Genomic DNA, 56,456 nt, shown 5'->3' with positions numbered 1-56,456 from the left:
ATTGGTCGCCCAGTAGCGGCGCTCGTTCTGGAAGGTCTGCAGGTCCATCACCAGACCGGTGCACGTCATGACCGAGCCGAATGCCGCGATCTCGCCGATCAAGTGGGGCACGCTCTCTCCGAGGGCCTGGGCGACGAGGAAGTCGGCGGCTTCCGGGATGGCGAACGCGAGCGTGACGAAGAGCGCCTTCGTCGGCCCGTGACGGCCCGGCAGATCACGCCACAGCGCCCCGAGGAAGAATCCCGCGACGATCCACGCGATCTGCCAGAAGAGGACGGTGACCGTGATCCAGAGGAATCCCGCCGAATCCTCCGCGTTCACCGTCCAGGAGTCACCCTTCACCGCATAGGTCCAGTACAGCAGGCCGGTCGCGGGCAACCCGACGAGAGAAGCGATGACGGCCCCACGGCGGGCATTGCCCCACCACGTGCTCATCGGGCCACAGGCGAACGGCAGATCGACGGGCCTGACTCCGGCCGGCAACGACTGGTCCAATCTGTCGATCTCGGCCTCGAGCGACTCCCGCTCGGCACGCTCCGCCGCGTTCGCCGTGCCGAGGTGACTCAGGCGCGCCTGGAGCTCCCGGAACCGGCGCGCCAGACGCAGCACGTCGGCCCGCTCGGTCTGCGAGATCGTCATGCCGAGCGGCGCCTTGTCGGTGAACGGCCGCTCCAGTACGGAGACGGAAGAGCCCAGGGCCAGTACCCCCCACGCCGTGCACATGCACAGCAGCAGGGTGAAGGCGTAGGCGGAGAGGCCGTAGTGGTTCCCTACTGGCGCGAGGGTGATGGCGAAGAGGACCACGAGGAGGAACTGCTCCGCCGGCGCGGGCGTGAACGCCGACTTCTCGTACTGTTCGACCCGGCAGACCCGCAAGACCCCCAGCACTGCCAGCGGCGCCAAGATCCCCACGATCACCAGCAGAGGCACGAGAACACTGTCCGGGAAACTCCACCACCATGCGTCGAACGTCTGGTTCCAAAGGGTCTGAAACTCTGGTCGACCGGGGTCGGCGAGCCAGCTGATCCGGTCCCAGTAGCGTTCGAAGGCGAGATAGCTCCACAGGACGGTGACCATGGCCGCCGTGATGGCGGCGGGGACCATCAAGCGCGGCGGGATCCGTGTTTCCCGGATCAGTAGGATCCGTTGCCCTGCGGCGATCACCCCCAGCCAGCACACTGACATCAGCGCACAGCAGGCGAGGGCTGCCACGGTCCAGCCCGGCGTGGACAGCTCATGGTCGGCTGTGGGAAGCAAGGTGAAATCGAATACCTCCGACACCACGTACCAGCCGAGGATCACCGCGAGGAGTACGCTCACGCTCACCCGCAGGGGCTTGGACCAGCTGCCGAGGAGACACAGCGCAAGCCCGAGGAATGCCAGGCTGAACACCGACAGCGTCGACGAGTAATCGAACTCCCAGGCCATCAGTCGGGCGAGAAGCCGGTACAGGTTGTCGCCGAGGTACACGAGCAGGCCGAGGAAGATCAGGAGGATCGACCACCACCGCAGGAAGCGCAGTGCTCTCGCCTCCTCCGGCATCGTCTTGCCGGCCAGACTGCGCTTCAGTCGCCGAGCCGCGACCAGCAGCAACGCGCCCGAGGCGACGTACCAGAACGCTCCCGAGGCGCTGAAGGCGCCCCACGTCTCCCAGGCCCCCCAGGGGGCTTCCAGCGAGGTGGTGATGAAGTTCCACTGCTGTACCGCCGGTGGGCGGAACGTGACCTCGGGATCCTGGCCGGGCTGTTTGTGCCGCCAGCTCAGGTTCGTTCCGCCTTCGCCGAAGGCAGGCGGAGGCGTGGCCGTCAGGGCGCCCTGTCCGCCCAGGTTGACCTGCACGCTTTCCCAGTTCGCGCTCTTTAGGGAAGACGAAGGCGTCAACGTGATGCGCCAGTCGTCCTTCGTCACCGCCAGCTCCCACGGGCCGACGGCGGAGAAGGCGCTCTGGACCCAGGTGCTTGCCTCGTAGTGGACCTTGACCCACTGGCCGTCGGCCTTCACGGCCACCGGCTTGAACCGCCACTCGCTATCACGGAAGTCGTCCTGCCCCAGCGCGGGTTTGCTCACCAGGCACGCCAGCGCCGAGCGGTAGACCGGAGAGTGGGCGTCCAGGAGCAGTTCGGAGGCATGAGCCCAACCGGCGGGCACGCTGACATCCATGGTGCTCGTGAGCATGCTGTAGTCGTTGCCGCGGTGCTCGAACTCCGCCAGCGCCGTCACCTTGGCCTTCTTGAGCTGGTCGGCTCGGCAACTGGGCGAGTCGCGTTCGGCGGCGTCGGCCCTTCCCAGGGTGGGGAGGACGAGGCAGAGGAGTAGCGACAGCACGAGCAGAGGGCGCTGGGCGGAACAGCCGTGACGGATCACCTGCCCATGATCGTCCCCGCGCCACGCGCACGATGTCGCGCGCTGCACCGACGCGCAGACAGGTCCACCCCAGCAGCCGACACGGTGGGCCGTGCCCGTCGGCTGTCGGGGGTGGATCTTCGTGAGCGGCCGGCGCGGGCCGCCCGAGCGCACGGTGCTCCGGCACGCCGGGCGGTGGCGGCGTCGCGGGCCTGGCCATGATCCGCCGGACGGGCTCTAGGCGGGCCTCACGGCGCGGGAAGAGGCATGCCGCCGCGCCGTGGTACGACCACGGCCCGGCAGAACCCAACGAAGAGCTGATACAGCATGAACGGCATGGCCATCTGGCCTCCTTGCCATAAGGAACTGACGAGAGACAGGTCGGCGGTGAGCGAGCCGCGTGACGGAGGAGCACCCTCGGTCCGCGTCCGCCCGCGTCGACATCACACCGGCTACCGGCCTGGCCCAGGTGTTCGAGACGGATGAGAGCGCGGGCCTGGATAGTCCTGCGGCAGCGTGGGCGTCCTTCACCACAGACTGGAACTGGGCCGCCACACTGCCTCATGCCGTCGCAGTGTCCGGCTCCGGCACCGCTCCGCTTGTCCGTCCCGTGCCTGGCGGCTACACGCTTCCGGACGTTGGAGCCTACCCAGGGACAGCCTGGCCGGGCCGTGGCCGGCCCTGACGCTGACCGATCCCCGACAGCCTTCCTGGACGGCCTCTACGTCCCGGCAGGCCTCACCGCCCACTCCGGCGGCACGCCCCTGCGGAGCCTGGAGGCGGAGTTCGTCTGGACAGCCGTCTCCGGGCTCGCGCTCGCCGCACGGCAGCCCCTGGCAGCCCGCGTTCAGCGCACCCGCCGCCTTGGTGCAGCACGTGACGGCCACCGTGTACGAGAGCGCGCTGCCCCTCCCGAGGAAGGGCGGGCGTCACTCCTTGGCGTCTCTGGTGGTGGACAGCACCGCCGTCATCCAGCGCCTGGGGTCTACGGTGGCTCTCCTGTCGGCCGCCGAGTCCGGCCTGCTCGTGTGAGGAAAGGCAACGCACTGTGACGACCGTCGCTTACCAGGGTGAACCCGGCTCCAACTCGGCGGCGGCCACCCAGCAGCTGTTCCCGGGCTGTACGGAGCTGCCGTGCACCGGCTTCGAACAGGCCTTGGACGCCGTGACGCTCGGCACCGCCGACCAGGCGGTGATCCCGGTGGACAATTCCGCCGCCGGTCGGGTCGCGGACGTGCACCGCCTGCTTCCGGAGTCGGGGCTCTTCGTGCGGGGCGAGCACTTCCTCGCCATTCGCTTCGACCTGATGGGCGTGCCCGGGGCAACGCTGGGCGACATCGAGTGCGTGCGCAGCCACGTGCACGCACTCGGGCAGTGCCGGAAAGTCCTGCGAGAGGGCGGTTGGCGCACGCTCGTCAGCGACGACACGGCGGGCGCCGCCCGCGAGGTGGCGGAGCTCGGGGACGTGCGGCACGCGGCGCTGGCCCCGCCCGCCGCGGCCGAGCACTACGGCCTGGAGGTCCTCCGGCCCGCGGTCGAGGACGACCCGGACAACACGACGCGGTTCGTCGTGCTCTCCCGCGACGCCGACTTCGCGCCCGTCGGCGCAGGACCGACGATGACCAGTCTGTTCTTCGCCGTCCGGAACATCCCGAGCGCCCTGTACAAGGCGCTGGGCGGGTTCGCGAGCAGCGCGGTCAACCTCACCAAGATCGAGAGCTATCAGGTGGGTGCGGGTCTCAGCTCGAGCCGGTTCTACGTCGAGATCGAGGGCCATCCCGACGAGCCCCATGTGGCACTGGCCCTGCACGAGCTGCGCTTCTTCTCCACCGAGGTGCGCATCCTCGGCGTGTATCCGGCGCATCCGCACCGCAGGAGCGGCGTCCCCGCCTGACGTTCACGCCTCGCGGGGGCGACGTCCCGCCTGACGTTCACGCCTCGCGGAAGCGGACCGCTCACGCCCCGGGAAAGCAGTCCGGATGCCCGGTCCCTTCGGTCCCTTCGACGGGCGTGCCGTTCAAGCGCTTCAGCACGACCAGCGTCAGCCGTAGCGCGGCATGCAGTTCACGGGCCTAGGCGATGGTGGGACGCACGACGTCCCGCCGGTCGTCGTGCAGCCCTGGCCAGGTAGGCCGTGACGCCCGTCCGCCCGTCGGCGGCAATACCTCCGTACGGAAACACGGCGCGCGACAGCACCGTACGAGTGGTTGCCACTCCCCTGTGGACGTCCGGCACGCACATCGGTCACGTGGCTGCGCCTCCGGCCGAGTCGGTGACTCAGTCGCCGGCGCCTTCCTCGACGTCCAGGAGGTCGTCGAGGAAGGCGTCCCAGTCCAGGGCGTCGGTCTCCGACTCCGCAGGGACGAGTTCGTACGTGGTCTCCAGCCACTGCTCAACCTCCGCGACGGGCAGTTCGAACACGGCGCTGTGGTCCCTCGACTCCAGCAGCAGCCAGGCCGTGTCCCTCCCCTCGCCCTGCACCGGCCACACCTGCACGTCACCCTCGCCGCTCTCCTCGTACAACCCCCGGTAGAGCAACTCGCGACCGATGCGCCACGTCACTCCCTGGCCGCGCCACGGGGTGAGCGTCACCGACGCCACCATCGGCGACGACGCGTCGAACCGGAACTCGGCCCGAATGGGCTGCACCGGCGCACCGTCCAGCACCCGCCGAATATCCAGACGAAGAACAGACAACTCCCCTGATCCCACCTGACCTGCCCGGACGCCGGTCTGTTCGCCGTTCATGACGGAAATCCCTCCGTGGTGCGAGATCCTCACCCTGACTCTCCCGTGGCGGCACCCTCCACGGCATCCGTCATCCGCCCCTGCCAGGCCCTATGTCACCGCTCGCCGAACCAGCCGCACCCACCACGTCGACGCTCCGCGCCCCGCCTGCCCGTACGTCATCCGACTTGGCCGGGCGGATACCCGGACCGGACGGCACTCCGATCGTGTACGGATGAACCCGAGGCCGGGTCAGAACGCTTGTACCGGTGTGACTGACATACGCAGCCCCCTCACAGGGCGACTGCGGACCGCCGGCCCCTTCCGCCCGCCGGTCCGCGCACAACGCGCTCAAGGGCTGGACCGGTGACCACCGCATGGGGAATCTGCGCTCGCCTGTCGGGGTCTACGGCCTCACGGCGGCGGGCGGACTGCTGGTCGACTCCGGCGCCTGTCTCCCCTACGGCCGCTCCGGCGGCTTCACGCTCGGCGGCACCGGATTCCGGGGGGAACCACTGGCCGGCTCCTTCGACTCTGTCGTCGCCATCGACTACGACCGCGAGCCCGACTCCTCGCCACTGGACCGGCCCCGGCCGCTGGGCGCCGCCAAGGACGGCGGCATCCGGGTGCATGTCGACCCACGGGGCCCTACCCAGGGGTGTATCAGCATCGCGAAGAAGCACATGGAGGAACTCCTCCGCGCGCTCGACCCGGCAAAGGCCCCCGTCATCGTGATGGGGGCGCCGCCTCGCTGTCGCGCTGACCGCGTCAGGACTCGCCCCGCCTCGGCAGCCGCCAGCCGGGGCGCGGGAAGTGACAGGTGTAGCCGTCGGGGTAGAGCCGCAGATAGTCCTGGTGCTCGGGCTCGGCCTCCCAGAACCGGCCCGCCGGGGTCACCTCGGTGACCACCGGACCCGGCCACAGGCCCGAGGCGTCGACGTCGGAGATGGTGTCCTCCGCGACGCGCCTCTGCTCCTCGTCCAGGTAGAACACGGCGGAGCGGTAGCTGTCCCCGATGTCGTTGCCCTGCCGGTTCTTCGTGGTCGGGTCGTGGATCTGGAAGAAGAACTCCAGGAGGGTGCGGTAGTCGGTCACCGTACGGTCGAAGACGATCTCGACGGACTCCGCGTGCCCCTCGTGATGGCGGTACGTCGGATCGGCCAGGTCACCGCCGCTGTACCCCACCCGTGTCGCCAGGACACCGGGCTGTGCGCGAATGAGTTCCTGCATGCCCCAGAAACAGCCGCCCGCGAGCACGGCCCGCTCCTCGTTGCCGGTCATGGTCCGTCACCGTCCCCTTCGTCCGTCACGCCACTCACGGTCGGCCCCACGGGGCCGACCGGTCGGCTTGCGTCCAACGCCTCCCGTACGGGCGGCATGCACACAGACTGACACACCGCTCGTCACCAGTCAAACAGGTGACGAAAATCCGGACCGGTCGTAACGCACCACGACGGTTCAGCCGTACCAGCCGCCGTCCACCGTCCACGGCGAGGGTGGACGGGGTGGCATAGGCGGACAGCGGAGGTGGCCAGGAAGGCAACGAAGGCCTCGTAACTCCTCCGACGCCCGATGCGACCGATGTCGTTCGGCGTCAGCGCCTCGACCAGACGGGGCTCGATGTCCTCCCACGCCCCCACCCACCCGCTCCGCCGGCCGAGCTCCAGTAGTGGCGGCTGATTGGCCGACGTGAGGATGCCGTCGGCCGCCACCGCGTTCGAGGTGACGCCCGTGTTCTTGAGCTCGCGCGCCAGGGACTCGGCGAGGGAGTTACGGGCACCGTTGATCGCCGCGTAGTGGGGCTACGACGCGGCCGGCAGCTCGCCGGTGACGCTGCTGATCTGGATGACCGACCCAGCCCCGCTCACGCGTCCCGGGAACGAAGCGCTGGATCATGCGCACGCTGCTGAGCACGTTCACGCTGTAGATGTCCGCCCAGTCCGACGCCGCAAGATCGGTCCAACTCCGACTGGTGTCGAAAACACCCGTGCTGTTGACCAGGATGCCGACCGGAACCCCAATCGAAGCGGCGGCGTACACGGCGTCCGCACCCTCCTCCACAGCCAGGTCGCCCAGGACGAACGTGACGTCGCCGCCGGCCTCCTCGACGGCTTCGACGACGGCCGCGGTGCACTGCGGGGCCCGTCCATGCACGATCACCGAGGCGCCTTCGGGTCGCCAGACGCTTGGCGATCACCTCGTCCACAGGTGGGGCGCACGTCATGCTCCGTAGATGCTGGGGCTCGGTCGATCATCAACTCGCTCGCGGTCGGCCACGACACTTGCGCGGTTACGGCACCTTGCCGAGAAACGCTCTGTCGACCTCGGCCGGTTTCTCGTTGTCGATCCTCGTTGCACCGTCGCGAGTGCATGCCGCACCGGAGCCCTCCATCACGCGCGGGGCAGGAGGCTGGACAGGGGCGATGTTCGGGCTGAGGTACATGACCTTGCAAGAGCACTCGCGCCCCGGCTGGGCGAACCGCACGCTGCCGGAGCGTGCCCGGCCAACGCTCAACTGGTCAACTGAAGTGACCGGACACAACCGCTGTCCGGGCAGTCGGGTGTCAGTGCAGTGTGCGAATCTGCCAGGCATGAGTGACGACCTGGCTCTCCGGGAGGCGAGAGACCGGCGGATCGGCCTACGCGGCAACTGTGGCGAAGTCCATGGATCTGATCTGTTTCGACGTGCAGCAGAACCAGCTCCGGCCGTGAGCGGGGACGTCAGTCGACGGTAGCTGGCGAGGCTGCGGCTGCCGACGGCTCCACCGCCCCTACGAACGCATCCTGCCGTCCAGGACGCGGTTCTCTCGACCACCCAGCGATGTCGGCCCAGCCGCTGTGCGGACTCGACACCCTTGCGGGCGATGCGGTGGCGGATTCCACGCCCGCACAGCCATCGGCGCAGATGGTCGTAGCTGTAGCCCTTGTCGGCGTGTAGCTTCGCCGGCCTCCGGCGCCGGGGCCTGCGGCGGGACCGGATGGGCGGGATGCCGCGCACGAGCGGCTTCAGGCCCAGGCTGTCGTGCATGTTCGCGCCGGAGACACCCGGGGACAGCGGCAGTCCGTTCCGGTCGGTGATCAGGTACTTCTTCGATCCCAGCTTGCCAGGGTCGGTCGGATTTCAGCCCCGTCGACGGCCGCCCTTTGCAGCCCGCAGGCTGACGGAGTCGATCGCACACCGCGGCCACTCCCACTCGCCCTGCGCCCCGCGCCCCGAGTTCATCGAGGATCACGCCGCGAATGCGGGCCCGAATCCGGTCCCGGCTCCACTGGGCGAACCGGCGGTAGACCGTGGTCCAGGCGCCGGCCACCGCCCTGCGGTTCTCCACGTGGGAGGCCTGGGAGCAGTGGCGCCAGACGGTACTCGACCACTACACCGAGCTCGGCCAGCGGTGCCCCCTGAGCAGCCTCACCACCGAACTCGGCAACTCCTCCCTCGAGGCGCGCGGGATCATCACCACCCTCTTCGACGAGTGGGAGGAAGCGCTGCTGCGCGGTGTGCGGGTCGTCACGCCCCAGAAGCCCCAGGCCGCCCACAGCCGGGCCCGTAGCATCCTCGCCGCCGTCCAGGGCGGGGTCGTCATACTCCAGGCAACCGGCCGCACCGACTACCTCGACGCCGCCCTCACCACCGCACTCGACGACCTGCGGCCGTACCCGCCACGTAGCGGTACGTCGCACAAGTACGGCGGTTGCCGGGCCCGAGCGGGACCGCTCAGGCCTGGGCGGCGTGCTGGCGGGCCCGGTAGTTGGCGGCCTTGACCCGGTTGCCGCAGGTCCGCATCGCACACCACTCCCGGCGGTGGCCCCGCGAGCGGTCGAGGTAGACCTGCGTGCACTCCGGACGGGAGCACTCCCGCAGCAGCGCGGCCTCGTCCCCGCCCAGCAGCTGCACCGCTTCGCGCGCGAGCGCCGCCAGTCCTTGGGAGACCGACCCCGTCTTCATGACCCCCTCGGGCCCCAGCCGCAGCGTCACCGGCAGACCGGAGGCCTGCAGGTTCAGCTCCGCCACCGCTTCCACCGGCAGCGCGCGGCCATCGAGCCGGGCGGCCACCAGGTCGTAGATCGCCTCGCGCAGCTGCACGGCGATCACCACATCCGCCTCGCTCGCACCGGGCACGAGATCCAGCATCCCCGACTCCATGAACCAGTCGTCCAGGAGCCCGGGCGTGGCCAGCTTCTCGAGCGGTTCGGCGTTGCGCCGCGCCCGCAGAGTGCCGACGAAGTCCAGGCAGAGCGTCCCACAGGGAAAGGCATGATTCACGTAACCATACTGACCAGTGACAGCGCTCAATGCAAGCCCCATCGTGCAGCCCGTCCGGGCACCGGCTTCCGGCCGCCTCCTGATGCTCAGTGATAGGCGGTCACGAGGGGCTTCGTCACGTCGAAGACATACGTGGCCAGCATCATCGTGGTGACCGTGCCGACGTTGCGGGCGTTGTGGATGACGTCGTGGGGATGAAGAACGGATCCCCCGTCCGTAGCCAGAGGAAGGCCTGTCGTCGAACTCCATCAACACGTCACCACGGACGATGTAGCCGACCTCGACGCCGGGGCGGCTGTGCCGGCCGGATTCCTTCCTCCGGAGGATCTCCACGAGTGTCTGCACGGCCTTCCATCCCTCGGCAGTCGAGGGATGTTCCTGGAGCAGGGTACGCGTGGCTCCCGAGGTCGGATCGGGGTCTACCGCAAGGGGGACACCACCGCGAGGGGCGGGGCCGCTGCCACGGGGGCGGACGAGGAGGCCGCAGCGCCGAGCACGCCGGCCGCGGCAACGCCACTGGTGCACAGAAGAGAGCGTCGATCAAGCATCGGACGTCCTTTGCGCGGGCTGGAGGCGGCACGGCTATTGCTCAGCAGCACAAACATGTACACGCACTGACACACGAGAGCGGAGGTCGGCCACGCTGGATACATATGAGTAGTCCGCACCGGGTGGACGGGGCCGGGCGTTCCCACCTTGCCCATACCGCCGCTCCCAGGGTGTCGAGAAAGGGATGGGCAGAGATCCGGAATGGCAATGAAGACTCGGTAACGGAGGAAACGGCCTTTCCCACGCGCGTACGGGTCACCAGTCAGCGACTGCGTACCGGGCACCGGCGCCGGACAGAACACGCATCCAGCTTGCTCGCCCTGAGCGGATCAGGAAGCGGCGTCCCAGCTGACGATCCGCGGCCCCGCCGCGCCATCGCCATCGCCATCGCCATCGCCATCGCCATCGCCATCGACGGCAGTAAGCCTCCGCCAACCTGAAGACGCAGGTCAAAGAGCTCGTGCGACTGGTCCCCGGGGTACTCGTGCTGGTCGTGGGCGGGAGTCCGCGGAGAAGATCATCTGCCAGCGGTTGATTTCGAGGTTCGTCAGGACGAACAGGGCGCGCAGGAGGCGGGTGGCGCGGGCGGGGTCGGTGCGGAGCTTGGTGAGGATCCGCCAGTTCTTGAGGTGAGCGAAGCCGTGCTCGACCGGCGCCCGCCCGGTGACGATCACGGGGTCGAGAATGTCGTTGTCCAAGCCGCGGAAGCCGAGGTCGGCCAACGCTCCGAGGCCGGCGGCGCGCAGGTGGGCCAGAATGTGGTCGCGGCGGGCGGCGGATATCCAGATCAGGCGGCCATTCTCGTCGGTCAGGGCGAGGAAGTGCAGGCCATGGCTGCGGTGCTTGCCGGAGTAGCTCCCGCCGGTCGGCCTTGCCGGTGCGGCGCTGGGTACGGATGAGGGTGCCGTCGATCAGGACCACCTCCCCACCCTGCTTCGTGACCTTCCGCAGGGCTCGGTCCAGGCGCAGCGCCTGGGCAGAGAGCGGCCGGATCAGCTCGTCGCGCCAGTGGCGGACGGTGGACTCGGACACATCGTTTCCGCCGGCCATGTCGGCCAGACGCTGGTCGTGGCGTAGTACGACCAAGACGCTCACCACGATCTTCCCAGGCGGCGGGATCCTCCACTTGGACCGAATCGCCTTCAGATGACACCGCAGCAGGTTGGCGAGGTGATCGACCGTGTGCGTGGACGGCGGCGGGCGGCACTGGTGGACAGCGGGCGGCACTGGTGGACAAGCGGGCAGGTGTCCTCCGCGCGCTTTTTGGTACTCGTCACACAATTCCAACGGCCGCCGGGGGCAACCCGGTTACGCCCGTTCGGAGCCGCTCCGAGTGGCGGTGCTCCTGGTCACAGGCGGGTGGTGAACCGGCCGTCGGGCAGTTTCCGCAGCCAGCCGCGGTCGACGAGCCTGACCAGCTTTCTGCGTAGTGGTTCCAGCTTGGCCTTCACGCTGATGTCCGCCCCCACCGCTTCGCCGACTTCGCGGGCCATGACCAGTCCGGCAGCCTGTCGCACGGCGGCGATGATGCGCTGGCAGTCCGGCGGAAGCATGCTTTCGCCTGTGCCCGGCCGGCGGTGCGGGATCAGCATCACCACCCGGCCGCCCACCTGCCCAGGAATCGGCTGGGCTGAGGAGCGTTCTTCGGCGAGCTGCTCGCTCACCCGTTCAAGGACACGTTCGGCGACGGCGAACTCGTCCCTCTCGGCCCGCACCGCTTCCAGTTGCTTGGCCAGCTGTTCTTCGAGTTCGTCCAGCTCTGCACGGCGCGTAGTGATCCGTTCCAGCAGTTCGGGATCCGGCACGCACAGGATCGTAGGAGGCGGCCGAACCGCAGCGAGCAAGAACCGGACGGTCAGCTCCCCGCTTCTGCTGCCGGCCTCCTGCGAAGGAACTGCTTCGCCGCCTCGACTGCTTCCCTGTTGAGCTCCTCGACGGACACGTCCCAACTCTCCTCCCATTCGTCCAGGTTGAAATGGCACGAGACGAGGGACTGCAGCTCTTCGGGGTAGCCGAGGTCGTAGGCGACGTCTGCCCAGATGAGGTGGGTGCCGGTGGCGGGATCCAGGGTTCCGTCGGCTATCTGACCGGCGATCCAGTAGCCAAGCGCCCACTTTGCGGCCCGAGGGTCGGCGGGCGGATGGAAGAGAAGTCCCAGCTCCTCCAGCACCTGGTCGAAGAGCGCTGGCGCTTCGGGTTCCTCGCTCCGGAGGAGGCCAGCCAGCATGGCGAGGGAGGGACTCTCGACCTCGGCAATGAGGGCGTCAAGACCTGCCTGGATGAGCCGGTCGGACCCGACATGTCTACCGATTGCCCGCTCGCGCGCGATGTGGCTGAGCTGTTTGAGAGCATCGTCGCGGGTCATCAGAGTCTTCTCGGTCGGCATCTGGGGACAGAAGGCTCGCACATCCGCCGACGCTGCTGCATGGCCTTTCTTTCGGCTCAACCATGCTGACAAACGATCTTCTCCGTGGACTTCCGCCCACGATCAGCACGAGTACCCCGAAGACCGGTCACACGAGCCCCTTGACCTGCGATTTCAGGTTGGCGGAAGCTCAGTCGGGGAACAAGGCGACCATCCCGAGCGCGGGACCATCCCCGCGCGAGCGCCCCCCGGCCGGCACCACACCAGCCGATCCCGAGCTGGCCCCACCCGCCGGACTACCCTGAACCGCCATACGGCCCAGCCCACCCCCCCTGCCGGTTCCTCACACAGGAACAGCGAAAGCCATGACAGCCAGCAACCCACCTGCTAGCCACATCACAGCATCCGCTTGGTCACCCCATGACAGCGATCGCAGCCCCGTCCCACCCCGCTACCACGACATCAACACCAGAACCCGCTGACACCCGCCCACTGCCGCCCCACCACCCACTCACAAAGATCATTTGAAGACGTTGCCTGGCCCGGGTCAGCCGGGCGGGAGGCACCGGGTCCGGGCGCCGTCATGCCGGTGAGCCGGCGTGGTGAGACAGTGGAGCGGAGGTCTGCTTGCTCGACCCGGAGGAGCTGCCGATGGACACGGTTCTGGTCACGGGCGGCACGGGGCACCTGGGACGGGACGTGGTCGCCAGGCTGAAGCCGTCGCACCACGTGCGCGTGCTCGCCCGTTCGCCGGGATCGGATCCCGATGTGGAGTGGTTCCGGGGGGACCTCGCCACCGGCGAGGGGATCACGGCAGCGGTGTCCGGGGCGGACGTCGTCGTGCACGCGGCAACACTCTCCCCGGCCGCCCGGCGCGGCTTTCTCCTGCCGGTCGACTTCTGGCGCAGCCCGCCGGAGGTCGACCTCGACGGCACCCGCCGACTGCTCGACGCGGCCGCGCGGGCCGAGGTGGCCCACTTCGCCTATGTGTCCATCGTCGGCGTCGACCGGGCCCGCATCCCGTACATGCGCGTCAAGTACACCGCCGAGGAGCTGGTACGCACCGGACCGGTGCCGTGGTCGATCCTGCGGGCCACCCAGTTCCACTGGCTGACCGACCGGATGCTGGGCAAGGCCGCCCGACTGCCCGTAGTGGCGTTGCCCACCGATCTGCAGACCCAGCCGGTGGACTCGCAAGACTTCGCTGACCACCTTGCCGAACGCGTCGCCGAAGGCCCGGGAGGGCGGTGCATGGACTTCGGAGGACCGCAGGTACTCACGCTCGGCGACGTCATCACGTCGTGGCAGCGGATTCGCGGCAGACAGCGACGACTGCTACGCCTCCCGGTACCGTCCGCGGTAGAGCGCGCGGCCCGCGACCTCACATGCCCCGACGGCAAACGGGGCACCACCACCTGGGCCGACTGGCTCCGCACCCATCCGCCGGAATGAGTCAGGCTGAGCGACCCCAAAGACCCTCGCCACAGGACGCTGCAGAGCACACGACGGCGGACCGACACGCAGCGCAAAGCGCGATCGCCGGTGTACGCGACCACCGCAATCCAGACCATCCCCATGCAAGGGGAGAGCAGGCGTCCCACCACGGCGGGCCGGAGGTGTCGTGGGGACCCTCCCCGCGCGAGCAGGGAACAGTTGCTGTGGAACTTCACGTCATTCCCCAGCCGCAGCATCAACGCCCCACGCATAGGTTCGAGCCCAGCGCCCACGTCCGTATCGGACTCTGTGTGGGTAGTGGTCACTCGCAGTGTGGAAGTGGCCGGCGCTGAAGAGATCGAAGCGGCGCTCGTGCCCCCGAAGGAACACCCCCATTCGCAGTCGTCACCGAACGACACAGGAACCACGTTGTCGTCGGACTCCTGGAACCCGAACCCGCGGAACGCCACCTCGATGTCCAGAAGCTCCTGGCGCAGCAACTCGGACGCGGTGCCTCTTCTCCCCGGCAAGGCCCCCAACAGACCCTCTCCTGCATACATAGGTACACAAGATCCCGGCATTGCCCTCCTCTATCCCGCCAAACCATCATGGATCTCCAGCCCGCCCCTTCAGTGCCCGGCACCACCACCGTCGGCGAGGATGAGCGGCTCGGCCGGGGCGACCTCGGCGTGCGCGGGGGCGGCCAAGGTGAGGGAGAACAGGGCAAGCGCGGCGGCCGCGGTGGTGCGGGTGAGGCAGGTGATCACGTCCCGTACAGGTACCGGACCTTCGCCGGGGCCGGCGGCCGGCGGGGGCGGAGGCCACCCGTTGTGGTGTACGAGTTCACCGCAGGAACGATTCCAGCGGTGCCGCTTGTTGACGCCCGGCCAGGGCCGGGCATCTCGTCAGTTCCTGGTGGCTGGGGCGGGGGCGGGGTGGGTGGTCATCGTCCGCCTTCTTCCAGCGGCGCCTGTGCTGGTGCTGGAGCCGCGCGCGCTAGACAGCGCGGTCCTTCGTCATGGTGGTCATGCAGACGTAGGAGGGGGCTCGTAGAGCCGCATTCGCTGGTACAGGCGCCAGGCCGACCAGGGGGCCGGCAGCCAGCTGTGAAGCGGGGGCCTTTTGTTCGACTCGTTTTCCTCTCGCCCTGCTCACTGTGGCCCGGCATCAGCAACCAGTTGCAATTCCCCACAGGGCCCTGCTCCTGGGGAAGTATCTGGCCGCCCGCCGTCACGCTGAGTCAGACCGCCAAGGGCGGGCGGGCAGGAGTTGCCAGTCCGACTCCCAGCGCGCTGCCGACAAGAAGGCCCACTCCGTGGTTGTTGGTGAGGAGGCAAAGGACAAGACCCGCGGCGGGGATGACGAGAGCCACCCGCCGCAGGGCGACGACGCTGCCGCGCGCCGCGTACCAGGTAGCGAGTGCGCCGACGAGTCCGCAGATCGCCACGGAGTCCCCGCCTCCTTGGAGGCTCCAGCCGGCCATGCTCACCGCCTGCGCCGTCACACCGCTTGCCGTAAAGACCAGCAACGTCCGCCAGGAGCCGAACTGCCGCTCGGCGAGCGGGGCGACCATCGCGAGCGCGGCCAGGTTGAACAGGAGTTGGAACCAACCCGACGACTGCACCATCAAGGCGGTCACGGCTCGCCACCACGCACCATGAGGATGTCGCTCGAGCGCATCGATCATGGCGGGGGCAGCCGTCTGGGCCACGCCGAGCACCACCATGGTGGCCACCAGCCCCGTGGCGACTCTCGGGAGAGGATGCCGCCACGCCCGCAGCAAGGCCAGGGGAGGAGACATCTCCTCGCAGCCCTTCGTGGCGAGCGTCGCCAGGAGTTGGATGCCCGACACGATGACGACCACCGCGCACCCATAGAGCAACACACTGTGCATGTTCATGATCGAAGCCTGCCAGACGGTGCAACTACACAGACAGGCACAGCCATACGAGTGGCAAACGCACTACCCCTGCCCGACAGCGTCAACGACACGGAGAGCGACACGCCAACTGGCCGTACGTGGGGAACTCGTACTGGCCGCCGTCACACAGTCCGCCGCATGATCAATGAACCGCTCCACGAGGACAAGGACTCGGACGTCTCCTGTGGCGGGCCGCCATGCACTGGAGCAAGCCCGCAGCGCCGCCTACCAACTCCTCCAGACAGAGGTCGACGGACCCTCCGACCGGCTGTGCCAGGCCGAAGGACTCACCACCCCCGGCTACACCCACACCACACCGGCATAGCAACCAGAACCTCGCCAACAAGACCATCCCCACACCAGCGGGGAGCAGGAGCACCGGTGAAGCAATCGCGCCGAGGGCCCCGGTGCGCGTTCCGCAGGTGGGAACCCCTACGCGGGCCCAAGTGCCGGGTGATTCCAAGCCTGTGGCGCGGGTTCGGTTCCCGTCATCCGCTCCTGAATGAAGCCCCAGGTCGGTGACCTGGGGCTTCGCCGTTGTCCGGACCCGTCGCTCAGGATGACAGCGCGTCCAGGGTGGCGAGGTCCTCCGGGTCGAGGAGCAGGTCGGCTGCCGCGATGTTCTCCTCCACGTGGGCGACCGAGGAGGTGCCGGGGATCGGGAGGACCACCGGTGAACGGGCCATCGTCCAGGCGAGTTTGACCTGGACCGGGGTGGCTCCGTGCCGGGCGGCGATCCGGGCGAGTGGCTCCGTCGGCTCGGGGCGGCCCAGGGTCTCCAGGGAGAAGAAGGGCACGAACGCGATGCCCTGCTGGGTGCAGGCGTCGAGGACATCCGGGTTCTGGCGGTGGAGGAGGCCGTACATGTTCTGCACGGCGGCCACGGGGGCGATCCGCTGCGCCCTTGCGAGCTGGCCGGTGGTGGTGTTGCTGAGGCCCAGGTGTCGGATGAGGCCCTTCTCTCGCAGGGCGGCGAGCGTGCCGAACCGTTCGGCCACGGTGTCGTCGTCGTCCTCGTGAAGCCGCAGGTAGACGAGGTCGAGGTGGTCCCGGCCGAGTTCCCGCAGCGAGCGGTGGACGCCGGCGACGAGTTCCCGGGGGCCGGCCGGGGCTCCCCAGTTCCCGTCGCGGTGCCGGACCGGGCCGACCTTGGCCGCCAGGACCAGGTCCTCGGAGTAGGGGTGCAGGACGCGGCGGATCAGGCCGTTGGCCGAGAGTGCTCCGTAAAAGTAGAACCAGGCGGTGTCGATGTGGTTCACCCCGAGCTCGACGGCCCGTCGTAGTACGGCCGCTGAGGTAGCCGGGTCGTTCGTGGGACCGGTGATCTCCCGGGCCGGGAGGCGCATAGCGCCGAAGCCCATGCGGGCGACGGAGAACTCTCCGCCGAGGAGGAAGGTGGAGGCCGGGTTCTCAAGGGGCGTCGTCATGTCCCCGATCCTCGGGATCACTCGCAACGGAAGCCAACGGATGGCAGCTTGGTGCCATGACGACGAGGGGCATCGTGACGCTGCGGGGAGAGTCCGAGTTGGTGCGGCGCGCGGGTGCCCTCCTCGACGGTGCGCGGCGGGAGTTCCTCTGTGCCGCCGGGGGTCCGGAAACCTGGTCGGCGGCGGTCCGGAACATCCGCCGCCGACCTGTGCCGGGACTGTCGGTCCGCAAGTTGTACGGCCCCGGGGTCTTCGATGAAGCCGGCGGGCCGGAGTTGCTCGCACGCCTCGCCGAGGCCGACGTGGAGATACGGATCTCCCCCGCGCCCCCGGCCCACGAAGCGATCGTCGTCGACCGGCGCTTCGCCGTGCTGGCGGCCCCGAGGTCCGCCGCGGGTGAACCCCGTACGTACAGCATCGTCCAGCAGCCGGACGTCGTGGCCGGCGTGCGAGCCCTGTTCGAGACGGTCTGGGAGACGGCGACGGACCTCGCCACGTACTGCCGTGCCCCCTTCCCTCACCTCGACGAGGCGGAGCGGGCCGTACTGCGGTCTCTGGCGGCCGGCCACACCGACGAGACGGCTTCCCGCCTGCTCGGAGTCTCCCTGCGCACCTATCGACGCCGGGTAGCCGCCCTCATGACCGCCCTGGGCGCCCGCTCCCGCTTCCAGGCCGGGCTGCGAGCCCGCGAGATCCTCGGGCGGCACCCGGACGCCTGACCGACCCGCCCGCGTTCCACTCGGTGCCAGGAGGGGCAGTCGACAGCGGGCATCAAGCGGGCCCACGAGGCGGCCAGAAATGCTGTCGCGGAGAGAAGCTCACTCAGGTGAGGTGAGGTGTATCCCGCCGAGTACCGGGTGATTCCCCCAGCTTATGACGCGGGTTCGATTCCCGTCGTCCACTTTTCACACGAAGCCCCAGGTCAGCGACCTGGGGCTTCGTCGTTGCCCGGACCTCTCAGGGCTCGCATGGTGCAAGGGTGCGCAGGACGTCGAACTCGTTGCCTTCGGGATCGGCCATGACCACCCAGCTCCTGCCAGAGCCCTGCCCCACGTCCACCTTGGCGGCACCGAGGCCGAGCAGTCTGGTCACCTCGCCGTCGGTGCTGCCGTCGATCGGGCTGACGTCGAGGTGAAACCGGTTCTTCACGGTCTTGCCCTCGGGCACCTGGATGAACACCAGAGTGGGCGGCATCTGGCGGGCCCTGACCTCCCCGACGGTCGGCACCCAGGAGCCGATCTCGACCTTGTCCTTCGCCCGCTCGATCACCTTGAAGTCCAGAACCTCACACCAGAAGGCCGCGAGCCTCTCCGGATCGTGGCAGTCGACGACCAACTCCGTGAACCTGCTTGTCATGTCTCTCCTCGGGGTTGTCTCGTACATGGTCCTCGGCTCAGGCGGTACGCAGTCGGGGATCGCGGGTTCACGGCGATGGCGACTCGGCGCCGATGCCGTCGGTCACGGTGGAAGCCGGGGTGTGCAGGATGCCGTCGAACGCGTCCAGGACGGGGGTGTGCAAGAAGGCGCTCTGCAGCCGGATGCGGTCGGGGGCGGAGGCGGGTTCTGCGGTCCCCGTGCGCGCCTGGTGGAGGCCGGCGACACTGAGCCCGAGGCCGGCCGCGGCGAAGGCGGCTTCGATGCTGCCCGGTTCGGGCGGCTGTAGTGCGGTGTGCTCGATGGTGAAGCCGAAGCGCGCCCGCTCGTCGCGGACCATTTCCGCGGTGTGCCCGCCGGAGCTGGTCAGTCCGAGGGCGAAGTAGTCGTCGCCGAGAGCATCGCTCAGGTGCTGCCCCATCGGGAAGCCGGTGAGATGGCCGTCGAAGGAGATCGGCGTTTTCTGGATATGGGCGTTGTGGGCCGCCAGCACGATGCGGGTTCCGGGCTCGGTGCGCTCCAGGTGCCACAGGACGGACTCGGCCATGTAGACGTCCCGGGCCGAGGTGTCGGCGGTCAGCCCGTTCCCTGCGAACAGGCCGGCCATGGCACGGAATCCGTGGTCGGCCCGGCAGGCGCCTTCGAGGCGGTGCAGGGCGATGTCATAGCTGTACCGGTCGCCGCGGGAGACGTACAGCGGTGCGACGGCACGAAACCGGATGAGCAGGCGTGTCAGGGTCGAGGTGAGGGCGTCCTGGTCGGCGGCGGGCAGACGGGTCCACGCGGGTGCGGCGGCGGCCGCGGAGGCGCCGGCGAACGAATCGGCGATCCGCATCGCCTTCTGTACGAGCGGGAGGGCTTCGGGGTCGACCTGACGCAGATAGTCGGCGACCGGGGCCAGGGCGGGCAGCAGGGATCCACCGGCGGCCGGGATGTCGATGCCTGCGAAGCGCACTGGTGCCGGGGCTGCTTGATTGTGTCGGCGGATCCAGCGCAGCGGTCCGTCGACGCCCACCGGGATCGACTCGGCGAGGTGGTCCCTCAGTTCGCCTTCCGTGCCCTCGCCCTTTCCCCAGGCGTCGAGGAGAAAGCCTTCGCTGAAGCCGTACTCGAAGGCCAGGACGGTGAAACCGCAGCGCTCGACCAGGAACCGCACGAGACGCCGGCGCAGCCGGATGAACTCGTCCACGAAGTGGGAGTGTTCGCCGATCGCGACGACACGCGCATGGCCGATGAGGTCGCGCAGCGGTTCCAGGTCGTCGAGGGGCGCGTCGGGGTCGAGGTGGGTGAGCGGGATCGCATGGCCGCCGAGCCAGTCGGCGAACGAGACGGAGTGGGGCTCAGCCGACATGCTGACGACTCGATTCGTATCGGGAAAATGGATCGATGGGCAGGGTGGGAGTGGGGAGTGAGGAGCGCCTCGTGCAGGGGCACCGCCGGAGCACGGCGGCGGAGAGGTGATGCCACGCGGCGCCGCCGGTTCACGGAAGCCGGACGGCTCGACGGCAGCCCGGCGGTCCCGCGTCTCGGCGTGGGGCGTGACGTGCCTCTACGGCTGTACGGGGGCCGCCTTCTCCAGGTCGTCGACGCTGCCGGACATGAGGGTGCGGATGTGGCCGGTGATGTGCTCGACCGGCCAGTCCCACCAGGCCACCGCCAGCAGCCGGGCGATGTCCTCCTCGTTGTAGCGGCTGCGGATGAGAACGGCCGGGTTGCCGCCGACGATCGCGTAGTCGGGGACGTCCTTGGTGACCACGGAGCCGGCGGCGATGATCGCGCCGTGGCCGATGCGTACGCCGGGCATCACCGTGACACCGCGGCCGAACCAGACGTCGTTGCCGACGACGGTGTCCCCGCGGTTCGGCAGACCGGTGAGCAGGTCGAAGTGCTCGGCCCACGAACCGCCCATGGTGGGGAAGGGGAAGGTGGAGGGGCCGTCCATGCGGTGGTTGGCGCCGTTCATGAGGAACCGCACCCCGGTGCCGAGCGCGCAGAACCTGCCGATGACCAGCCGCTCCGGCCCGTAGTGGTAGAGCACGTTGCGCGTCTCGAACGCGGTCGCGTCGTCGGGGTCGTCGTAGTACGAGTACTCCCCCACCTCGATCAGCGGCGAGGTGACCAGCGGCTTCAGCTGGACCACCCGCGGCTGGTCGGGCATGGGGTGCAGCGCGGTCGGGTCGGCGGGAACGAGTGCCTTCACTGCTGTCTCCTCTTCGAAGTAGCTGGATGGGCCACGATCCCATCGTGTCTTCCCGGGCCGGGTACCCGAAGTCCGGTGAGCGCCATTGCCGAACGGAGCCCCTTCCCGGCGCGCCCAGCCTGGACGCAGACGGGCACCGACGACAACGGCGGGTCCGATAAGGTACGTTAACTCCTCGCTTAACGACGAAGAGAGTCTGCGTGGAGCTGCGCGACGTCGAGATCTTCCTGACCTTGGCCGAGGAACTGCACTTCGGCCGGACCGCAGAGCGGTTGCACGTGACGCCCGCACGCGTCAGCCAGGCGATCAAGAAGCAGGAACGCCGTATCGGCACAGCCCTGTTCGAACGCAACAGCCGGGCCGTGACGATGACGCCGATCGGCCGGCGGCTCTACACCGACCTGCTGCCGGTGTACCGCGGCCTGCACGAAGCCGTGGAGCGTGCCATCCGCTCGGCCGGCGGAAAGACCGAAGTACTGCGCCTGGGCATGCTTTCCAGCAACGTCCAGGATTTCCGGCCGCTCCTCGACGCCTTCGCCGCCCGGCACCCCACGTGTGACGTCCAGATCCGCTACGTCGGATTCGGCGACCCGTTCGGGCCTCTGCGCGCCGGCGACGTCGATGTCCAGATCGCCTGGCTGCCGGTCGAGGAGGCCGACCTCACCGTCGGGCCGGTCGTCAGGATCGAGCCCGTCGTCCTCGCCGTCGGAGCCGGGCACCGGCTGGCCCGGCGGGAGACGGTGTCGTACGAGGACCTGGCCGACGAAGTCGTCATCGGCGGAGCCAAACCCGGCTACTGGAGCGAGGCCCTCACGCCCAGCCACACCCCCAGCGGGCGTCCGCTCCGGGTGGGGCCGACCGTCGCCACCGAGACCGCGATGATTCCCATCCTGTCCAATGGCGAGGCGGTCGCGTTCGTGCACTCCCACGCCAGCCGGTACTACGCCCGAGCGGACCTCGTGTACGTCCCCGTCCATGACGCTCCTCCGGCCCGCTGGGCGCTGCTGTGGCGTACCGCCACCGAGACCGACCTGATCCGCTCCTTCGCACACGTCGGCCGCCTGGTCGAACCGAGTGGTTCCTGACGGACTCCGTACGGCCGGACCGGCGCCCCGCACGGGCGTCCCGGTTCTCGGGACGCATGCACCCACATCACGCCTTCCGCGAAGGGAACTTCGTCATGCCCGCATGGCCGCGTATCACCTGCCACGTCTGCCGCCGCTCCGTCGCCGTGAACCCTGGCACCAGGCGGATCGCCGATCACAAGCACCCGCGGCCCCGCGAGCGCGCCTTGGACCTGGTTCTGTGTCACGGGTCAGAGCAGGAGGTCGAGCTGGGCGGTGTCATGTTCTTGCCCTTCGAGGAGGACGATCCGACGAAGGAAGAGGCGCTCTTCTGAGGTGTAGACCAGGCAGCACGCCCTCGTGCCACCCTGACTTCGGCAAACCGGAACGGACCTGACCGATTAGAGACCGTGGCAGGGCTGACCAGCAGGTTCTTGGTCTGCTGGTGGTACACGCGCCATACCCGGACTGACCAGGAGCGATGCTGGTTGGAGCCGGCAGTGCAGGGTGGTGGTTCGGAAATGGTCCGTATCTTGGTCCTGACGTTCGGCGCAGCTGCCGTGGCAGTCACCTGTCGCTGGTCAAGCTTGACGAGGTAATGGCCGGCGCCCGCCCGAGCACCACGGGCTGCCGCATCGAGAAGGCGCCGTTCTACGGCACCCAGGACGCCGCGACCCTCTGAGCGGAAGTCACCGGAGCCACCGAGCCGGAATCTGGCACCGGGTGAGGTGTGTGCCAGGTCCTGTCGTGGACGGCGTAAATGCCCACGCGTCGCGAACATCTGCGAATCACCCGGCGGCGCCGCTTGTCGAACTGGCCCCGGACGGTGGCCGGATCAGGTCCGGATGAGGACCTTCAGGGCCTCGTGGTCGACCATGGCCCGGTATCCGTCGGCGGCCGGGTCCAGGTCGATGGTGCGGTCGAAGACTCGGCCCGGGCTGGACGCGGCCTTCAAGGACGTCGGGCCGAAGCTCGTCGGGCCTCGTGCCGGCCCATGAGGATGATCCGCTCCGAGCCGAGGCGCTTCGCGGCGAGCACCGGCGGACAGGCCGACCGCGCCGTCGCCGATGCCGATGTCCTCGACGACGTCGAGGGACTCGTGGCCGATCCGGTCCCGTAGAGCTCGGGCGGGTCCAGCGCCGTGCCCGGGGCCCTCCGGCAGGCCTTGACCGAGGTCGGAGGCGCGCGGAGACTGGACGTAGTACGTGTGCATCGTAGGTGTACGCCGGTACACCCTCTGACGGGCGCCGGCGGCGGCGAGGCCATGGCTTCCGTGACCCGCACCCTTACCTCGAGCCGGCGCCCCGCGCGGGCTGTGCGCCGGTGCAGTAACAGAGGGGAGGCCGCGCGATGGCCCTCCACAGACTCCAACACCACCCTGTGGGCCCGGTCCGCACACGCTTCTGGGCGGAGACCGCCCTGGGAACCCTGTCCGGGCTGCTCTTCCTGGTGACGCTCGTTTGGCGCGACTGGATCGAACTCCTCTTCGGCGTCGAGCCCGATGCCGGGAGCGGCGCCCTAGAGTGGCTCATCGTGGCCGTTACGGCCCTGGTCACCGTCCTGTGCGCCCTCGGTGCGCGGATGGAGTGGCGCAGAACCCACCCAGCCGGCGCGCACGCCTTGCGATAGCGGAGCCGGGCTGAGGCGAGAGGAGGATCGCCATGCCCGAGGACGTGAGGGAACTCATCCGGAAGGCGCCGCTCAGCTTCGTCGGTACGGTCACGCGGCTCGGTGACGCGCGAGTGGCGGACGTACCGGTCGACGAACGGACCGCCGTGGTCCAGGTGGACGCGGTCCTGCACGCACCCGACGCCTTCAAGAAGCTCGCCGGCAGCGAGGTCACCGTACAACTGTCGGCGGAACTCGACCCGCCGGCCGTCGGCGACGCGGCCGCTTTCTTCACCGACGGAACGGTCTACGGTCAGGGGCTCGCCGTCCATGAGGTCGGACGGCTGCCCGCGGACGCGGTCCAGCCGCACCTCTCCCGTGCCGCCAGAACCGCCGACGCGATGCCGTTCTCCGCGCTGGAGCGCGACATCGAGGACGAGGACATGGTCACTCACGCCGACGAAGCGGACGCGGTCGTGATCGGCGTCGTCGTGGGCCTGGAGCAGGCGGGCCGCAGACAGGCGGGCGGCGAGCAGGCAGGCGTCGAGGGCGTCTCGGAACACACCCCCAACTGGTGGCTCGCGCAGCTCGACGTGGGGCACGTGGAGCAGGGGGACGTCACCGAGGGGCCGATCACGGTGCTCTACCCCAACAGCCGGGACTTCCGCTGGTTCCAGGCGCCCAAGCCGCATGCCTCGCAGGAGGGGATGTGGTTCCTGCACGCCACCGAGGGCGCCCTGGCCGAGTGGGCCCCGTTCCAGATCCTCCACCCAGATGACTACCAGCCGGTGCAGAAGCTCGAAACGCTGCAGGCACGGAGGTGAGCGGACATGCCCACGCTCAAAATCGTCAACATCACCCCCGTCGCGCTGAGCGGCAACCGCACCCAGGACGCCGAGCCCGACCTCGCGGTCAACCCTGAACACCCCAACGAGGTGGTCGCGACCGCGTTCACCCCCGACCCGATGGGAGGCTCCCTCGCCCCGATCTACGTGTCGACCGACGGCGGCGACACCTGGATCCTGAGAAGCATCGTCCCCGGTGGTACCCCGACGCTGGGCACCGGAGACATATCGGTCAGCTTCGCGTCCGAGGGAGGCGCCCTCTACGCGGGCATCCTCAACGCCAAGGCCTCCCTGCAGGACATCCTGCGCATGCAGATCCTGCGCTCTCCGGGCATCTCCTCGACGGCACCCATGGAGGTCCTCGTCTCCCGGGACAGGCCGGACCAGCCGGCGGTTGTGGCCGGGAGCTTCGAGACCGACGGAGTCACCCGCGACCGCGTCTACGTCGCCAACAACGACTTGGGGCGGGCTCCCAGAACCGCAGCCGTGGACGTCTCCGACGGCGCCCGCACGGCAGCGCCGCCCGCCGGATTCGTCCGAAACCGCGTCGAACAGCGCACCCCGGACGGCCAGGACGGGCCGCCGGTACGGATCGCACTCCACCCCGAGGGGACGGTCTACGCGACGTTCGAGAGCTGGCAGAACGCCACCGACGGCGGCGGCGACATCGTGAACGTCACCTTCGACGTCGTGGTCACCCGTGACGACAGCGGAGGCGTCGGGGCGAACCCCTTCCAGGACCTCAAGGACGCCGACGACTCGGCCATCGGCCAGCGCGTGGCGACGGGGCGGGTGGAGAAGTTCAACGCGTTCATGGGCCAGGAGCGCCTCGGCGGCGATCTCGCGATCGCGGTGGACCCCACGGACGCGGCCCGCGTCCGGGTGGCCTGGTGCGACCGTGTCGGAGCGTCGGCGGGGGTCGGCTGCATCCTGCACGTCCGCCATTCGACGGACTTCGGGCAGACCTGGTCGGACGACGTCCGTACCGTCACCAACGCCAAGAACCCGGCGCTGGCCGTGAACACGGACGGCTTGCTCGGACTGGCCTACCAACAGTTCGGTCAAGAACAATGGGCGACGGTGCTGGAGCTGACGGCCGACGACTGGCAGACCCCGCCGGAGCGCCACGTGCTGCACCAGGCACCGGCCAACGTGCCCACGGCGCGCTTCCTGCCCTTCCTGGGCGACTACATCCGGCTGCTCACGGTCGGCCGCGACTTCTACGGGGTGTTCTCGGGCAACAACACGCCCGACCACGCCAACTTCCCGGAGGGAGTGACGTACCAGCGTCACGCCGACTTCGTGAGCCACCAGTTGCTCGACCTCGACAACGTGACGCGGGTACCCCCGTCCATCGACCCGTTCTTCTACCACCGGACCGCATAGGCCTATGGGCCTCCACCCCGTACGGCACGGCTTAGGTGCCAGCGGTCAGGCAGAACTGCACGAGCCCGGCGTCGACATCGAGGACGATCTTCTCCATCTCCGCCCACGGTGGGTGGAAGCTCTTGCCCCACTCGACCGTGAAGGCCAGGATCTTGCCCTTCTGCGGGTCGACGATGTGGCGCGCGTAGGCGTAGTCGTCGCTGGTTCCGCAGGTCGGGTACAGATCGAAGGCGGGCTGCGGGGTGTAGTTCTTGCCCCGGACGCCCCTCAGCGCCTTGCAGAACTGCTCGGCGAGCACTGCGGAGTCGTCAGTGTCGGTCTTCGGGACGAACTCCGCGTAGAGCAGGTCCTGTTTCAGTCCGCGCTTGCCGTCGAAGGCGGGGTTCCGGAAGTTCCTGGTCGGGTCGACGGACTGGTTGTTGTCGTCACCCCACACGTAGAGCATGTCCTGGGTGTAGCTGTGCACGTCGACGAACCAGCGGGTCCGCGGGAACTCGTCGAGCAGCCAACGGACGTTGCGGGTCTCGGGCTCCGAGAAGGCACTGGGTCCCTGGTACACCTGATCCGGGTCGGCCGGGTCGGCCGAGACCCGGACCGGGGCGTTCGGGTGGAAGGCGGTCTCGAAGTCGAAGAGGTGGTCGTAGTTGCGGTTGATGTCGACGCCGACTGCTTCCGGGTGGCCGCCGGACTGGGCCGGATTGCGGTTCCTGCGCCACATCGGATCGACGGTCTGGCTGTAGTGCCGGCCGTCCGGATTGACGAGCGGGAACACGACGACGTCTAGTCCGTCGAGGATGCCGTGCACCTGGGCGGAGGTGAAGCTGGTACCTCCGTAGGTGAGGCCCGTACCGCCGCTGTGCGCGTGCAGCAGGTCGGCCGCGAGGTTGACGAGGATTTCGCAACTGCCCCATTCCCGGGCATGCGCGCCACCGATCAGTACGACGGCGTCATTGACCCCCGGCTCGGCGGTGCCGATCCGCAGAGCGTGGGCGGCCCGGCCCTCGAAGGAGCGCTCGGGCAGGTCGATGAGCTCGCACGTGTGGGGGAACGCGGTGGCCAGGCTGGCCACGGCCGACTCGACCTCGACGATGTTCAGGTACGACATGGCGTCCCTCCTAGGCGTCCTTGGCGCCCTTACTGTCCTTCACCTTGAGGGCGAGTCCCTGGGGAACCGCGTCCGCGGGAGCGAACTGGTCTCCCTGGCCGACCTCGGCCTGGCGGGCGCGTCCGGTGGCTGTGGCGTCGTAGTCCAGGGTTGTGACCGTGACGCCCTCGCGGGGGAGGGCCTGGGCCTTCTCGGGAGATACGTAGGCGTCGAAACTCAGACTGCCGTCCTCGTCCTGGCCGATCCGGCCGCCGACGTCGGGACGCGTATCGCGAAGGAGTGCGCGCAGGGTGTCGGCGTCCTTCGCAGTGACCCGGACGCGGAGGATCGCGTACTCGTTGGACATGACGGGCCTCCTTCGGGCGCCGTCGGGCCCTCATCAGCGCTGCCAGAGCTGCCGGGACGGCGCGCAGGCTGGCGAATACGGGGAACGCGGAACATCTATTGTGGACGGATATACGCGTATACCCGATGTTCACCTTGTACTTTCAGCCTGCGCTTCCGCCGTAGAACGAGTCAAGGGGTGCCTCAGGCATCCGGCTCAGCAGGCAGTCGAGGCCCGCGATCATTTCCTGCTCGTCGTCGTACTCGGCCAGTCGCGGGACGAGTGCGCGCAGCCGCGGGTACTCGGCGGCGGGCATCCGGTACAGGCCCAGGCGGAGCATGAGGTCCGGCTCCTCGGGGTTGTCGACCGTCTGGCGTTTGTCCACGAGGAGGCAGCCGAGGATCCAGGCCGCGAACGCGCGGTAGATCGTCAGCGTCGTGGCGTCGTCGAAGCCGGCCCGGCCGCGTACCTCAAGGATGTGCTCGGTGAGTTTGAGCACCGGCGCGGGGCGCCGGCCACCGGTACGCTCAGCGGGCGCGTGGCCACCACGAGCAGGATCTCGGGGTGGGTGTGCACCGTGGCGGCGAAGGCGCGCGCGATCCGGTGCAGTTCGGCGCGCCAGGACGGGCCGCTCGACGCGATCTCCCAGTCGGCGGAGGTCTTTTCGGCCGAGGTCCGCAGCCGGTCGTTGACCTCGGCGAAGAAGGCCTCGACCAGGCCGTCGAGCAGGGTCCACCACCCACACCTGCGGCCGGGCAACGGCCGATGAAAACGGCTCGCCGACACTACTGGAAGCGGAGGAGTACGAGCGGTTCGGACGACTCCTACGACCGCATCGCAGACGCGCCTGCAAGCCTCGCAGGGGTGGGCAGCGCACACCGTGCTTCCGGCGGCGGTGGTTCAGGGTGCCGCTGTGTGACGGCACCCCGCGTCGGTTCACAGAGCCTGTGGGAAGTCGAACATCCTGCTCGGGTCGTAGCGCCTCTTCAGCTCAGCCAGTCGGTGAGCGGCCGAGCCGTAGTACGCGGAGCGCCAGTTGCTCAGACTTGCGTCCGTGTAGTTCTGGTATGCCGCGCCCGAGGCGTGCCGGCGCATCGCGGTGTGCGTGCTGTCCAGCCAGGCCGTCGCCGGCCCGGCGGTGTGACCGGCGGGCCAGGATGCGGTGTACTGCGCCAGGAAGCGTGAGTTGCGGTGTATGAAGGCGGTCGCCTGTGGGGAAACGCGGTTGACCGCGCCGCCCAAGGCGGTGAGCGCGATGGAGACGGCGCCGCTGTTGCTGCTGCGTCCGTGGCGTTCGACCTGGTCGAGCAGTGACCGGATGCCGGCAGTACTCAGTGAGCGGTTGAAGAAGTCCGAGCGTGCCGCGTACGTCTCCCGCTGGAGTACGCCGGTGGGCTGCCGCCCCGGGGTTCTGCCGGGCAGATGGCACTGGGCGGTGGGCTTCGTCGCGCAGCCCGCGTACATCCGCATGGTGTCGAGGTAGCCGCGGCGGCGCATGGTGATGCGGGAGGCGGCGCCGGGGCCGCCGGCGCGGTCCGCCAGTCGGTCGACGGCGTTCTGCAAGTCGCCGTACGTGCCGAGTGAGAAGCAGCTGATGGAGACGGTGGGGGTCCGGCCGGCGACGGCGGACAGGTGCAGCGCTGACCAGATCTCGTCGGGCTGGGCGGGACCCCACTCCTGCCAGGAGCGGAGTGCGGCGGCGGCCTTGGACCAGGGCCAGGTCATGTACGCGGTGACGCCGTCGGCGGCCTTGTGGGTGCGGAACCGGAGTTCGGTGACGACGCCGAAGTTTCCGTTTCCTGCGCCGCGCAGCGCCCAGAACAGGTCGCTCTCCCGGTCCTTGGACACGTCGAGGGTCCTGCCGTCGGCGGTGACGATGCGGGCGCCGGTGAGGTTGTCGGAGGTGAGCCCGTAGGAGCGCGAGACCACTCCGTGGCCGCCCCCGAGCGTCAGGCCGGAGATGCCGACCGTGGGACAGGATCCGCCGGGGATGGTGACGCCTCGCGCGCCGAGCTGGGTGTAGACGTCGATGAGCTTGGCACCGGCCCCGATGACTGCACTGCCGGAGTCACTGCGAATGGACTTCAGCGCGGAGACGTCGATGACGAGGCGTCCGTTGCCGCTGGACCAACCGGCGTAGGAGTGCCCGCCGTTGCGGATGGCGACGGGGGTACCGTGGCGGCGTGCGAAGGCCAGGCACTCGGCGATGTCCGCGGTGTTGGCCACGTAGGCGACGGCGGCGGGGCGCAGACTGTCGAAGCGGGTGTTGTACAGCTGGCGGGCGATGGCGTAGTCGGCATCGCCCGGACGTATCAGACCTCCCTGGAGGCCCCTGTCGAGCGCGGACCAGTCAGCGGCGCGGGGCGCGACCTCTTGGCTGCCGGCTGCGCCGGATGCGGGGCCCGAGGGCCGTTGCCCACTGGTGGCAGCGGCGGAACCGCTGCTGGACGCGGCCCTCACCTGACCGCTGCCCCAACCCATCGTCCAGGCGGCGGCCGCCGTGTAGCCCGTACCCGCTGCGAGCAGTGTGCGCCGGTTCATGGCGGCCTCCGTTCACGATGCTCTGCTGTCGTATAGGCAGAGTGCGAATGGGGGGTGGTGGTTCCGCGAGGTGGGCTTTTGTGCTCCGGGGGTTCGCCCGCAGCCTGACCGTGCCGTGCCGTGTCGTGGACCGAGCCGGTGCTCGCGGCGGCGGGGAACCCGGTCGAGGCGGGCGAGCCGGGGGCGCGGGGGGCAGGTCTGTTTGTCGTGACGGACAGGCGACGGCCGGCCGGGGTCGTCCCCGCGCGAGCGAGGAGCAGCGGCGCTGGAACAGCGCTGCAGAGGTTCGGCGCCGACGCGCGATCGGTGGAGCGAGGGACAGTTCGGGCTGGGCCCCCAGCACGACGTGCTCCGAGAGGCGATCGGCAGCGGACTGGACCAGTTGCGCGCCTGACTGCGCTCGGGCGGTACCGGGCGGTGCAGGGTGGTGGGAGCATCCCCGCCGCTGCGGGATGCAGCGTGTCCTGGAGGTACTGCGGCTCGTCGTTCGGAGGGCGTCTTCCCGGGTCGCCTCGTGGGCCATGTGGAGACGGGTGTCTCAAGACCTGGGGATTGTTCGTGTGCCGGGTCCTGGACGGGCATGCGTGGGGGCCGCGCCCGCCCTCGGGGGGGTGCGGCCCTCGGCCGTGCGGTCGGAGTGGGGTGCTACGGGGTTTTCTGGTGGACCGGGGTGTCGGTGGCGCTCGGGGTGGTGTCGAGGGTGGGGAGTTCGGTGTCCGGTCGGCGGGTGCGGGCCCACATCGCGAGGGAGAGGAGCAGGGCCGTGGTGGTGGCCAGGGCGGCGGTCAGGGTGACGTCGCGGACGCCGAGGCCGAGGTCGATGGTGGTGCCGCCGAGCCAGGCGCCGAGGCCGTTGCCGAGGTTGAAGGCGGAGACGTTGGCGGAGAGGGCGAGTGCGGGGGCGGCGGCGGCCACGGAGAGGATGCGGGCCTGGAGGGCGGGGATGATGGAGAAGCCGGCGGCGCCGAACAGGAAGAGGGCGGCGGCGGCAGGGATCTTGTAGGGGCTGAGGGCCCAGAAGAGTACGAGTGAGGCCAGCAGGGCCGTCTGGGCGGTGAGTACGCCGCGCATGACGTTGGTGTCCGCGGCCCTGCCGCCGAGGATGTTGCCCAGGACCGAGCCGATACCGAAGACGATCAGCAGGATGCCGACCATGGCGGGCGCGAAGTGGCTGACGTCGCGGAGCAGGGGGGCCAGATAGGTGGAGGTGGTGAAGACGGCGCCCTGGGCGAGGACGGTGATCAGCATGGACAGTTGGAGGCTTCCGCTGCGGAACACCTTCAGCTGGTCGCGCAGGGAGACGTCCTTCTCGGTGTCCTCGTCGTCCGTGGTGCTGAGGCCGCTGGGGACGAAGGCGTAGATGAGGGCGACGCAGGCCACGGCGAAGACGGTGATGAAGACGAAGGTGGAACGCCAGCCGAACTGCTGGCCGATGAGTGTTCCGATGGGGGAGCCGAGGACGTTGGCGAAGTTGAAGCCCAGTGCGATCTTGGCCATGGCGGTCGCCTGCTTGTCCGGGGGGGACATGAGGGCGGCGACGTGCCAGGCCACGGCGGCGAAGGTGCCGTGGCTGAAGGAGGTGAAGATCCGCGCTCCCATCAGCATCCCGTAGTTGGGTGCCAGTGCCGCGACGACGTTGCCCACGATGAAGATGCCCATCAGCCCGAGCAGCAGGCCCTTACGGGACCACTTGGCGGTCAGCAGGGTGATGATCGGGCCGCCGATGGTCACGCCCAGCGCGTAGCCGGTGACCAGGAGGCCGACCGTGGGGACGGACACGCCCAGGTCGGCGGACATTTCGGGGAGGATTCCCGCGATGGCGATCTCGGCGGTGCCCACGCAGAAGACCCCGAGCATCAGGGCGAGAAGGGGTAAGGGCATGGTGACCGAGCCTTTCTGGGGAGCACTTTCAGATGCATTCAGTTGCATGTAAATGATGAACGAACACGAGGGTGCGGTCAACCGGCGCAAGGAGTTACGCTGGGCGACGTGACAAGCGGGTGAACAGAACGTCCGGCAAGACTCAGCGAAGGGCCGCACCGATGGAGACTTGGGGACCCGGCGGCGAGCTGGACGAACTCGCCCTCTGGCGGCAGCTGGCCCGCCTGATGGAGCAGGTCAACTCGACGGCCAGCAAGCGGCTGGCCCGCAACCACGGCGTCTCCACCGGTGAACTCCTGCTCCTGCTCTCCCTGTCGGAGCGGCGGGACGGCACCCTTCGGATCTCCGAGCTCGTGCGGGCACTGGGCACCAACCAGCCCTCCGTCAGCCGGATGGTCGCCCGACTCGAAGAGGCCGAGTGGGTCGCACGCCGCTCCGCCGCCGACGACAAGCGCGGGGTGGACGTGCAGGTCACCGAGGCGGGCCGGCAGGTCGCCGGGGCGGCGGAGCAGACCCTGCGGAAGGCACTGGCCGAGACCTTCGACGCGGCCGCGGTCAGCGACTCCACGGCCGCGCTCATCGCCCGGCTCCGGTACGCGCCGGCCATGCCGGTGGACTGACCCTCCCCCGTCCGCGGCCCCCCGAGGCCTCGGAGGCTTGGCTCCAGCTCACCTAATTACATGCATCTGAATGCATTCACTGTGAGCATGGTCACGTTGAAATGCATTCATGTGACGACCTAGCGTTCGAACTCGATGGCCGACCCTCTTCGGACGGTCTGCCGCCGTTGGTCCCCATCGATCCCCATCGATCCCGTGGAGGTCCTGCCATGCCTGGTACCGCAACGCCCCGGCCCGCCGGCCTGAATTCGACTGCCGACCTTCCCAAACCCCCCGGGCTGCACTGGAACGTCCGGGCCAAACAGCCCGTCGCCTACAGCGTCAGCATGGTGCGCGGGCTGCTCGACCCCGAGAACCCCACCCTCGCCCACGCCTGCGGCGGCGGCTGGGGACGGCCCTTCCGCTCCCTGGTGGTGATCGACGCCGCCGTCGACGCGCTCTACCGGGACCGGTTCGAGGCGTACTTCGCCCACTGGCGGATCGAGGCGACCTGGCAGGTCGTCCAGGGCGACGAGGAGGCGAAGTACCTGGAACAGGCCGTCCTCGTCACCGAAGCCATGTCGCGCATGGGGATCCTGCGCCGCGCCGAGAAGGTCGTCGCCGTCGGCGGCGGCGTCGTCCTGGACATCGTCGGCTTCGCCGCGAGCATGTACCGCCGCGGCGTGCCCTACGTCCGCGTCCCCACCACGCTGATCGGCCAGATCGATGCGGGCATCGGGGTCAAGACCGGGATCAACTACGGTCACCACAAGAACCGCCTGGGCTCCTACTTCGCGCCGGAACTCGCCCTGATCGACCCCGAGTTCCTGCGTACCATCGACCCTCGGCACGTGGCCAACGGCATGGCCGAGATCGTCAAGATGGCGCTGGTCAAAGACGCCGCCCTCTTCGACCTGCTGGAGGCCACGGCCGGCACCATCACCGCCGACACCCTGGCCGGCTGCGGCTCCGCGGTGAGCGAGGTCCTGTCCCGGGCGATCTCCGGCATGCTCGACGAGCTGGAGCCCAACCTCTGGGAGCAGGTCCTGGAGAGGTCGGTCGACTACGGTCACACCTTCAGCCCCTCCCTGGAACTGCGGGCCGACCCCCCGCTGCTGCACGGCGAGGCCGTGGCCGTCGACATGGCGATCTGCCTCGCCCTCGCCCACCTGCGCGGGCACCTGTCGCAGGAGGACACCGGCCGGGCACTGAAGCTGATGCAGGACCTGGGCCTGCCCGTCGCCCACCCCACCTTCACCCGCGAGCTCCTCGAAGAGGCCCTGGGAGACGCGGTCAAGCACCGCGACGGGCTCCAGCGCGTGCCCCTCACCCGGGGCATCGGCTCCGTGGTCTTCGCCAACGACCTCACCCCGGAAGAGCTGGGCCGCGCGCTGGACTTCGTCACCGGATGGAAGGCGACCAGGAACGGCGAGCTCGCCGGCGCCGCGATATGAGCGCCGCCGTCACCGTCTTCGACGTCGGCGGTACCCACATCCGCCAGGCGTGGTGGCTACCCGGGGGCGAGCTGCGCGCCCGCACCTCGCGCCCCTCCCCCAGCTTCAGGCGCTTCCCCCGCGCCGACGTCGCCGAGCTGCGGGCCATGATGGTCAAGGACCTGTGCGACGCGGTGCCCAAGACACCGGGCGCCGTGGCCGGCGTCTCCTTCGGCGCCGCGCTCGACCACCGCTCCGGCCTCGTCTACGCCTCCGCGCCCCTGTGGGGCGAGCACAGCAAGCCGTACGACCTGCGGGCGGCGCTCACGGCCCGGCGCCGCGACGTCGACTGGCACATCGTCAACGACGTCACGGCCGCGCTGCTGCACGCCGCCGCGCATCCCGGCCGCGGCGCGCACCGCAAGATCCTGCTGGCCACCGTCAGCTCGGGCATCGCCTGCCGCGTCATCGACCGGCGGCGGGGCCTGATCCCGGTGGACAGCAGCGGGCTGCAGGGCGAGATCGGCCACCTGCCGGCCCACGCGGAACTGGCCGGACGGCCGCTCGAGGCGACCTGCGACTGCGGGAAGCCCGGGCACCTGGCGGCGTACTCCTCCGGCCCCGGCATCGCGCGGGCCGCAGGCGTCCTCAAGGAGCGGGAGCCGAGCCGCTGGTCGCACTCCCGGCTCGGCGCCCTGACGGCCGGCGGCCTCGGTTTCGAGGAAGCACTGCGCGGGGCCCTCGACGAGCGGGACGCCCTCGCGGGCGAACTCCTCGACGCGGTCACCGCTCCCGTCGCGGACGTCCTGCGCACCGCCCTGTGCCTCGATCCCGAGATCGACGAGGCGATCCTGACCGGCGGCGTCGTGCACGGCCTCGGCGACCACTACCGGCGCGCCCTGCTGACGTCCCTCGCCCGGCAGGGGCTGTACCTGACCAGCGAGCACACCCCCGACTGGTGGGAGCGGCGCATCACCGTCACCGCCCCCGGGGAGGCCGACGGCCTGGTGGGCGCGGGGATCGCGACCCGCGCCGGAGTGACGGTCGCGGGCGTGTCCGCGTCCTCCGGAGCGGCGGCATGACGGCGCCGAGGGACCTTCCCGGCCACCGGGCGCTCGTCCGCGAGGCGGGGAAGGTCCACCTGCGGCTGCGCCCCACCCCGTACCCCTCCCCGGGCGAACTGCTGGTGACCACCCCGGTGGCGGGGCTGTGCGGGACGGACATCCAGATGCTGCGCGGGCTGCGCGACGACCCGGCGCCCGTCATCGGCCACGAGGGCGTCGTCCGGGTGGTCGCCGCCGGCCCGGGCATCCCCGCCTCCCTGGCGCCCGGCACCCCCGTCGTCGTCAACCCGACCCACGGGGACGACCCGTCGTTCCTGCTCGGGCACAACGTCGACGGGCTGCTCCAGGAGTTCACCCTCATCCCCGCCACAGCAGTGCGCGGCGGCCTCGTCGTCCCGCTGGAGCAGGTACCCGACGCCGAACTGGGCACCCTCGTCGAACCGCTGGCGGCCGTACGGTACGCCCTCGGCCTGCTCGCGGCGGCCCGCCCGCGCACCCTGGTCGTGTACGGCGACGGGAACATCGGCCAGCTCGCCGTACGCGCCGCCCGCGGCCTGCTCGGGACAGGCGTCCGCGTCCTGCTCGTGCACCACACGCCCGAGGGACGGCGGTGGAGCGAACGGCACCCCGTCACCGGCACGGAGGCGGTGGGCGGAGAGGCCCCGGGCGGGCTGCCGCCGCTCGGCGACGGGCCCACGGCCGCCCTGCTGGCCACCCCGCGCGACGGGACCCTGGATGCCCTCGCCTCCGCACTGCGGCTCGGAGGCGGCGGCAACCTGACCGTCGACCTGTTCGGCGGCCTCCCGCCGGGCGCCGCCAGCGCCCTCCTGCCCGGGGTCGACCTCGCCGCCGTACGGGCCGCCAACTGTGCCGGGCGCCCCGTGCCGGCGGTGTTCACCGAGGCGACCACGGCCGAGGGCCGGCGCGTCCGGCTGACCGGCCACCGCGGCGTGGGCAACGGCCACCTCCTGGAGGCGGCCGCCGAACTGTGGCAGCACCCGGAGCTCTACCGCGACCTGGTCACCCACGTCGTGGAGCCCGCCGAGGCCGCCCGCATCATGAACGGCCTCGCGGCCGGCCGCCGACGGACCGTCGACGGCAACCGGCTCCTCAAACTCGCCGTGCGCTTCGCCCCGGCACCGGCCCCACCCAGGGAGAAATGGTGACAGCACAAGGTCAGAACGACCGCCGCGCGCTGGTGGTCGGCGGCTCCACTGGCATCGGCCGCGGCGTCGCCGACGCCTGGGCCGACGCCGGCCTCGACGTGACGGTGCTCAGCAGGTCCGCCCCGGCCGGCCCCGGTGCCGGCCGGCTGCGCTGGAGGTCCGCGGACCTCACGGACCCCGACCGGGTCGTCGAGGCCCTGGACGAGGCGGCGGCACAGCCCCTCTACGCCGTCTGCTACTCGGCGGTCCACTACGGCGCCGGGCGCGCCCTGTTCCGGGACTGTGACGTGGCCGAGTGGCGCCGCCAGATCGACGTCAACCTGCACGGCCTGTGGCTGACGCTGGACCGGACGCTCCCGGCGCTGCGCCGCCCCGACTCCCCCGGCGTGTTCCTCGGGATCTCCTCCGAGGTCGTCTACAACGCCGGTCCCGGCCGGTCCGGGTACGCCGCCTCGAAGGCCGCCGCCTCGGCGCTGCTCGACTCCGTCGCCCAGGAGGAGAGCGCCCAGTCGCCCGACGGGGAGGCCCTGCGCATCGTCCAGGCCCTTCCCGCCGGCATGGTCGACACCCCCGGGATCCGGCGCCGCCGCCCCGAGGACTTCGACTACAGCGCCTACATGACACCGGCCGGTTTCGGGCCGCTGGCCCGCGAGCTGGCGGCGACGTCGGGTGCCGGACTGCACGGCGCGCACCTCGTGGTCGACGCCTCCGGCACCTGGCGTCCGGTCGGCGAGGGGATGCCGGTCTCCCAGAGCCGTGCCCTTGCCGCGCGGACGGCGTCGTGACCCGGTCCCCCCGGGTGGGACTCGCCGGCTGGCGGCTGCCGGGGGACCACTTCGGCGCCGCCGCGCTGGCCCGGCGGGCGGGCGCCGACGGCCTCCAGCTCGACCTCGGCGGACCGGGCCGGGGGCCGTGGCTCGACGCTCCGGGCACCATCGACCGGCTCCGCGACGACAGTGCCACGCACGGCGTGGAGCTGCTCGGGGTCGCGGGCAACACCCTCAACGACATCGGGCTCACGGCGCCGGCCGGCAGCCGGGACGCGCTGCGCGCCCGGCGCGTCCTGGTCCGCGTCCTGGACACGGCCCGGGCCCTGGGCGTGCCCCTGGCGTTCGCCCCCAGCTTCCGCCGCAGCGCCATCGACGGCCCGGACGACCTGAGGCGCACCGCGGCCGTCCTGGCCTGGGCGGCACGGGAGGCCGACGCGCGCGGACTGCTCCTGGCCAGCGAGAACGCCCTGCAACCCGCCGCCGCGCGGGCCCTCGTGGAGCAGGTGGCCGCCCCCTGCTTCCGGCTGGTGCTCGACACGTACAACCCGCGGGTGTACGGGGTCGACGTCCTGGCGCTGATCGAGGCGACGCACCCGTGGATCGCGCCGCAGGTCCACCTCAAGGACGGCACCGGCGGCATCGTGGGCCACGAGCTGCTCGGGGACGGGGACGGCGGGGTGTGGGAGGCCCTGGCCGCGCTCCTCGCCCACGCGGGCGCGCCTCCCGGGGCGCTGGTCCTGGAGAACGACTACCGCGACGGCGACCTCGGTCGCCTCGCCCTCGACATCGGGCGTGCCCGCGCCGGGCGGGCGGATCTGCCGGCCACCGTCCCGGACCATCCAAGGAGCTGACATGTCCACCGTTCTGTCGACGTACGAGACGACCAGGCTGAGCAACGGCGTGGTGAGCTTCGGCGCGTGCGCCTTCCCGCACGACGTGCTCGGGGACGACACCGTCGTCATCAGGCCCGATCACATGGGCATCTGCCGCGCCGACGTCAAGGAGATCCTCGGCTCGCGCGACGTCCCCGAGGACCGGGGGCCGCTGTTCGGTCACGAGCTCGTGGGATCCGTCTTCTTCGCGGGGTCCGGCAGCGGATTCGCGGCGGGCGACACCGTCACGCTCAATCCGAACATCACTCCCCGCCGCACCACCGGTTTCGCCGAGTACGTGTTCGTACGGGGCTCGAAGGAGGAGCTGGAGCAGGCCGTCGTGCGGGTCCCCGGGCCGTACGACGGCGGGGACGTCTGGATGCCGGAGCCGTTCGCCTGCATCGTGCACGCGCTGCGCAAGCTGCTCGAACTCACCCGGCTCGACTCCCTCGCGGGCAAGCAGGTCGGGATCGTCGGCGCCGGCTGCGCGGGGCTGATGTTCGCCCTGTACGCCCGTCATCTGGGGGCGTCGGTCACGGTGTTCAACCGCGGCGAGGCCCGGCGTGTCTTCGCCTGTGAGCAGGGCATCCTCGCCTCGGACGAGATCCGTCCGCTGGCGCAGGCGGGGGCGTACCCCGGCGCGTTCGACGTGGTCGTCGTCGCGCCGACGGTGGCCACCGCGGAACTGCTGGAGACGGCGGGTCGGATGGCCCGCGACGGGGCGGTCGTGCTCGTCTACGGCGGGACCCGGAAGGGCGACCGGTTCCCCGGGGGCCCGGTGGACGTCGACGCCGTCCGTCGGGGTGAACTCCTCACGTGGGTGGACCACGCCGGAAAGCGGCTCGGTGTGTCGGGCGCGTACGGGTGCTTCAAGGAGGACTACGAGGAGGGCTTCAGGCTGCGCGCGGAGCACCCGGAGGCCTTTCCGCTGCACCGGCTGGTCTCGCGGCGCATCACCCTGGGCGAATTCCCGGACTTCGTCATGGACATCGCGGCGGGCCGGACGGATCCGCCGGGGAAGGTCCTGGTCGAGGCCGCTCCTCGGGGCTGATGCCGGGTCCGATGCCGGGTCCGATGCCGGGTCCGATGCCGGGTCCGATCGCGGCCTGGTCCCGAGGCGGCGCCCGGTGCGTGCGGACGGGGCCGGTGTCCGTACGGACCCGTGCGCCGTCCGGGGCCGGTGGCGTTCAGCACGAGCCGGCGAAGTCCTTGGACAGGACGTGGTCGACGAGAGTCAGGTCGTCCGCGCAGTGGCCCTGCCGGTGGCGGGAGGTGTGCTCCGTGCCGCTGTGCCGCACTCGTTCGGCGCGCCGGGCGTCGTAAGCGGCGAGCCACGCGTGGACACCGGTGCCCGAGGCGTCCCAGGAGTCGCCGAGCGCGACGGCGTCCTCCAGCGCCTGGTGCAGGCAGCTGGTCTCCGGACGGTGCGCCTCCTGCCCGCTGTCGCCGACCCGCGCGATCCGGCCGGGCGCCCGGTCCGCGGCAGGCGGGCGGGCGGGGAGTGTCAGCGCCCGCCAGTGTCTGCCCGTGGTGAGGACGTCGCGGGCGGCGGCCGCGATCCCGGGAAACGCGCCGAGGACCTCGTCCGGGTCCACCCGGGTGCCGTGGAGGCTGTCGCCGGTGTGGTGGTGCCGGGTCGCGGTGAGGTTCAGGTAGCGGTAGTCGGGCAGCGGGTAGTGCGAGAGGTGCCAGTCCCCTCCCACCCAGCAGACGGCGGCGCTCTGCTGCCACCGGTCGGCGACCGCGTCCATGGGGACGATCGTGCGGTACACGGCGAGCCGTTCCCCGGGGACACCGCGGCCTGGTTGCGCGTCGTCGTGGTGGACGCCGGGGCGGGCGCCGTCCGTGAGGATCAGGGCGTCGCCGGTCACGGTGCGCCCGTCGGCAAGGAGCGCGCGTACCGTCCCTCCTTGCCGGGTGTGGCCGATGACGCGGCTGTCGGTGTGCAGTCGTACGGAGTCCAGCTCCCAGCACGCCTCCAGCAGGGGCTCGTACACGTCCAGCCGGTGGGCCGTCGCGTGTGCCGGGGAGGAGGGCCGGCCGCGGGTGGGCAGCTTCGCCGCGGTGAGCAGTTCCCCGGTCGAGCCGTCCCGGACGTGGAACGCGTCGAGTGTCAGCGACCGTTCCCGTACGGCGTTCCCGACGCCCAGCGCGTGCAGGAGCCGGAAGTCCCGGGGGGCCAGCCGGACGCCCGCGCCGCTCTCGGTGAGGGCCGACCGCTGTTCCAGGACGAGTACGTCGTGGCCTCGCCGTCCCAGGGCGAGCGCGGTGGCCAGACCGCCGATGCCGCCGCCGGCGACCAGGACGCGCGGCCGCGACGGGTCCGGGGTGCTCGTGCGGACCGTCCACGGGGAGGGGACGCGGTGGGGGCGGGAGGGGTCGGTCAACGCGGTGTCCATGTGTGCGTGCCCTCAGACTTCGCCCAGGGTGACGACATCGGTGAAGATCTCCTCGTCGTGCTGCCGGGCGGTGACCAGGATCCGCTGCCGGCCGGTCGGGGCGCCGGGGAGCGGGCGGGCGTCGATCCAGCACGGCGCGTCGAGTTCCGCGTACCGGGTGAAGACGGCTTCCATGCCCACGACCGCGGTCGGCCGGGGCGACGAGGCCTGTGCGGCCTGGCGCGCGGCTTCCAGCAGCAGCATTCCCGGGGCGTGGTCGACCGGGTGGTCGAAGAGGATCGGGTGGGAGGTGTCCACCCGCAGTTGCCAGCGGCCCTCGCCGTCCGCGCGTGCGAGCACGACGTCCTCGTCGTGTCGTCCGCCCCTCACCGGAGCGGGAGCGGGCGGCGGGGCGGGAAGGGCGCGGGCGTTGGCGAGCACGAGGTCGGCGTACCGTCCGCGCAGCCGCCGGTACACGGCGGGGTCCTGGACGGTGAAGTGCGTCCGGGCCTCGGCCAGTCGGGCGCCCTGCCGCCATGCCTCCACGTGCAGGACGAGGGCCGCGGCTCGCGTCCCGCGGTACTTCACGTCGGTGGCGGTGATGCGTAACTCGACGTCGGCGCCGTGGCCTTCGTCGCGTGCCGCGGCGGGGTCGAGCTCCCAGCGGAAGTCCTGCCAGAGCAGGTGGTGGTCGAGCGGTACGCCGTACTCGGCGTGCGAGAGCAGGGGCAGTGTCTGGCGTATCGACTCGCTCAGGAGCAGGGGGTCGAGCAGGCCGTCGCGGTGGACGTAGAACCCGTGGGCCCGCGGCCAGCGGGCCGTGACGGCGAAGGCGTCGGGTCCCGTCCGGCACCAGCCGGTGAGCAGGACTTCCGACGGGTTCGTCTTGTGGGTGAAGACCTGGGGCACGTGTGCGGCGGATAAGGCCGCCTCGTCGTGGACGAGGTCAAGCGAGGACAAGGCAGTTCCCCCAACCGGTTCATGAGCCACTCACCCTGGCGTGTCAGCGCACGTCATGAAATGATAGAGGTCATTATTTTATTTTGTCGAGAGGGATCAGGTGCAGGTGGAAGAGGGCACTCGGACCATGCAGCAGCGCGCCGTCCGCACGCGGGAGGTCCTTCTCCGGGCCGCCGCGGAGGTGTTCGACGAGGTCGGCTACACCCGGGCGAGCATCCTGAAGATCATCGACCGGGTCGGCCTGACGACCGGGTCGGTGTACTTCCACTTCAAGTCCAAGGAGGGGCTCGCCCGCGCGGTGATCCACGAGCAGGCCAAGGACCTGGAGTTCCCTCCCGGGGAGCCCGGCCTGCAGCACCTGATCGACATGACCTCCTACCTCGCCGTGGAGATGCAGCAGAACACCCTGCTGCGCGCGGGCGTCCGGCTCGCCGTCGAGCAGAACGAGGCCGACCTCCACGAGTACGCGATCTACGAGTGGTGGGCCCGGAAGTTCCACGACGAGCTGGTCGCCGCGCGGAGCAAGGGCCAGCTCCTGCCCGGGGCCGACGAGACCGCCTTCGCCTCCCTGCTGGTGGCCGCCTACACCGGCACCCAGATCATGTCGCAGCTCTCCACCAGCCGGACCGACCTGCCGTGCCGGATCGCCGACATGTGGCGATGTATCCTGCCCGCCCTGGCGCCTGCCGACGTCATCGCGGGGATCACCCTTCCCACCGCCCCCGCCGAGGAGCGCGCGTGACCCCGCGGGTCGTCGTCACCGGGGCCGCCGGGTGCACGGACTCCAGGTCCTGCGCGCCGTAGCGGGATTCCACGGCGGGCCGGACGGCCGAGGTCCACGTCCTCGTCCGCACCGTCTCTCCCGGGCCGGCCGGCCGGTCCCGCCCGTCATGGGTGAGCGTGGACCGAGCCCGGACCCGGCCCGGTCGCGGCCGCTGCGCGGGGCCGGCGTGTACGGGAAGGAGCCGGTCCCCGGCTCCCCCGGCCGGTCGCACCTAACCCCCCGTCATAGGGCCCACTGCGCCCCGGGGTTCATTCCAGCACCAACAGGACCGCCAGGGCGATCGGCAGGGAGTCGATCCGGTCGAGGAGGCCACCGGAGCCGGGCAGCCACCGGCCGGCGTCCTTGGCGCGGGCGCCCCGCTTGGCCATCGACTCCAGCAGGTCCCCGAGCAGGCCGCCGACCGCCACATCAGGCAGAACAGCACGGCCAGCGCGAGGAGGCCGGCCGCGGCCCCGGTCGGCGTGCCACTCCACCGCTCGACGGGCGACAGCGGGGAGCACTGCTGACGGTGGCCCGTGGTGTCCGGGACCTTCGGAGTCTCGATGCCGGGTACGACCGGGCCGGGCGCTTCCGTGGCCTCCCCAGCGCGGAGTGACACGGACTCCTCGCTCCCGGCCGGGACTTGAACCTGGAGCCGTTCGAAGCACCCGGAGGCAGCGGGTGGAAGCCTCATGGCAGCGGTATCCCCTCGGCGTTCTCGCGGACGTCCAGGTGGACGTGGTCAACGCCGACCCCGGTTCCAGGGCAAGGGGCACTCACCGTTCCGCCCCCCACACCCGTGAACGCGGCGTCGTCGCCGACGACGATCTACTCACCGTCGCGGCCCTGCTCAGCGGCAAGGACTTCGACCGCACGCCGGTCTGCGCGGTGCGCCGGCAGCCGCCCTGCCAAGCGCCGTCGACGGAGAAGGTGGCCTGGCCGAGCCCTGGCGCCTGCCTGTCCGTGGAGACGATCCACCTTCTCCCCGGCAGATCGCACAGGCTGGCGCGGCACAGCAGATCCGAACGATCCCAGGGGCAGCCGAAAACGATCAGCCCGCGCACTCGGTGGCGGTCGGGAGAAGGCCCTCCGAGGGCGACGGCCCCTCAGGGTTTCGATGGTTGGGCGAGAGATGCGATGCCGGCTTCGAGGAAGGCGAAGCCGGTCCGCAGGGCCTGTTCTGCGTCCTGGTTCTCGGCTGTGGCGTATGCCTGGGTGATGACGGCGACGATGGCAGCGGCGGCGAGGGCGGGCCCGGCATCGTCGGGGGCCGCTCCGATGTCGCGGGCGATCGATGCGGTGCCCGCCCGGACTGCGTCGGAGTAGTGAATGCTCCGCAGGGCCTGGAGTTCGGGGTTGGCCTCGAACATGCGATGTTCCAGGAGGTCGAGCTCTGTGGCTGCCTTGATCTCCTGGTCCAGCCACGCCTTGACGGCGTCCAGCGTGCTCACGCCGTCGGGGCGGTCCGTCAGGGCGTCCGTCAGGCGCTGGAGTGAGTCGGCCGTGCGGGCCAGGGCGAGATCCTGCTTGGTGGGGAAGTACAAGGTCACGGTACGGCGCGCGACCTCGGCGGCCTGAGCGATGTCGTCGATCGTCGTGGGGCCGTAGCCGCGTTCGGCGAAGAGGCGGTAGGCCGCCCGCGTGATCGCTTCCCTGCGGCGCCGCTTTCCGCGCTCCCTCAGCCCCGGTTGGTCCATGGCGGAACCCTACCTCTGGAACAGTAAATGCCATGCAGTGCATTTTTATCCTAGGATGCATAAATCTGATGTTGCTGGGAGAAGGAGCGATAGGCGTGGCCGGACGGCTGTATGAACTGGGGCGCTGGGCGGCGCGGCGTCGGGGCCGGGTGCTGCTGGCGTGGCTGTTGCTGGTTGTGGTGGTCAGCACGTTGGGTGGTGCGCTGGGCGGACAGCTGGGCACCACGTACTCCGTGCCTGGCATTGAGTCGCAGCAGGCGCAGGAACTCCTCGCCCGGAAGTTTCCGGCTGCCTCCGGTGGTTCCGCGCGCGTGATCATCGCCGCGCCTGAGGGGCGCACTCTGACGGAGGCTGGCGCCCGCGAAGCATTGGCGGGCGCGTTGGATTCCGTTGCCCGGGTTCCGGGGGTGGTGCATGTCGCCGGGCCGGAGACGGGAGGGGCGCTGTCGGCGGACCGTAGGATCGGGTACGCGGATGTCCAGTTCGCTCAGCCGGCCTCCGAGGTGACGGAGTCGGCCAGGTCGGCTCTGTCCGGGGCGGTGGAGCCGCTGCGTGAGGCCGGTCTGCAGGTCGAGTTCGGCGGTTCGGTGCTGCCTGTCGCGGGCGGCGGGATCGGTGGCGCCGGAGAGATCGTCGGTGTGATCGTCGCGTTCGTCGTTCTGGCCGTCACCCTCGGTTCGCTGTTGGCCGCCGGACTGCCCCTGCTCACCGCACTGGTGGGTGTCGCCGTCGGTGTGATGGGGGTCCTTTTCGTGTCGGGCTTCGTGGAGATGACCAACACGGCCACCGTGCTGGCCCTGATGATCGGCCTGGCCGTGGGAATCGACTACGCCCTGTTCGTCATCTCCCGCCATCGCGAGCTGCTGGCCGATCCCGGCACCCGCGTGGAGGAGGCGATCGCGCGGGCCACCGCCACGGCCGGGACCGCAGTCCTCTTCGCCGGCCTGACCGTCGTGACCGCGCTGGCCGCCCTGGCGCTGACCGGGATCCCGTTCCTTGCCGTCATGGGTCTGGCCGCCGCGTTCACCGTGCTCGTCGCCGTGACGGTCGCGGTCACCCTGGTTCCGGCTCTCCTGTCCTACTCGGGTGAACGCCTCCGGCCCCGGCTCCGCCCGACCACAAGGAAGCCGGCCGGAGCATGGAGCATGGCCTGGGCCCGGGGCGTCACCCGCCGCCCCGTCATCGTCCTTCTCACCGGTACCGTCCTGCTGACCACGCTCGCCCTGCCCGCGCGCAACCTCCGTCTCGGACTGCCCGGCAACGAGAGCCAGCCCGTCGCCAGCACCCAGCATCGTGGATACCAGCTGCTCGCCGAAGGCTTCGGCCCCGGCTTCAACGCCACTCTGGCCGTGGTCGTCGCCGATCTTCCCGCTGCCGAACGCCAGCAGGTCCTCGACGGCCTGCGCACCACGCTGACCGCCGAGAAGGGCGTCGCCGTCGTCGCTCCTCCGGTCACCAACGCGGACGGATCCGTCGCGCTGCTCGGCATCGTGCCCACCACCGGCCCCGACGACGACGCCACCACCGACCTCGTCCACCGTCTGCGCGACGGCCACCAGACCGTGACCGATGCCGGCGGCACCATGTACGTGGCGGGCGCGACCGCCGCCACCATCGACATCTCCGCCAAGCTCGCCGACGCACTGCCCCTGCTGCTCTGCATCACCGTCCTGCTTGCCCTGCTCCTCCTGACCATCGCCTTCCGGTCCCTGCTCGTCCCCCTCAAGGCGATCGTGGGATTCCTGCTGTCCATCGCCGCCAGCCTCGGAGCGGTCGTGTGGGTCTTTCAGGACGGACACCTCGCCGGCGTCGTCCAGCTCGCCGCAGCCGCCCCGATCCTGTGCTTCCTGCCCGTCCTGGTCATCGGCGTGCTCTTCGGACTCGCCATGGACTACGAGGTCTTCCTCGTCTCCCGGATCCGCGAGCACTACCAGCACACCGGCAACGCGCACGAGGCCATCACCCACGGCCTCGCCCGCAGCGGACGCGTCGTCACCGCTGCCGCACTCATCATGGCCGCCGTCTTCGGCGGATTCATCTTCAGCCCCGACCCCGTCATCAAGTCCATCGGCTTCGCCCTCACCGTCGGCGTCCTCATCGACGCCTTCCTCGTACGCCTCACCCTCGTCCCCGCTGCCCTGGCCATCCTCGGAGACCGCGCCTGGTCCCTCCCCGCACGCCTGGACCGACTCGTCCCCCACGTCGACATCGAAGGCACCACGACGACCGTCGCACCCACGGTCCCGGACTCCAAGGAGCCCGTCGCCGCCACCCGGACCTGACCGCCCGCCTGCCACGGCGTGCCTCTGGGGCCAGAGGCACCGGCCATGGACTCCCGGAGGCCGCTGCCCCGCCCGCTTGCACCGGGCTGGGCAGTGGGCCCGGGCAGGCGGGACAACTCGCACTGCAGGTGCTGTGCGAGACGAACCATGAAGTGATCGATCGACTTGCAGAGCGCACAGTGGTTTTGAGGAGACGCCGAGTGATCCCGATGCCGCCCCACCGTACGAAGGGCCCGGGTGTACTCGGCGCCCCCGGTCCCGGCACCAACGGATCCTTCGGTCGCTGGCCGGAGCCGGACAAAAACGACCCGGCACAGGGTCCACCACCGGAAACACTGCGAACGCACACCCTCGTGTGCCCGCACTGCGCGGCGGGACCGGCTGACGGTCAGACCCGCACTCTCGCCCTGGACGGGGACCGACTCAGCGTGACGTGGCATGCCGTCTCCTGCCCCCACCACGCCGCCGACCGCGTCCTGGCGGAACACGAGCCAGCCTCTCCGAACCCACCGGGCACTCCGCCCCACGCCACGTAGTCGCACACGGTCGGGGCCCTGAACCAGAACCCTGACGGGCACCCCAGAACAGTCGCGGGCGAGCCGTGAGAACCCGCGTGCACATCACTTCAACCCGGGTACAGAGCCTGCGCTTTACGCGCCCTTGCGACAAAGGATGGATGGTGCAGATGGGCAGCGAAGGTTCCCCGCCCACACCCCAGCAGTCGCCCGTCATAGCCGGGGCGGACAACCCCCTGCCGTCCCGCCGGTCCCGGCTGCGCCGACGCGCCCTGTTCGTGGTCGCGACCCTGCTTGTCCTCGTGTTGTCCGCAGCGGCCGCGATCCTGTGGGTCATCACGGGCAAGTTCGTCGAGCCGATCGACGACACACCGTTGAACACCCGCATTGTTGCTGCCTCGCAGGGAACAGTGACGCTGCCCGCAACCCCCGAAACGGGCCTGCCGGGAACCTGGGGGCTCATCTGGCAGGAGGGTGAGGCAGGCGAGCGCCGTCAGGGCGTCCTCGGGCGGGTCCTTCGAACGGACGGGAACACGGTGACCCGTGAACTCACCACCGATGACGGGCCGCCCCCGGCCGGCGCCAAGGCGAAGGTCTCCGTCACCGTCTGGGACGGCGACCCGAAACGGACCCTCGCACTGGACTACCAGGACCTCACCTACCCAGGCGACCTCGGCCCGATGCCGGCCTGGTTCCTACCCGGCAGCGAGAAGACCTGGATCATCCAGATCCACGGACTTGGCGCCGGCCGCAGCGCGGGCCTGCGGACCATGCCGCACCTGAAAACGCTCGGCTTTCCCGTCCTCGACATCACCTGTCGCAACGACCCGGGCGCGCCCCACGACGCCCACGCCACACGCCGGTTCGGCGACGCCGAGTGGCACGACCTCGACGCCGCCGTCCGCTACGCCCGCACCCGCGGTGCCACCGGCGTGGTCCTGTACGGGTTCTCCATGGGCGGCGGCATCGTCGAGACCTACCTGGACCGCGCCACGGACACCAGTCTCGTTCGCGGGGTCGTCCTGGACTCCCCCGCACTGGACTACCGCGCCGCCATCAGCACGATCGTCGACGGATTCTCCCTGCCCGGAGCCGTCACCGACGTCGTCTCCGCGTTCGTGGAAATCCGCTCCGGCGCTGACCTCGACGCCGTCGACACCCTGACCGCCAACCGGCACAGCGGCGGCCCGAAGCAGCCCGTGCTTCTCTTCCACGGCACCGCCGACACCATCGTTCCCCACGCCACCAGCGCGGCGTTCGCCCATGACTGGCCCGACGACGTCACCCTCGTCACGGTCCCCGGCGCGAGCCACACCGGATCCTGGAACGTGGACCCCAACCGATACGAGCGCGCCCTCACGACCTTCCTCGAGCACCACGTCAGCCAAGGCCCGCCTTCAAAGCCTCGAAGACGTGCTCGACGCGATCCCACACGCATCGGTGCTCGGCGTTGTCTTCCCCCTCGCCAGGCAGAGGCTCGTCCGGGGGCGATTGCGCTGGGGGCGACGAGGCCGGTGTCGCTGCAAGCGCCCTCGGCCAGCGAGGATGCGCCGGCCTTCCGGTCGCGGACCGGGATCAGGGTGCCGTCCGCGATCCACAACCGCTCGCCCCTGTCGGCAGGCCCAGCCGGCCAGTGGCAGGCGGCACGGCCGGCCACCTGTCGCCCCGACGCGGCGCACTGGCGTCGCTCGCCGGTGAGCCGCGCTCCGCATGGTTCAAGGCCGCCGCGACGACCGCCTTGAACCGCGAGTGGCTGTGGCCCTCGGCCATCACGCGGTGGGATCCACGTTCCACGTCTCTGGCAGATCGCTGCCGCAGAAGACGCAGACGAAGTCGTCCTCGCGCACGATGTTGTGCTCCTGGCAGCCAGGACACCGGCGGAACACCACCTCGTGGGTGAAGCCGGAGGGCCGTTCGAGCCCTTCGTCCAGAGCACGAGCGACTTCCGACCAGGAGCCAGTGTCGGGGCAGTACCCGGTGGACTGGTTGCTGACCTCAGTCACGGCCCACCGGTCCCCCTCGCGCACGAAACCAACCTCGCCAGCACTCAAAACCATGGCTCCGCCGGCACAGGCAACGTGCTCGCTCCGTCGCGGCGCCAGCCGGAGCACACCGTCCGCGCCGACCACAAAGGTGAACGGCTCGGCCGGCTCCGTCGCCGATCGCCCAGCGATCCAGTCGCCGAATTCAGCTGCCGAGCTGATCCGGCAGCCGCAGCTGCCAGGCCGGACCGCAGCCTTCAGCTCGACCGGTCCGACGTATCGGTAACTCCGCCCCCGCGCACTCACGTCAGCCAACCTAGAGCACTTCCGACACACGCCTAGCCGGCCGGCTGCAATGCCCAGTAGTGCGGTTCGATGGGGGCCCGCCTCACCACGATCCGGCCGGTCACGCCGGGATCGTCCACGATCTTTCCGTACGAGTCGGAGAAGTCGCCGGGTGTGTGCTCGATGTCGGCCCACACCACGCTGTCGGGCCCGGCGGAGCCGTAGGAGACGGTCCACTCGGCGTACCTGTCACCGCAGCTGGTGACCGACACGCTGTGCTGCGACGTCACCTTCAGGCAGGTGCGCGGGTTCGAGCCCGACGGGGAGACTTCCATCATTCCGTCGGGGCGTCGCAGCACCTGCCAGTTCGCCGAGGTGGACGCGGTGTCCGTGCAGTCACCCAGCGACACCACGCCGATGCTCGCGTGTGTCTTGGGCCAGACCAGACACTTGCCGTCCGTGAGAGCCGCGAACCGGTAGACCCCGTCGACGAGCGGGGCGGCGTGGGCGGGTTGCGCGAGTGCCGCAGTGGCCGCGAGCGCGGCGGCCATGACGGCGATGACGCGTGAACGCATGGGGTGAGACTCCTCGAACAGCCGTGGTCGATCCGATCACACGGCACAGATGCGGTGGAGGGCAGCTGCCGCCGGAGACGGCGGCGGCACTGATCTTGGAACACCGGCCCGTCCGGCAGCGGCTCGCGGCGGCCGCTGCCACTCGTCTGGCCGAGCCGTGTCATCCGATGGCGTGGCGGCTCGGGATGCGGCCTCGCCGCCGAGAACCCCGTGAACACGAACGGGGGGCTGGGCCCGGCCCCGGGTGCGTCAGGCCGTCAGGCCCGCCGCGTTCAGGGTGTACGCCGTCAGCGGCTCGTAGAAGCGGGGGTCCAGGACGTGGTCGTCCAGGGGGATCGTGACCTGTATCGTCCCCTCCGCCTCGCCGATGAACAGCGCCGGCGTGATGTCAGCCGAGGACAGCGAAGCCCAAGGCGTGTTGTCGACACCCCGCCGTGGTCAACTCGCGCCGCGACGGTCACGGGGCGTCGAGCTCGAAGCTCTCCACCACCAGCACCAACTCCTCGATGGCAATCTCCGTGGCGGTGCCGCTGAGCGACGGCGCCGAGTACTGCTTGGGCCAGGCGTTGGTGAACTTCCACCGCAACGCCGGCTTGCCCGCCTCGTCGTTGAGCACGATGTGGCCGGTGCGGCGAATCACCGTGCCCTCCAGCACCGCTCGCCGCCAGTCCCACAGCTCGCGGTTGGTGGTGAAGCCGCGCTTGAGCGTGATGTCACCGAACTTCTTCAGCCCTGGGAGCTTGATCACCGAGAAGTCCATGTTGCCTTCGCGGTACTCGATCACGTCCTGCTCGGTGTTGGCCCCGCTGCACTCAGCGAAGCCATGTGAGCCCGCCAGGCCGTCGATGTCCAGCGTGAAATTGAACGCAGCGGAGGGATCAACCCTCTGTCCGGTCTGTGCCATAGCCGTTCCGCTCTGTGCCTACCGGGGACTGGGGCGGCCCCTTACCCACAACGGCAGATACGCCAGCTCAAAACGGCTGTACAGGCAGGAGCCGGACTGGTCAGATGAAACGCCCACTCGTGCACTACTGGCTGCGACTGGGCAGGGGTGTGGCCAACTGGGGCGTGTTTCGGAAGTGCTCTAGGTTGGCTCGAGTGAGTGTGCGGGGGCGGAGTTGCCGATACGTCGGACCGGTCGAGCTGAAGACAGCCCTTCGCGTCGGCCAGGGACTGGAGGCGGGTGAGGATGCGGTGCCAGCTGCCGTTCCGCTGCCATCGCCGGAACAGGTCGTCGACCCGGTTCCACGGTCCGTACTCGACGGGCACGTCCCGCCACGGAACACCGGTCCGGACCCGGAACCGTATGCCGTCGATCAGCTGCCGCCGGGGCCAGACGGGTGGCCGCCCCGCCTTCGCCCCCCCTCGGCAACAACGGCTCCAGCGTTGCCCACTGCTCGTCCGTGAGAGTTCCGTGGTCCGCCGCCACCGCTCGTACACCTCGCACCGTTCGGCTCCACGGCCTACAGACTTCGTCGGGCCGATGGACCTGAGGGGCAGACGATGACCGTCTCCAGGTCGAAAGCGACCGGCTTCGTCGCGGGGTCCGCGCGGTCCAGGGCGAGTGGGTGAGGTCAAGAGGCGGGAACGGAGTCCTCGAAGGCCGTTCCGTTCGAGCGGTACGTGGCGACCTTCGCCGCCACTTCGGCGGGGGTGAGGACCTGGTCCTTCACGTGAAGGACGTAGTCGACCTGCTCCTCGTAGGCGCGAGGGGTAGTGGAGGTCTGCCCGGCAAGGTCGATCAGCCACTGGTTGAAGTGGATCGACATGGGCCGCTCGGGCAGGTAGCGGGCGTCGTGCCGGGCGAACTCCTTGCCGTCGAGGTAGTAGACGAGCGCGGTGTCGTCGATGGTCAGGACGAGGTCGTGCCAGCCGGCCTGGCTCGTGCGGGCCTCGGTGTGCTGGTTGACGGCCTCCCAGGGGTCGGGGCGGAAGGTCTCCCAGGAGGTGGTGTAGAGGACGTTCGCCGTCTCGCCCCAGCCGCCGTTGGGGAGGTACTCGAAGTCGTACTCGGCGTAGTCGTCCGCCATCGGAGCGGTGAGGTCGTTGATGGTGAAGAAGCTCTGGACCAGGTGGTCACCGTCCGGACCACTGGCCGGAGCGTCCGCGAAGCGCACCCGGGCGGCGTACGTACCGCTCTTGAACTTCCGCACGCCCGTGTGCACTTCGGTTTGCCGGGTCGACGCGCCCGACCCCTGGGTCGACGTGCGCAGCGTCATGACGGAGTTCGTGCCCTGCTTGGCGAAGGTCACGTTCTCGGGCGCCCAGCTCGCGTCGCCGACACCGGGGCCGCCTCCGCCGGAGCGGATGGTCCAGCCGTGTGCGGCGATGGCCGGATCGGTGTGGCCGGTGTAGTCGAAGTCGTCGAAGAGGACGCCTCGGCCGGCCGGGGGCACGGTCGGACCGGTGGGGAGCGGATCGGTAGGCGTCGGAGTGGTGGGAGTGGGGCCGGTCGGGGTCGCGGGTGGGGTCGGCGTCGGCTCGTTTCCGGCCGGGGTGGTGCCCCAGACCTGCACGCCGCCGACGGTGGCGGTGACCTTGCTCCAGTCCCCGTACGCGGTCTGCGCCGGGCCGAACGAATAGTCGTCGAATTGGTCGAGGGGCTGCCAGTCGGAGCGGTGGAAGCGCAGTTGTACGTCCCCGGTGTCGGCACCCGGCGCGAGGGACCCGGCCTCCGCGGTGAACCCGACCTCCAGGTACCGGTCCGCCGCGGCGGTCGGACTGGTCAGCGTGCCGAACGTGCCCGTCACCTGCGTACAGCCCCTGACCGCCCAGTCGCACGCGTAGCTGTAGGAGGCGCCGGGGTCGCCCTTGAAGTAGTAGCGCACCTTGACCTGGCTCAACGGAATGCTCGTAGCCCCGGTGTTGACCACCGTGAGCCAGGGCGCAGCCTGGTCGCCGCCCGTGCCGCCATGCCGGTACCGGACGGCGACGCTCTCTTCCGCGGCGGCGGCCGGAAGGGCGGTCAACGCCGTGGCACCGAGGCCGATGACGGTGGCCGCTGCGAGGGCGGTGCGTATCCGCAGCTTGCGGCGGCCTGTTCCGTTGCGCATGGGGATTCCTCTTGGAGAGGTGATGGGGGAAGGCAGCACGATGCCGAGGGCGAAGCCTGCTGCTTCAACGCCCTTGGTGGGGACGGCTGATCATGCACCGAGGAGAAGTTGGCATAGACCAATGGGGGCGTCAACTCCTGGCTTCTCTCAGGCGCGCACGAGGGCGCCGCACTCGGCGTTGCCCGTGCCCGCCCCGTTCCGGGAAGGGGCTGCGTCCTGGGACCTGCAGGACGAGCGGATGGACTCGACCCGCCCGGTGGCCACCTCGCGGCGATCCGGCCCCGTGCCACGGGGCCGTGTGCTCAAGGCCCGGACCGAGCCGGGCCACAAGAGGTGCTCGCCCGGCGGCCTGAGCCGTCGGCCGGTCCGGCTCGTTCAGGACGTGTCCTGTGTCCGGTCGCGCAGGGCGTCCACCAGGACTGTGTGCAGGCGGGCGAGGTCGGCGGCCATGTCGATGTCGGGCTTGAGAAGCCACTGGAGCTGGAGGCCGTCGGTGACGGCGAGCAGGACGCGGGCCGCCCAGTCGGCGTCGAGTTCCGACTGGTCGACGGCTGCGGCGGGGGCGTTGGACGCGGCGGTCTTGGCGAGCACGCCGGCCAGGCCGTCGCGGTACCGCTCGTAGCGCCGGGCGAAGAAGTCGTGGGCCGGGTGCTCCGGTTCGGCAGCGGCAGCGGCCACATCGACGAAGAGCTTGACCAGCCCCGGCGTGGCGGCGTTGCGGGCCAGGATCTCCAGCGCGGCGGGCGGGTTCTCGATGGGGTCGCCGAAGGAGGCCACGGCCTCGGCGTCGCGGGCTTCGAGTACGGCCGTGAGCAGTCCCTCACGGTTGCCGAAGTGATGCAGCACGCCGGCGTCGGTCATCCCCACGCGCTGGGCGATGTCACGTACGGACACGCTACGGCTGCCCGCTTCCTCGTAGGCGGCGAGGGCGGCTTCGAGGATCTTCTGGCGCTTGGCCGAGGTCTTGGCGTAGGGGCCCCGAGGAGTGCTCATGCGGGCAGTCTACGAACCCCAGCTGAAAACCTTGAAGCTCTAGGGTTTCGCGGCTAGGGTGAGCCGACCTTGAGCGCGGGCACAGCAAAGGAGCTGTCCATGACGTCGCCGTCCGCCGGTCCGGTCCTGCCGGATGTGCCGGTCCCCGAGAAGGAACCATCCTCGAGAGCAGGCCGCCTGGGCCCCGTACTGGGCATCACGCACCTGAGCTGGATGCTGCCGGTCGCCGCGTCGCACACTCTGCTCCTGGCGCTCCTGGAACAGTTCGACGAGGGGACCAAGACCGGCCGCTACGCCGTCCTGGCAGGGGCCGGTGCGGTCGCCGCGATGGCGGCCAACATCGTGATCGGGGTGCTGTCGGACCGCACCCGCTCGCGCTGGGGGCGGCGTAACCCGTGGATCCTGTGCGGCGGGTTCACCACGGCCGTTCTGGGTTGCGCGGTGTCGTTCACACAGAGCTTTCCCGTCCTCGTACTGCTGTGGATCGGATTCCAGATCGGCCTCAACGCGGTCGTCGCACCGCTCAACGCGGTCATGCCCGACCGGGTGGCCCCCGCCCACCTGGGCAAGGCGTCCTCCTGGGCCGGTATCGGCTCGCTCCTTGGCATGGGGATCGGCGGCGTGACCGCCGGGCTTCTGGTCGCGGCGCCGGTGCTCGGGCTTCGCTGGATCTTCTGGACCATCCCGGTGGGCGGGCTCGTGCTGATGTTCGCTGCGCCCGACCGGTCGAGCGCCCGCCTGCCCCGGGAACGCTTCTCGGGCCGCCTTCTCGCCCGGAGCCTGGTGCCGCCACGGGACGCGGACCTGTTGTGGGCGATGGCCGGCAGGCTGCTGACCCTGCTCGGCATCAACCTCGTCCTCGTGTACCAGCTCTACGTGCTCAAGGACTACCTGGGCATGTCCACCGAGCGTGCCGGTTCCACGATCGCGCTGGCCGGCGTCCTCCACGTGGCCGTCTCCGGCGCCGCGATCGCGGTGTCCGGTCCGCTCTCCGACCGGCTCGGGCGGCGCAAGGTGTTCATCGTCGTCTCCGCCACGATCGGAGCGGCGGCCGTCGTACCACTGGCCGCCACCACCTCGCTGTGGGCGTACTTCACGTTCGTCGTCGCGGCGGCCCTCGGGTTCGGCTGCTTCCTCGCCGTCGACCAGGCCGTCATGGCCCAGGTGCTGCCGCAGGCGGAGAACCGGGCCCGGGACCTGGGCTTCCTCAACATCGCCAACACCGTGCCCTCCCTGATCGCCCCGATCCTCGCCGCCGCGGTGGTTCCCGCCTTCGGCTACCCGCCCTTGTTCCTGCTCGCGACCGTCATCGCCGTCGCCGGCGGCCTGTGCATCCTGCCGATCCGCCGCGTCGCATGACCGCGGCCCGTCCGGAAGGACCCCACCACCCCATGACGCGAACGTCCGCCCGCCCGGCGAGGTGTCCCGACGGATTCCTCTGGGGCGCCTCCACCTCCGCGCACCAGACCGAGGGCGCCAACACGGCCAGCGACTGGTGGGCCCTGGAACACAGCGGCCTCACCGACCGCATCGAGGAACCGAGCGGGGACGCCTGCGACAGCTACCACCGCTGGCGTGAGGACATGGACCTGCTCGCCGGACTCGGTTTCACCGACTACCGGTTCAGCATCGAATGGGCCCGCGTCGAACCCGCGCCGGGTCTGTTCTCCCGCGCCGCGATCGCCCACTACCGGCGCATGGTCGAGGGCGCCCTCGCGCGCGGACTGCGCCCCATGATCACTCTCCATCACTTCACCGCACCGCTCTGGTTCGCCGAGCGAGGCGGCTGGACCGCACCCGAAGCGCCCGAGGCGTTCGCCCGGTTCGTCCGGTCCGCGGCGCCCGTCTTCACCGACGGCGTCGAGCACGTGTGCACCATCAACGAGCCCAACATGGTCGCCGTCATGGCGGCGGTACGGCAGACGCTGACCGTCGGCGGCACCCTGCCCGCCCTCGGGCTCCCGCTGCCCGACCCGGCCACCACCACGGCCCTCGTCGCCGCCCACCGCCGTGCCGTCGACACGATCAAGACACTCTCACCCCACATCCGTACGGGCTGGTCCGTGGCCAACCAGGCGTACCAGGCGGTGGACGGGGCCGAGGACATCACCGCCGCCCACCGTCACCCCAGGGAGGACGTCTTCCTGGAGGCCGCGCGCGGGGACGACTGGCTCGGTGTCCAGTCGTACAGCCGTAACCTCGTCGGCCCCGACGGTCCCCTGCCCGTCCCCGAGGGCGCCGAACGGACCGCCATGGGATGGGAGTTCTACCCGGAGGCGCTCGGCGAGGCCCTGCGTCACAGCGCCGCCGTCGCCCCCGGCGTGCCGCTCGTCGTCACCGAGAACGGCATCGCGACCGATGACGACAGCCGGCGCATCGACTACACCACGCGTGCCCTCGCCTCCATGACCGCCGCCATGGCCGACGGCGCCGACGTGCGCGGCTACTTCCACTGGAGCGCCCTCGACAACTACGAGTGGGGCACCTTCGCGCCCGCCTTCGGACTGATCGCCGTGAACCGGCGGACCTTCGTCCGCTCGCCCAAGCCGTCCGCGGCCTGGCTCGGCTCCCTCAACCCCGCCCGTACGACCGCACAGGAGCTCGCATGACCGACACCGACCGCGGCGACCGTACGTCCCGGCGCGACCCCGGCCCGCTGAACCACGGACCCGCACCCGCATCTCACCGAGGGGAGACGACATGACGGCCGACGCGGCAACCGACCGGCTCACGCTGGAGGAACAGGCGTCCCTGACCTCCGGCAGCACCACCTGGAACACCACACCGGTACGGGACGTGGTGCTTGCCCTCACCCTGTCCGACGGTCCCCACGGGATCCGCCGGCAGAAGGACGTCCCGGGCGATCCGCTCGGAATCCAGGGCAGTCGGCCCGCCACCTGTTTCCCGCCCGCCGTCACGCTCGGCTCCTCCTGGGACCCGGCGCTCGCCGTCCGTGTCGGCGCCGCGATCGCCCGCGAGGCGTCCGCCCTGGGCATCGACGTCGTCCTCGGGCCGGGCGTCAACATCAAGCGCAGTCCGCTGTGCGGCCGGAACTTCGAGTACTTCTCCGAGGACCCGCACATCAGCGGGGTGATGGGGGCGGCGATCGTCGAGGGCATCCAGTCCCTGGGCGTCGGGGCGTGCGTCAAGCACTTCGCCGTGAACAACCAGGAGACGGACCGGATGCGGGTGAGCGCGGACGTCGACGAGCAGACGCTGCGCGAGATCTACCTGCCCGCGTTCGAGCACATCGTGCGCGAAGCGAAGCCGTACGCGGTGATGTGCTCGTACAACAGGGTCAACGGCGTCCACGCCAGCCAGCACCGTCGTCTGCTCACCGAGGTCCTGCGCGAGGAGTGGGGTTTCGACGGCCTGGTGATGTCGGACTGGGGCGCCGTGAACGACCGTGTCGCGGCGTTGGCCGCCGGGCTCGACCTGGAGATGCCGCCCACCGGCACCGACGACCAGATCGTGACAGCGGTGCGCGAGGGCCGGCTGGACCCCACGGTGGTGTCCACCGCGGCGGGTCGCCTGCTGACCCTGCGCGACCGGGTCGACCGGGCGGCCCGCTTCGAGGACTGGGACGTCGACGCCCACCACGAGCTGGCCCGCGAGGCGGCCCGTTCCTCGGCCGTCCTGCTGAAGAACGACGGCGGCCTGCTCCCGCTTGACCCGACGGCACGTCAGCACGTCGTAGTCATCGGCGAGTT

Annotated in this window: 51 protein-coding genes and 6 pseudogenes (2 of these 57 cut by a window edge); 24 read left to right on the top strand and 33 right to left on the bottom strand. The window is 70.2% G+C overall.

Annotated features, from left to right (window positions below; all coding sequences use genetic code 11):
* Window positions 1-2,364: the 5' portion of a DUF6185 family protein gene (locus GGE06_RS09595; protein ID WP_184930526.1), read on the bottom strand. The gene continues 129 nt to the left of window position 1, outside the view; 2,364 of the gene's 2,493 nt are visible here — the first part of the coding sequence; the start codon lies at window positions 2,362-2,364; the stop codon falls past the left edge of the window.
* Between the two features lie 855 nt (window positions 2,365-3,219).
* Between GGE06_RS09595 and GGE06_RS09590 the strand changes: the two genes are divergently transcribed.
* Complete coding sequence (locus tag GGE06_RS09590; RefSeq protein WP_181924384.1) at window positions 3,220-3,375, top strand: hypothetical protein; 156 nt, start codon at window positions 3,220-3,222, stop codon at window positions 3,373-3,375.
* Window positions 3,376-3,391: 16 nt separating this feature from the next.
* Window positions 3,392-4,237, top strand: coding sequence for a prephenate dehydratase (locus GGE06_RS09585; protein ID WP_184930525.1), 846 nt, complete (start codon window positions 3,392-3,394; stop codon window positions 4,235-4,237).
* 383 nt (window positions 4,238-4,620) lie between these two features.
* Here GGE06_RS09585 and GGE06_RS09580 read toward each other — a convergent pair whose 3' ends face one another.
* The 4 genes and pseudogenes from GGE06_RS09580 to GGE06_RS42360 form a co-directional block, all read right to left on the bottom strand.
* Complete coding sequence (locus GGE06_RS09580) at window positions 4,621-4,992, bottom strand: SsgA family sporulation/cell division regulator (RefSeq protein WP_312883074.1); 372 nt, start codon at window positions 4,990-4,992, stop codon at window positions 4,621-4,623.
* An 846-nt stretch (window positions 4,993-5,838) separates the two neighbouring features.
* Entirely contained in the window at window positions 5,839-6,351 is a 513-nt protein-coding gene (gene msrA / locus GGE06_RS09575) for a peptide-methionine (S)-S-oxide reductase MsrA (protein WP_116156928.1), read from the bottom strand.
* A 489-nt stretch (window positions 6,352-6,840) separates the two neighbouring features.
* Window positions 6,841-7,230: an SDR family NAD(P)-dependent oxidoreductase gene (locus tag GGE06_RS09570; protein ID WP_184930523.1), complete on the bottom strand. Its 390-nt coding sequence runs from the start codon at window positions 7,228-7,230 to the stop codon at window positions 6,841-6,843.
* Window positions 7,231-7,843: 613 nt separating this feature from the next.
* Window positions 7,844-8,363 (bottom strand): annotated as a pseudogene (locus GGE06_RS42360) (IS5 family transposase); the annotation flags it as partial.
* On the opposite strand from GGE06_RS42360, the gene GGE06_RS09560 reads away from it, so the two are divergent.
* A complete protein-coding gene (locus GGE06_RS09560; protein WP_184930522.1) occupies window positions 8,362-8,832 on the top strand; it encodes an LmrA/YxaF family transcription factor in 471 nt (156 codons plus the stop codon). The pseudogene GGE06_RS42360 and the gene GGE06_RS09560 sit on opposite strands and share 2 nt — an antisense overlap.
* On the opposite strand, the gene GGE06_RS09555 is transcribed toward GGE06_RS09560, so the two are convergent.
* The 4 genes from GGE06_RS09555 to GGE06_RS09540 form a co-directional block, all read right to left on the bottom strand.
* Entirely contained in the window at window positions 8,786-9,334 is a 549-nt protein-coding gene (locus GGE06_RS09555; RefSeq protein ID WP_116156934.1) for a CGNR zinc finger domain-containing protein, read from the bottom strand. The genes GGE06_RS09560 and GGE06_RS09555 overlap by 47 nt on opposite strands.
* Window positions 9,335-10,332: 998 nt before the next feature.
* Complete coding sequence (locus GGE06_RS42355) at window positions 10,333-10,581, bottom strand: hypothetical protein (protein WP_246532388.1); 249 nt, start codon at window positions 10,579-10,581, stop codon at window positions 10,333-10,335.
* Window positions 10,582-11,232: 651 nt separating this feature from the next.
* A complete protein-coding gene (locus GGE06_RS09545) occupies window positions 11,233-11,688 on the bottom strand; it encodes a hypothetical protein (RefSeq protein ID WP_312883073.1) in 456 nt (151 codons plus the stop codon).
* A gap of 50 nt (window positions 11,689-11,738) precedes the next feature.
* Window positions 11,739-12,269 carry a hypothetical protein gene (locus GGE06_RS09540; RefSeq protein WP_246532387.1) on the bottom strand — a complete coding sequence of 177 codons (531 nt, stop codon included), beginning with the start codon at window positions 12,267-12,269 and terminating at the stop codon, window positions 11,739-11,741.
* A 630-nt stretch (window positions 12,270-12,899) separates the two neighbouring features.
* Here GGE06_RS09540 and GGE06_RS09535 point away from each other — a divergent pair.
* Window positions 12,900-13,700, top strand: a complete 801-nt coding sequence (locus GGE06_RS09535) for an SDR family oxidoreductase (RefSeq protein WP_184930521.1) — start codon at window positions 12,900-12,902, stop codon at window positions 13,698-13,700.
* Between the two features lie 611 nt (window positions 13,701-14,311).
* Here the strand turns inward: GGE06_RS09535 and GGE06_RS09530 are convergent.
* Together GGE06_RS09530 and GGE06_RS09525 are read right to left on the bottom strand one after the other, a co-directional pair.
* The gene (locus GGE06_RS09530) at window positions 14,312-14,449 is read right to left on the bottom strand and encodes a hypothetical protein (protein ID WP_181924387.1); all 138 of its coding nucleotides are present in this window, start codon (window positions 14,447-14,449) and stop codon (window positions 14,312-14,314) included.
* 473 nt (window positions 14,450-14,922) lie between these two features.
* The gene (locus GGE06_RS09525; protein ID WP_184930520.1) at window positions 14,923-15,582 is read right to left on the bottom strand and encodes a rhomboid family intramembrane serine protease; all 660 of its coding nucleotides are present in this window, start codon (window positions 15,580-15,582) and stop codon (window positions 14,923-14,925) included.
* A gap of 179 nt (window positions 15,583-15,761) precedes the next feature.
* Between GGE06_RS09525 and GGE06_RS09520 the strand changes: the two are divergent.
* Window positions 15,762-15,928: pseudogene (locus GGE06_RS09520) on the top strand (GNAT family N-acetyltransferase); the annotation flags it as partial.
* A gap of 229 nt (window positions 15,929-16,157) precedes the next feature.
* On the opposite strand, the gene GGE06_RS09515 reads toward GGE06_RS09520, so the two are convergent.
* Window positions 16,158-17,030, bottom strand: coding sequence for an aldo/keto reductase (locus tag GGE06_RS09515; RefSeq protein ID WP_184930519.1), 873 nt, complete (start codon window positions 17,028-17,030; stop codon window positions 16,158-16,160).
* A 56-nt stretch (window positions 17,031-17,086) separates the two neighbouring features.
* On the opposite strand from GGE06_RS09515, the gene GGE06_RS09510 reads away from it, so the two are divergent.
* On the top strand, window positions 17,087-17,749 hold the full coding sequence (locus GGE06_RS09510) for a helix-turn-helix transcriptional regulator (RefSeq protein ID WP_184930518.1): 663 nt from the start codon (window positions 17,087-17,089) through the stop codon (window positions 17,747-17,749).
* Between the two features lie 238 nt (window positions 17,750-17,987).
* Here the strand turns inward: GGE06_RS09510 and GGE06_RS09505 are convergent, their stop codons facing one another.
* The 3 genes from GGE06_RS09505 to GGE06_RS09495 all read right to left on the bottom strand — a co-directional run bounded on the left by GGE06_RS09505 (window position 17,988) and on the right by GGE06_RS09495 (window position 20,562).
* Window positions 17,988-18,386 (bottom strand): VOC family protein, encoded by a 399-nt coding sequence (locus GGE06_RS09505; RefSeq protein ID WP_116156938.1) that lies wholly within the window; start codon window positions 18,384-18,386, stop codon window positions 17,988-17,990.
* Window positions 18,387-18,453: 67 nt separating this feature from the next.
* Window positions 18,454-19,755 carry an erythromycin esterase family protein gene (locus tag GGE06_RS09500; RefSeq protein WP_184930517.1) on the bottom strand — a complete coding sequence of 434 codons (1,302 nt, stop codon included), beginning with the start codon at window positions 19,753-19,755 and terminating at the stop codon, window positions 18,454-18,456.
* Between the two features lie 198 nt (window positions 19,756-19,953).
* Entirely contained in the window at window positions 19,954-20,562 is a 609-nt protein-coding gene (locus tag GGE06_RS09495) for a CatB-related O-acetyltransferase (protein WP_116165122.1), read from the bottom strand.
* Between the two features lie 242 nt (window positions 20,563-20,804).
* On the opposite strand from GGE06_RS09495, the gene GGE06_RS09490 reads away from it, so the two are divergent.
* A complete protein-coding gene (locus tag GGE06_RS09490; RefSeq protein ID WP_184930516.1) occupies window positions 20,805-21,689 on the top strand; it encodes a LysR family transcriptional regulator in 885 nt (294 codons plus the stop codon).
* 95 nt (window positions 21,690-21,784) lie between these two features.
* On the top strand, window positions 21,785-22,003 hold the full coding sequence (locus GGE06_RS09485) for a hypothetical protein (protein WP_184930515.1): 219 nt from the start codon (window positions 21,785-21,787) through the stop codon (window positions 22,001-22,003).
* A gap of 622 nt (window positions 22,004-22,625) precedes the next feature.
* Here GGE06_RS09485 and GGE06_RS09480 read toward each other — a convergent pair.
* Window positions 22,626-22,737, bottom strand: a pseudogene (locus GGE06_RS09480) (IMP dehydrogenase); the annotation flags it as partial.
* A gap of 281 nt (window positions 22,738-23,018) precedes the next feature.
* Between GGE06_RS09480 and GGE06_RS09475 the strand changes: the two are divergent.
* Genes GGE06_RS09475 through GGE06_RS09465 form a run of 3 tightly spaced genes read left to right on the top strand, consistent with a single transcriptional unit; the run spans window position 23,019 to window position 25,507 of the window.
* Window positions 23,019-23,297 (top strand): ABC transporter permease, encoded by a 279-nt coding sequence (locus GGE06_RS09475; protein WP_116156943.1) that lies wholly within the window; start codon window positions 23,019-23,021, stop codon window positions 23,295-23,297.
* Between the two features lie 32 nt (window positions 23,298-23,329).
* Entirely contained in the window at window positions 23,330-24,100 is a 771-nt protein-coding gene (locus tag GGE06_RS09470; RefSeq protein ID WP_116156944.1) for a hypothetical protein, read from the top strand.
* A gap of 6 nt (window positions 24,101-24,106) precedes the next feature.
* Window positions 24,107-25,507, top strand: coding sequence for a hypothetical protein (locus tag GGE06_RS09465; RefSeq protein WP_184930514.1), 1,401 nt, complete (start codon window positions 24,107-24,109; stop codon window positions 25,505-25,507).
* Between the two features lie 31 nt (window positions 25,508-25,538).
* Here GGE06_RS09465 and GGE06_RS09460 read toward each other — a convergent pair whose 3' ends face one another.
* The 6 genes from GGE06_RS09460 to GGE06_RS09435 form a co-directional block, all read right to left on the bottom strand.
* On the bottom strand, window positions 25,539-26,612 hold the full coding sequence (locus GGE06_RS09460; protein ID WP_184930513.1) for a M14 family metallopeptidase: 1,074 nt from the start codon (window positions 26,610-26,612) through the stop codon (window positions 25,539-25,541).
* A 10-nt stretch (window positions 26,613-26,622) separates the two neighbouring features.
* Window positions 26,623-26,958, bottom strand: coding sequence for a hypothetical protein (locus tag GGE06_RS09455; RefSeq protein ID WP_184930512.1), 336 nt, complete (start codon window positions 26,956-26,958; stop codon window positions 26,623-26,625).
* A 142-nt stretch (window positions 26,959-27,100) separates the two neighbouring features.
* A complete protein-coding gene (locus GGE06_RS09450; protein WP_181924388.1) occupies window positions 27,101-27,436 on the bottom strand; it encodes a TetR/AcrR family transcriptional regulator C-terminal domain-containing protein in 336 nt (111 codons plus the stop codon).
* The gene (locus GGE06_RS09445; protein ID WP_181924389.1) at window positions 27,367-27,696 is read right to left on the bottom strand and encodes a hypothetical protein; all 330 of its coding nucleotides are present in this window, start codon (window positions 27,694-27,696) and stop codon (window positions 27,367-27,369) included. The genes GGE06_RS09450 and GGE06_RS09445 overlap by 70 nt, the downstream gene beginning before the upstream one ends.
* Window positions 27,697-27,873: 177 nt before the next feature.
* Window positions 27,874-29,478 (bottom strand): FAD-binding oxidoreductase, encoded by a 1,605-nt coding sequence (locus GGE06_RS09440; RefSeq protein ID WP_184930511.1) that lies wholly within the window; start codon window positions 29,476-29,478, stop codon window positions 27,874-27,876.
* A 645-nt stretch (window positions 29,479-30,123) separates the two neighbouring features.
* The gene (locus tag GGE06_RS09435) at window positions 30,124-31,359 is read right to left on the bottom strand and encodes an MFS transporter (protein ID WP_184930510.1); all 1,236 of its coding nucleotides are present in this window, start codon (window positions 31,357-31,359) and stop codon (window positions 30,124-30,126) included.
* A gap of 161 nt (window positions 31,360-31,520) precedes the next feature.
* On the opposite strand from GGE06_RS09435, the gene GGE06_RS09430 reads away from it, so the two are divergent.
* From GGE06_RS09430 to GGE06_RS09400, 7 genes are all read left to right on the top strand, one after another.
* Window positions 31,521-31,979 carry a MarR family transcriptional regulator gene (locus tag GGE06_RS09430; protein WP_116156951.1) on the top strand — a complete coding sequence of 153 codons (459 nt, stop codon included), beginning with the start codon at window positions 31,521-31,523 and terminating at the stop codon, window positions 31,977-31,979.
* A gap of 209 nt (window positions 31,980-32,188) precedes the next feature.
* Window positions 32,189-33,412 (top strand): sedoheptulose 7-phosphate cyclase, encoded by a 1,224-nt coding sequence (locus GGE06_RS09425; RefSeq protein ID WP_116156952.1) that lies wholly within the window; start codon window positions 32,189-32,191, stop codon window positions 33,410-33,412.
* Entirely contained in the window at window positions 33,409-34,473 is a 1,065-nt protein-coding gene (locus GGE06_RS09420) for an ROK family protein (protein ID WP_184930509.1), read from the top strand. The genes GGE06_RS09425 and GGE06_RS09420 overlap by 4 nt, the downstream gene beginning before the upstream one ends.
* Window positions 34,470-35,621 (top strand): alcohol dehydrogenase catalytic domain-containing protein, encoded by a 1,152-nt coding sequence (locus GGE06_RS09415; protein WP_116156954.1) that lies wholly within the window; start codon window positions 34,470-34,472, stop codon window positions 35,619-35,621. The genes GGE06_RS09420 and GGE06_RS09415 overlap by 4 nt, the downstream gene beginning before the upstream one ends.
* On the top strand, window positions 35,615-36,406 hold the full coding sequence (locus tag GGE06_RS09410; protein ID WP_116156955.1) for an SDR family NAD(P)-dependent oxidoreductase: 792 nt from the start codon (window positions 35,615-35,617) through the stop codon (window positions 36,404-36,406). Before GGE06_RS09415 ends, GGE06_RS09410 begins: the two co-directional genes overlap by 7 nt.
* On the top strand, window positions 36,403-37,242 hold the full coding sequence (locus GGE06_RS09405; protein WP_181924392.1) for a sugar phosphate isomerase/epimerase family protein: 840 nt from the start codon (window positions 36,403-36,405) through the stop codon (window positions 37,240-37,242). The genes GGE06_RS09410 and GGE06_RS09405 overlap by 4 nt, the downstream gene beginning before the upstream one ends.
* 1 nt (window position 37,243) lies before the next feature.
* The gene (locus tag GGE06_RS09400; RefSeq protein ID WP_184930508.1) at window positions 37,244-38,314 is read left to right on the top strand and encodes an alcohol dehydrogenase catalytic domain-containing protein; all 1,071 of its coding nucleotides are present in this window, start codon (window positions 37,244-37,246) and stop codon (window positions 38,312-38,314) included.
* Between the two features lie 136 nt (window positions 38,315-38,450).
* Here GGE06_RS09400 and GGE06_RS09395 read toward each other — a convergent pair whose 3' ends face one another.
* Both GGE06_RS09395 and GGE06_RS09390 read right to left on the bottom strand, forming a co-directional pair.
* On the bottom strand, window positions 38,451-39,662 hold the full coding sequence (locus GGE06_RS09395) for an FAD-dependent monooxygenase (protein WP_184930507.1): 1,212 nt from the start codon (window positions 39,660-39,662) through the stop codon (window positions 38,451-38,453).
* Between the two features lie 12 nt (window positions 39,663-39,674).
* A complete protein-coding gene (locus GGE06_RS09390) occupies window positions 39,675-40,601 on the bottom strand; it encodes a ScbA/BarX family gamma-butyrolactone biosynthesis protein (protein ID WP_184930506.1) in 927 nt (308 codons plus the stop codon).
* A gap of 127 nt (window positions 40,602-40,728) precedes the next feature.
* On the opposite strand from GGE06_RS09390, the gene GGE06_RS09385 reads away from it, so the two are divergent.
* Window positions 40,729-41,343, top strand: coding sequence for a ScbR family autoregulator-binding transcription factor (locus GGE06_RS09385; RefSeq protein ID WP_116156959.1), 615 nt, complete (start codon window positions 40,729-40,731; stop codon window positions 41,341-41,343).
* A gap of 290 nt (window positions 41,344-41,633) precedes the next feature.
* Here the strand turns inward: GGE06_RS09385 and GGE06_RS44005 are convergent.
* Together GGE06_RS44005 and GGE06_RS09375 are read right to left on the bottom strand one after the other, a co-directional pair.
* Window positions 41,634-41,881 (bottom strand): annotated as a pseudogene (locus GGE06_RS44005) (phosphatidate cytidylyltransferase); the annotation flags it as partial.
* A gap of 589 nt (window positions 41,882-42,470) precedes the next feature.
* Complete coding sequence (locus GGE06_RS09375; protein WP_116156964.1) at window positions 42,471-43,061, bottom strand: TetR family transcriptional regulator; 591 nt, start codon at window positions 43,059-43,061, stop codon at window positions 42,471-42,473.
* Window positions 43,062-43,093: 32 nt separating this feature from the next.
* On the opposite strand from GGE06_RS09375, the gene GGE06_RS09370 reads away from it, so the two are divergent.
* Both GGE06_RS09370 and GGE06_RS09365 read left to right on the top strand, forming a co-directional pair.
* Window positions 43,094-45,343: an MMPL family transporter gene (locus GGE06_RS09370; RefSeq protein ID WP_446696910.1), complete on the top strand. Its 2,250-nt coding sequence runs from the start codon at window positions 43,094-43,096 to the stop codon at window positions 45,341-45,343.
* A 676-nt stretch (window positions 45,344-46,019) separates the two neighbouring features.
* Window positions 46,020-47,600 (top strand): alpha/beta hydrolase family protein, encoded by a 1,581-nt coding sequence (locus GGE06_RS09365; protein ID WP_184930504.1) that lies wholly within the window; start codon window positions 46,020-46,022, stop codon window positions 47,598-47,600.
* Window positions 47,601-47,627: 27 nt separating this feature from the next.
* Here the strand turns inward: GGE06_RS09365 and GGE06_RS09360 are convergent, their stop codons facing one another.
* The 7 genes and pseudogenes from GGE06_RS09360 to GGE06_RS09330 form a co-directional block, all read right to left on the bottom strand.
* Entirely contained in the window at window positions 47,628-48,146 is a 519-nt protein-coding gene (locus GGE06_RS09360) for a hypothetical protein (protein ID WP_184930503.1), read from the bottom strand.
* Between the two features lie 32 nt (window positions 48,147-48,178).
* Complete coding sequence (locus tag GGE06_RS09355; RefSeq protein ID WP_116156966.1) at window positions 48,179-48,700, bottom strand: hypothetical protein; 522 nt, start codon at window positions 48,698-48,700, stop codon at window positions 48,179-48,181.
* 249 nt (window positions 48,701-48,949) lie between these two features.
* A pseudogene (locus GGE06_RS09350) lies at window positions 48,950-49,081 on the bottom strand (phosphatase); the annotation flags it as partial.
* 76 nt (window positions 49,082-49,157) lie between these two features.
* Window positions 49,158-49,604: a phage tail protein gene (locus tag GGE06_RS09345; RefSeq protein ID WP_184930502.1), complete on the bottom strand. Its 447-nt coding sequence runs from the start codon at window positions 49,602-49,604 to the stop codon at window positions 49,158-49,160.
* A 179-nt stretch (window positions 49,605-49,783) separates the two neighbouring features.
* Window positions 49,784-50,129, bottom strand: a pseudogene (locus GGE06_RS42345) (transposase); the annotation flags it as partial.
* A 145-nt stretch (window positions 50,130-50,274) separates the two neighbouring features.
* Complete coding sequence (locus GGE06_RS09335) at window positions 50,275-51,753, bottom strand: cellulose binding domain-containing protein (RefSeq protein WP_184930501.1); 1,479 nt, start codon at window positions 51,751-51,753, stop codon at window positions 50,275-50,277.
* Between the two features lie 375 nt (window positions 51,754-52,128).
* Complete coding sequence (locus tag GGE06_RS09330) at window positions 52,129-52,746, bottom strand: TetR/AcrR family transcriptional regulator (RefSeq protein WP_184930500.1); 618 nt, start codon at window positions 52,744-52,746, stop codon at window positions 52,129-52,131.
* A 99-nt stretch (window positions 52,747-52,845) separates the two neighbouring features.
* Between GGE06_RS09330 and GGE06_RS09325 the strand changes: the two genes are divergently transcribed.
* The 3 genes from GGE06_RS09325 to GGE06_RS09315 form a co-directional block, all read left to right on the top strand.
* Window positions 52,846-54,105: an MFS transporter gene (locus GGE06_RS09325; RefSeq protein ID WP_184930499.1), complete on the top strand. Its 1,260-nt coding sequence runs from the start codon at window positions 52,846-52,848 to the stop codon at window positions 54,103-54,105.
* A 32-nt stretch (window positions 54,106-54,137) separates the two neighbouring features.
* A complete protein-coding gene (locus GGE06_RS09320) occupies window positions 54,138-55,355 on the top strand; it encodes a glycoside hydrolase family 1 protein (RefSeq protein ID WP_184930498.1) in 1,218 nt (405 codons plus the stop codon).
* Between the two features lie 91 nt (window positions 55,356-55,446).
* Window positions 55,447-56,456, top strand: the beginning of a protein-coding gene (locus GGE06_RS09315; protein ID WP_184930497.1) for a glycoside hydrolase family 3 C-terminal domain-containing protein. The gene runs 1,249 nt beyond the window's last position; only the first 1,010 of its 2,259 coding nucleotides appear in the window; the start codon lies at window positions 55,447-55,449; its stop codon lies off the right edge, out of view.

The sequence above is a fragment of the Streptomyces nymphaeiformis genome (assembly GCF_014203895.1).
GTDB lineage: Bacteria > Actinomycetota > Actinomycetes > Streptomycetales > Streptomycetaceae > Streptomyces > Streptomyces nymphaeiformis.
Note: the sequence above shows the minus strand (reverse complement) of the source record. Positions and strands in the feature narration are given on the sequence as shown.

Bases quoted from the DNA above. Each gene is read 5' to 3' on its own strand.
- msrA (WP_116156928.1), bottom strand. From the start codon at position 6,351: ATGACCGGCAACGAGGAGCGGGCCGTGCTCGCGGGCGGCTGTTTCTGG.
- GGE06_RS09540 (WP_246532387.1), bottom strand. From the start codon at position 12,269: ATGCCGACCGAGAAGACTCTGATGACCCGCGACGATGCTCTCAAACAG.
- GGE06_RS09535 (WP_184930521.1), top strand. From the start codon at position 12,900: ATGGACACGGTTCTGGTCACGGGCGGCACGGGGCACCTGGGACGGGAC.
- GGE06_RS09525 (WP_184930520.1), bottom strand. From the start codon at position 15,582: ATGAACATGCACAGTGTGTTGCTCTATGGGTGCGCGGTGGTCGTCATC.
- GGE06_RS09515 (WP_184930519.1), bottom strand. From the start codon at position 17,030: ATGACGACGCCCCTTGAGAACCCGGCCTCCACCTTCCTCCTCGGCGGA.
- GGE06_RS09510 (WP_184930518.1), top strand. From the start codon at position 17,087: ATGACGACGAGGGGCATCGTGACGCTGCGGGGAGAGTCCGAGTTGGTG.
- GGE06_RS09505 (WP_116156938.1), bottom strand. From the start codon at position 18,386: ATGACAAGCAGGTTCACGGAGTTGGTCGTCGACTGCCACGATCCGGAG.
- GGE06_RS09500 (WP_184930517.1), bottom strand. From the start codon at position 19,755: ATGTCGGCTGAGCCCCACTCCGTCTCGTTCGCCGACTGGCTCGGCGGC.
- GGE06_RS09495 (WP_116165122.1), bottom strand. From the start codon at position 20,562: ATGCCCGACCAGCCGCGGGTGGTCCAGCTGAAGCCGCTGGTCACCTCG.
- GGE06_RS09485 (WP_184930515.1), top strand. From the start codon at position 21,785: ATGCCCGCATGGCCGCGTATCACCTGCCACGTCTGCCGCCGCTCCGTC.
- GGE06_RS09475 (WP_116156943.1), top strand. From the start codon at position 23,019: ATGGCCCTCCACAGACTCCAACACCACCCTGTGGGCCCGGTCCGCACA.
- GGE06_RS09470 (WP_116156944.1), top strand. From the start codon at position 23,330: ATGCCCGAGGACGTGAGGGAACTCATCCGGAAGGCGCCGCTCAGCTTC.
- GGE06_RS09465 (WP_184930514.1), top strand. From the start codon at position 24,107: ATGCCCACGCTCAAAATCGTCAACATCACCCCCGTCGCGCTGAGCGGC.
- GGE06_RS09460 (WP_184930513.1), bottom strand. From the start codon at position 26,612: ATGTCGTACCTGAACATCGTCGAGGTCGAGTCGGCCGTGGCCAGCCTG.
- GGE06_RS09455 (WP_184930512.1), bottom strand. From the start codon at position 26,958: ATGTCCAACGAGTACGCGATCCTCCGCGTCCGGGTCACTGCGAAGGAC.
- GGE06_RS09440 (WP_184930511.1), bottom strand. From the start codon at position 29,478: ATGAACCGGCGCACACTGCTCGCAGCGGGTACGGGCTACACGGCGGCC.
- GGE06_RS09435 (WP_184930510.1), bottom strand. From the start codon at position 31,359: ATGCCCTTACCCCTTCTCGCCCTGATGCTCGGGGTCTTCTGCGTGGGC.
- GGE06_RS09430 (WP_116156951.1), top strand. From the start codon at position 31,521: ATGGAGACTTGGGGACCCGGCGGCGAGCTGGACGAACTCGCCCTCTGG.
- GGE06_RS09425 (WP_116156952.1), top strand. From the start codon at position 32,189: ATGCCTGGTACCGCAACGCCCCGGCCCGCCGGCCTGAATTCGACTGCC.
- GGE06_RS09420 (WP_184930509.1), top strand. From the start codon at position 33,409: ATGAGCGCCGCCGTCACCGTCTTCGACGTCGGCGGTACCCACATCCGC.
- GGE06_RS09415 (WP_116156954.1), top strand. From the start codon at position 34,470: ATGACGGCGCCGAGGGACCTTCCCGGCCACCGGGCGCTCGTCCGCGAG.
- GGE06_RS09410 (WP_116156955.1), top strand. From the start codon at position 35,615: ATGGTGACAGCACAAGGTCAGAACGACCGCCGCGCGCTGGTGGTCGGC.
- GGE06_RS09400 (WP_184930508.1), top strand. From the start codon at position 37,244: ATGTCCACCGTTCTGTCGACGTACGAGACGACCAGGCTGAGCAACGGC.
- GGE06_RS09395 (WP_184930507.1), bottom strand. From the start codon at position 39,662: ATGGACACCGCGTTGACCGACCCCTCCCGCCCCCACCGCGTCCCCTCC.
- GGE06_RS09385 (WP_116156959.1), top strand. From the start codon at position 40,729: ATGCAGCAGCGCGCCGTCCGCACGCGGGAGGTCCTTCTCCGGGCCGCC.
- GGE06_RS09375 (WP_116156964.1), bottom strand. From the start codon at position 43,061: ATGGACCAACCGGGGCTGAGGGAGCGCGGAAAGCGGCGCCGCAGGGAA.
- GGE06_RS09370 (WP_446696910.1), top strand. From the start codon at position 43,094: ATGCAGTGCATTTTTATCCTAGGATGCATAAATCTGATGTTGCTGGGA.
- GGE06_RS09365 (WP_184930504.1), top strand. From the start codon at position 46,020: ATGGTGCAGATGGGCAGCGAAGGTTCCCCGCCCACACCCCAGCAGTCG.
- GGE06_RS09355 (WP_116156966.1), bottom strand. From the start codon at position 48,700: ATGCGTTCACGCGTCATCGCCGTCATGGCCGCCGCGCTCGCGGCCACT.
- GGE06_RS09345 (WP_184930502.1), bottom strand. From the start codon at position 49,604: ATGGCACAGACCGGACAGAGGGTTGATCCCTCCGCTGCGTTCAATTTC.
- GGE06_RS09335 (WP_184930501.1), bottom strand. From the start codon at position 51,753: ATGCGCAACGGAACAGGCCGCCGCAAGCTGCGGATACGCACCGCCCTC.
- GGE06_RS09330 (WP_184930500.1), bottom strand. From the start codon at position 52,746: ATGAGCACTCCTCGGGGCCCCTACGCCAAGACCTCGGCCAAGCGCCAG.
- GGE06_RS09325 (WP_184930499.1), top strand. From the start codon at position 52,846: ATGACGTCGCCGTCCGCCGGTCCGGTCCTGCCGGATGTGCCGGTCCCC.
- GGE06_RS09320 (WP_184930498.1), top strand. From the start codon at position 54,138: ATGACGCGAACGTCCGCCCGCCCGGCGAGGTGTCCCGACGGATTCCTC.